The 43,176-nt window shown below is 41.9% G+C and carries 39 protein-coding genes and 5 pseudogenes; 4 read left to right on the top strand and 40 right to left on the bottom strand.

Features of this window, described 5'->3' with window-relative positions:
- Positions 1-24: 24 nt before the first annotated feature.
- Positions 25-960, bottom strand: coding sequence for a hypothetical protein (locus OCH80_RS06740; protein ID WP_404539211.1), 936 nt, complete (start codon positions 958-960; stop codon positions 25-27).
- Positions 941-1,960, bottom strand: coding sequence for an SIR2 family protein (locus OCH80_RS06735; RefSeq protein ID WP_404539208.1), 1,020 nt, complete (start codon positions 1,958-1,960; stop codon positions 941-943). The genes OCH80_RS06740 and OCH80_RS06735 overlap by 20 nt, the downstream gene beginning before the upstream one ends.
- Before the next feature lie 468 nt (positions 1,961-2,428).
- On the opposite strand from OCH80_RS06735, the pseudogene OCH80_RS06730 reads away from it, so the two are divergent.
- A pseudogene (locus tag OCH80_RS06730) lies at positions 2,429-3,480 on the top strand (IS30 family transposase).
- Positions 3,481-3,572: 92 nt separating this feature from the next.
- Here OCH80_RS06730 and OCH80_RS06725 read toward each other — a convergent pair.
- From OCH80_RS06725 to OCH80_RS06580, 30 genes and pseudogenes are all read right to left on the bottom strand, one after another.
- Positions 3,573-3,947: a hypothetical protein gene (locus OCH80_RS06725; RefSeq protein ID WP_404539206.1), complete on the bottom strand. Its 375-nt coding sequence runs from the start codon at positions 3,945-3,947 to the stop codon at positions 3,573-3,575.
- Positions 3,919-4,326, bottom strand: a complete 408-nt coding sequence (locus OCH80_RS06720) for a hypothetical protein (RefSeq protein WP_404539204.1) — start codon at positions 4,324-4,326, stop codon at positions 3,919-3,921. The genes OCH80_RS06725 and OCH80_RS06720 overlap by 29 nt, the downstream gene beginning before the upstream one ends.
- Complete coding sequence (locus OCH80_RS06715) at positions 4,310-4,996, bottom strand: hypothetical protein (RefSeq protein ID WP_404539202.1); 687 nt, start codon at positions 4,994-4,996, stop codon at positions 4,310-4,312. Before OCH80_RS06715 ends, OCH80_RS06720 begins: the two co-directional genes overlap by 17 nt.
- A 251-nt stretch (positions 4,997-5,247) precedes the next feature.
- Positions 5,248-5,658, bottom strand: a pseudogene (locus OCH80_RS06710) (transposase); the annotation flags it as partial.
- Between the two features lie 402 nt (positions 5,659-6,060).
- Entirely contained in the window at positions 6,061-9,726 is a 3,666-nt protein-coding gene (locus OCH80_RS06705) for a hypothetical protein (protein ID WP_404539200.1), read from the bottom strand.
- Positions 9,727-9,902: 176 nt separating this feature from the next.
- Positions 9,903-11,229: pseudogene (gene tnpC, locus OCH80_RS06700) on the bottom strand (IS66 family transposase).
- Positions 11,186-11,422 carry a transposase gene (locus OCH80_RS06695; protein ID WP_404539198.1) on the bottom strand — a complete coding sequence of 79 codons (237 nt, stop codon included), beginning with the start codon at positions 11,420-11,422 and terminating at the stop codon, positions 11,186-11,188. Before OCH80_RS06695 ends, tnpC begins: the two are co-directional and overlap by 44 nt.
- Positions 11,423-11,477: 55 nt before the next feature.
- Positions 11,478-11,825, bottom strand: coding sequence for an IS66 family insertion sequence element accessory protein TnpB (gene tnpB, locus OCH80_RS06690; RefSeq protein ID WP_404539196.1), 348 nt, complete (start codon positions 11,823-11,825; stop codon positions 11,478-11,480).
- A complete protein-coding gene (locus OCH80_RS06685; RefSeq protein WP_404539195.1) occupies positions 11,818-12,000 on the bottom strand; it encodes a hypothetical protein in 183 nt (60 codons plus the stop codon). Before OCH80_RS06685 ends, tnpB begins: the two co-directional genes overlap by 8 nt.
- A 345-nt stretch (positions 12,001-12,345) precedes the next feature.
- Positions 12,346-13,359: an NAD(P)H-dependent glycerol-3-phosphate dehydrogenase gene (locus OCH80_RS06680; RefSeq protein WP_404539193.1), complete on the bottom strand. Its 1,014-nt coding sequence runs from the start codon at positions 13,357-13,359 to the stop codon at positions 12,346-12,348.
- A gap of 53 nt (positions 13,360-13,412) precedes the next feature.
- Complete coding sequence (gene tagD / locus OCH80_RS06675) at positions 13,413-13,871, bottom strand: glycerol-3-phosphate cytidylyltransferase (RefSeq protein ID WP_404539190.1); 459 nt, start codon at positions 13,869-13,871, stop codon at positions 13,413-13,415.
- 17 nt (positions 13,872-13,888) lie between these two features.
- Positions 13,889-15,076 carry a CDP-glycerol glycerophosphotransferase family protein gene (locus OCH80_RS06670; protein WP_404539188.1) on the bottom strand — a complete coding sequence of 396 codons (1,188 nt, stop codon included), beginning with the start codon at positions 15,074-15,076 and terminating at the stop codon, positions 13,889-13,891.
- Between the two features lie 43 nt (positions 15,077-15,119).
- Entirely contained in the window at positions 15,120-15,725 is a 606-nt protein-coding gene (locus OCH80_RS06665) for a DUF1919 domain-containing protein (protein ID WP_404539185.1), read from the bottom strand.
- A gap of 292 nt (positions 15,726-16,017) precedes the next feature.
- Positions 16,018-17,442: a lipopolysaccharide biosynthesis protein gene (locus OCH80_RS06660; protein ID WP_404539182.1), complete on the bottom strand. Its 1,425-nt coding sequence runs from the start codon at positions 17,440-17,442 to the stop codon at positions 16,018-16,020.
- On the bottom strand, positions 17,442-18,398 hold the full coding sequence (locus tag OCH80_RS06655) for a capsular polysaccharide synthesis protein (RefSeq protein ID WP_404539179.1): 957 nt from the start codon (positions 18,396-18,398) through the stop codon (positions 17,442-17,444). The genes OCH80_RS06660 and OCH80_RS06655 overlap by 1 nt, the downstream gene beginning before the upstream one ends.
- Positions 18,399-18,556: 158 nt before the next feature.
- Positions 18,557-19,549, bottom strand: a complete 993-nt coding sequence (locus OCH80_RS06650) for a glycosyltransferase family 2 protein (RefSeq protein WP_404539176.1) — start codon at positions 19,547-19,549, stop codon at positions 18,557-18,559.
- A 45-nt stretch (positions 19,550-19,594) separates the two neighbouring features.
- Positions 19,595-20,651, bottom strand: a pseudogene (locus OCH80_RS06645) (transposase).
- A 33-nt stretch (positions 20,652-20,684) separates the two neighbouring features.
- The gene (locus tag OCH80_RS06640; RefSeq protein WP_404539174.1) at positions 20,685-21,923 is read right to left on the bottom strand and encodes a hypothetical protein; all 1,239 of its coding nucleotides are present in this window, start codon (positions 21,921-21,923) and stop codon (positions 20,685-20,687) included.
- A 274-nt stretch (positions 21,924-22,197) separates the two neighbouring features.
- Positions 22,198-23,368, bottom strand: a pseudogene (locus OCH80_RS06635) (IS256 family transposase).
- A 114-nt stretch (positions 23,369-23,482) separates the two neighbouring features.
- Positions 23,483-23,599, bottom strand: a complete 117-nt coding sequence (locus tag OCH80_RS06630; protein WP_404539216.1) for a glycosyltransferase — start codon at positions 23,597-23,599, stop codon at positions 23,483-23,485.
- Between the two features lie 11 nt (positions 23,600-23,610).
- Positions 23,611-24,186 (bottom strand): hypothetical protein, encoded by a 576-nt coding sequence (locus tag OCH80_RS06625; RefSeq protein WP_404539171.1) that lies wholly within the window; start codon positions 24,184-24,186, stop codon positions 23,611-23,613.
- A 587-nt stretch (positions 24,187-24,773) separates the two neighbouring features.
- The gene (locus OCH80_RS06620) at positions 24,774-25,745 is read right to left on the bottom strand and encodes a glycosyltransferase (protein WP_404539169.1); all 972 of its coding nucleotides are present in this window, start codon (positions 25,743-25,745) and stop codon (positions 24,774-24,776) included.
- Positions 25,745-26,812 (bottom strand): glycosyltransferase family 4 protein, encoded by a 1,068-nt coding sequence (locus OCH80_RS06615; RefSeq protein WP_404539166.1) that lies wholly within the window; start codon positions 26,810-26,812, stop codon positions 25,745-25,747. The genes OCH80_RS06620 and OCH80_RS06615 overlap by 1 nt, the downstream gene beginning before the upstream one ends.
- 124 nt (positions 26,813-26,936) lie before the next feature.
- The gene (locus tag OCH80_RS06610; RefSeq protein ID WP_404539163.1) at positions 26,937-27,659 is read right to left on the bottom strand and encodes a glycosyltransferase family 32 protein; all 723 of its coding nucleotides are present in this window, start codon (positions 27,657-27,659) and stop codon (positions 26,937-26,939) included.
- Between the two features lie 11 nt (positions 27,660-27,670).
- The gene (locus OCH80_RS06605; RefSeq protein ID WP_206988732.1) at positions 27,671-28,165 is read right to left on the bottom strand and encodes a glycosyltransferase; all 495 of its coding nucleotides are present in this window, start codon (positions 28,163-28,165) and stop codon (positions 27,671-27,673) included.
- Between the two features lie 8 nt (positions 28,166-28,173).
- A complete protein-coding gene (gene pssD, locus OCH80_RS06600) occupies positions 28,174-28,623 on the bottom strand; it encodes a PssD/Cps14F family polysaccharide biosynthesis glycosyltransferase (RefSeq protein ID WP_172793915.1) in 450 nt (149 codons plus the stop codon).
- Between the two features lie 63 nt (positions 28,624-28,686).
- The gene (locus OCH80_RS06595) at positions 28,687-29,343 is read right to left on the bottom strand and encodes a sugar transferase (protein ID WP_404539160.1); all 657 of its coding nucleotides are present in this window, start codon (positions 29,341-29,343) and stop codon (positions 28,687-28,689) included.
- Between the two features lie 59 nt (positions 29,344-29,402).
- Positions 29,403-30,191, bottom strand: a complete 789-nt coding sequence (locus tag OCH80_RS06590; RefSeq protein ID WP_404539158.1) for a CpsD/CapB family tyrosine-protein kinase — start codon at positions 30,189-30,191, stop codon at positions 29,403-29,405.
- 9 nt (positions 30,192-30,200) lie between these two features.
- Positions 30,201-31,094: a YveK family protein gene (locus tag OCH80_RS06585; RefSeq protein ID WP_404539157.1), complete on the bottom strand. Its 894-nt coding sequence runs from the start codon at positions 31,092-31,094 to the stop codon at positions 30,201-30,203.
- Positions 31,094-32,149, bottom strand: coding sequence for an LCP family protein (locus OCH80_RS06580; RefSeq protein ID WP_404539155.1), 1,056 nt, complete (start codon positions 32,147-32,149; stop codon positions 31,094-31,096). Before OCH80_RS06580 ends, OCH80_RS06585 begins: the two co-directional genes overlap by 1 nt.
- 338 nt (positions 32,150-32,487) lie before the next feature.
- On the opposite strand from OCH80_RS06580, the gene hflX reads away from it, so the two are divergent.
- Positions 32,488-33,774 (top strand): GTPase HflX, encoded by a 1,287-nt coding sequence (gene hflX, locus OCH80_RS06575; RefSeq protein WP_404539153.1) that lies wholly within the window; start codon positions 32,488-32,490, stop codon positions 33,772-33,774.
- Between the two features lie 166 nt (positions 33,775-33,940).
- Here the strand turns inward: hflX and OCH80_RS06570 are convergent, their stop codons facing one another.
- From OCH80_RS06570 to OCH80_RS06535, 8 genes are all read right to left on the bottom strand, one after another.
- Positions 33,941-34,729: a C40 family peptidase gene (locus OCH80_RS06570; protein WP_404539150.1), complete on the bottom strand. Its 789-nt coding sequence runs from the start codon at positions 34,727-34,729 to the stop codon at positions 33,941-33,943.
- A gap of 109 nt (positions 34,730-34,838) precedes the next feature.
- Positions 34,839-35,603 (bottom strand): C40 family peptidase, encoded by a 765-nt coding sequence (locus OCH80_RS06565; protein ID WP_404539147.1) that lies wholly within the window; start codon positions 35,601-35,603, stop codon positions 34,839-34,841.
- A gap of 157 nt (positions 35,604-35,760) precedes the next feature.
- The gene (locus OCH80_RS06560) at positions 35,761-36,426 is read right to left on the bottom strand and encodes a C40 family peptidase (RefSeq protein ID WP_404539213.1); all 666 of its coding nucleotides are present in this window, start codon (positions 36,424-36,426) and stop codon (positions 35,761-35,763) included.
- 252 nt (positions 36,427-36,678) lie between these two features.
- Positions 36,679-37,470: a C40 family peptidase gene (locus OCH80_RS06555; RefSeq protein ID WP_404539144.1), complete on the bottom strand. Its 792-nt coding sequence runs from the start codon at positions 37,468-37,470 to the stop codon at positions 36,679-36,681.
- 205 nt (positions 37,471-37,675) lie between these two features.
- Complete coding sequence (locus OCH80_RS06550) at positions 37,676-38,164, bottom strand: C40 family peptidase (protein WP_404539141.1); 489 nt, start codon at positions 38,162-38,164, stop codon at positions 37,676-37,678.
- Between the two features lie 255 nt (positions 38,165-38,419).
- A complete protein-coding gene (locus OCH80_RS06545) occupies positions 38,420-39,487 on the bottom strand; it encodes an NAD(P)-dependent oxidoreductase (RefSeq protein ID WP_404539138.1) in 1,068 nt (355 codons plus the stop codon).
- A 291-nt stretch (positions 39,488-39,778) separates the two neighbouring features.
- Entirely contained in the window at positions 39,779-40,267 is a 489-nt protein-coding gene (locus OCH80_RS06540) for a C40 family peptidase (RefSeq protein ID WP_302187482.1), read from the bottom strand.
- Between the two features lie 121 nt (positions 40,268-40,388).
- Complete coding sequence (locus OCH80_RS06535; protein ID WP_404539134.1) at positions 40,389-40,937, bottom strand: guanylate kinase; 549 nt, start codon at positions 40,935-40,937, stop codon at positions 40,389-40,391.
- A gap of 94 nt (positions 40,938-41,031) precedes the next feature.
- On the opposite strand from OCH80_RS06535, the gene OCH80_RS06530 reads away from it, so the two are divergent.
- Positions 41,032-41,373, top strand: coding sequence for a DUF2187 family protein (locus tag OCH80_RS06530; protein WP_154547939.1), 342 nt, complete (start codon positions 41,032-41,034; stop codon positions 41,371-41,373).
- A 95-nt stretch (positions 41,374-41,468) separates the two neighbouring features.
- Positions 41,469-42,980 carry an O-antigen ligase family protein gene (locus OCH80_RS06525; RefSeq protein WP_404539130.1) on the top strand — a complete coding sequence of 504 codons (1,512 nt, stop codon included), beginning with the start codon at positions 41,469-41,471 and terminating at the stop codon, positions 42,978-42,980.
- Positions 42,981-43,176 lie beyond the last annotated feature (196 nt).

Below are 43,176 nucleotides of genomic sequence, written 5' to 3'. Positions count from 1 at the left end.
TTCTTTTTTGTTGTCTAATTTTTACTATTTACACACGAATTTATACTGAACCTTAATTGAAGCTAAGTCATATTTACCTAAGATTGTTCTCAGATCTCCTGGATCACCTGTAAATCTCAATATTACAAAAATATCTAACCACTCTAAATTTTCTGGTGTGATATTGTAGCTTGGGAGTCCACGATTGCTATCCTTCGAGGTTCTAGTTGGGGTGGCAACAGCTTCTAAAATTGTTCTCATGTACATATGGAATATTTCAGTATTTTCCCTATAGTGGTCTAACAAAATATTGTTATAAAACTCATAGTAAAAAAAGTCTTTCATTTCTCTACGTAGAGCCACATAAGCCGGCTGCCCCATACTTAACCAAACTTGCGAATTTGCTTCATCCAAAGTTTTTTCACTTCGCATATATAACTTTTGGAATATTGAATAAGAGATAGAAAAACTAGACAGTTCTCTCAAAAAATTCATGTGATTTCTTTCAACAATCGGTAAGCTATCAAATATCCCATCTAGATCCAGTTCATTCGCCTTATCAAGTTCTTTATAAATTATTTTATTGCTGTTTATCTTTGCTAACTGTGAATCATATTTAAGATTCACTTGAGAAATAAAATATTGCGGCAACTTCTTTTCTTTATAATACTGCCAACTTGCGCGTTGCAAGTAATTATAACTGCCCACGTAATCTTCCACGTAGTAATCGATAGCCGCTAAATTCATTGATTGTTCTGGGTCATCACTATTAATTTTGATTTGGTACTGATTTCTCAAACCTGTTAATTTCACAAAATCAAAGTCGAGAACTGCTTGTACCCAACTTTCTTCATTAGAGGGCTTATCAATTTTCTTAATCTGATCGTCTATTTGATAATAGTCGATGCCGCTCTTCTTAATAACTTCTTGGATAAAACTGATTTTGGAAGAATCACACTCATTAGAAAAAATACGCTTCAACAGCTGCTCCCTTTTTATTTTCTTCCAAATTGTCTTCCACATAAATCAAGCTTGATCCTACCGTAATATTGTATTTTCCAAGCACTTGAGCAATATACTTCGTATACACATACTTAAAGTCGGCAAACGGTTTAAACTCATCATAGATGTTCTCAATTGGATCCTCTGCATCCCTCAAAATCAAATTTAGAGCATACTCCAGATTCTTAGAAATTGAACCTAGATCTTTAAACCATGATTTTGTGAATATCACATTAACACCTAAATTACGGTAATATCGTTCTACATTTCTGTCAAAATCTTGGCCTGCTTCAAGCATATACGCTCTCTGGACATCATCCTTTAGAGTGTTCTTAACCCACGTGAATATCTGCTTAGTATCCGGATCATTGAATGAATAGCCTATGAACAAGACCACCTTACTACCAACGATTGATTTTACATAATTCTCAATCAACTTGAAGTTTTCCGAGTAATTTAGATAATCATCTTCCTTCAACACAAAATTATCGTGTTCAAAGTCACCATGCATTTTGATAAGCTCTTTCCCCGGCTTAGCATAAGCAAAGTCAGAATCTTTACATATAGGTTGAATGAATTGATTCCTATCCCGAAATGCCCGTTCTATCAAATTATCGTAATTCGTAGTAATAATTGTATCAAGATCAAAATCTACTATTTGATTATGAATTTCACACGTCTTTAAAACGTCGCCGTATCTGAAAATCTGCTGCATAAACTGGGTGTATTCTTTTTTACCACGATCATTGTAGTAGAACTGTGGGATCTTTAAATTATCAAACTCTTTAGGATCCACACCCACGGCTTTAGCAATCTGATTAACGGCATCACTCCATAACGGCATACCTGAGTTACTAGATACGCCAGCTCCAACAAACAACACTAAGTTCTTATTTAGCATTGCATTCTTGATTATCTTCCTGGCTTCCCAATATGACACTTTTAACTGTTTATTCGGTTTCTGTTTTCTTTTACTCACGCGTTTTCCTCATAGTTATCACATGGATTCTTGTTGCTATTTTACCTTAATTATAAAACAAGATCTAAATTCCAAGCGAAGTCTAATACGGTCAAATCCTTAATTGCTCTCGCCAAGCTCGAGCGGCAAAAAAGCTCCGTACCACGTCTTTAATAAAGAAAAAATCCTAGTTATTTTCTCACATAGAAAATCAAACTAAGATTTTTGGTAAATTGTTATTATCAAGTTAAGTAGTTCAAATAAAAAACACCGGGCTATATAGTTTTTGCGAGCGCCGATGACTGAAAAGGGATGTAAATAGGAAAATGGCTTTTGCCAATTTCAAAAATAATCGCCGATTGTAAAATTAAACTGAACACTGTTCCGATACAGTAAGAAAAATCGTTTTCACTGGATTAGAGCACAAAAAATCCATTTCAACCATCTGGTAGAATATGAATCACCACAAACATTTCTAGAGAGGTTAAAATGGATCATTCATATTCTAACACTAAACCACACCAAAAAGGCAAACATCTTACGCTGAACGACCGGACTACAATCCAGGAGCTGCACTCTAAGGGCTACTCTAATCGTGCTATAGCTAGAGAACTTAACTGCTCACCAAGCACGGTCGGATATGAGCTCAAAAGAGGCACAGTATCCGTGTATACCGGCAATGTGAAGCGGTATAAAGCTGTCGAAGGGCAAAGCACTTACGAACTACATAGAAGCGAATGCGGCCGTAAGAGTCTGTTTCTTCGCAGACATAAGTTCATCGACTATGTTTCCCACTGCTTCCATAATCAAGGCTGGTCTCTTGATGCTTGCGTGGGTTATGCTTTGGCCAAGGGAATCTTCCAGAAGGATCAGGTCGTATCAACCAAAACTCTGTATAACTACGTTGACTTGGGCCTAATAGATATCAAGAACGGTGATTTTCCAGAGAAGGTCAAGCGCAATACTAAGACTCGTCGTGCCCGTGTAAACAAGCGTATTCTGAGACGAAGCATCGATGAACGTAGTCCTAGAATCGAAAGCCGTAAAGACTTTGGTCACTGGGAATGTGATCTGGTTCTTGGCCGTAAGACCAAGGACGACGATGTGCTGCTCACTCTGTGTGAACGCAAGACACGCCAGTTCTTCATGATCAAGATTGAGGACAAGACTTCAACCAGCGTCATGAAGGCGTTTGACAAGCTTCGAGAGCGCTATGGATCTAAATGGGACAGAATCTTTAAGTCTATCACAACTGATAATGGATCCGAGTTCGCAGACTTGTCTGATCTGGAAAAGGTCTCAAAGACTTTGGCGTATTACGCTCACCCTTATACTTCCTGCGATAAAGGCAGTATAGAACGGCACAACGGGATCATCAGACGCTTCATTCCCAAAGGGGATCGGATGGACAAATACAGTGTAGATGACATTTCCAAGATCGAACTCTAGTGCAACGCCCTGCCTCGAAAAGCCTTGGGCTACAAGACACCAGAGGAGCTTTTTTTGAAGCGGAACTCGACCGCATCTATCGCCGTGCGTGATTCAAAACTACCAGATGTTATGTAAAGTGTTCAACTTATTCTTGCAACTTACGTTTAGTTCTCAACACTACTTATTAATAAAACCTTTTTGACTATTCAGGCAAATATAAAAAAGATTGTGGAGCATGACTCACATTCAAGTCATTTAGTTCGATTGGCTGAGCATATTGTGTAAGCTCCCCTATTTCAATAGCAAAGCCTTTATTTCTCCCAGAAAAATAGGAACTATAAAATTCTCTAGATACTCCTGAATACTGTTTTGTTTTTTTCCAAATTATTGAAGGATTATCCTCGATAATGCTTTTAATTCGAAATTCTCCAATCACTTTTCCTATAGGTCTAGTAGCATACACAACAATCGATTGCACACTAGTATCTTTAAATATTGTCTTACGATACTCAAATTTTTTAGTTCCAGCAAAGATCTTTTCCACAAATTTAGGGTTTATCGATAACAAAATTTTCAACCCCTTCACCTTCCTTGCCTAAACTCAGCCTTATAATTTTGACAAACTCTTCATCAGTTATCTGCATACACCCCCAATAATTATCTCTAGGCAAACCTACTTTATTGATCAAATCCTTTCTAATAATTCTTTTTTTAAGCGGAAAGTTATATAGAAATTTTAAAACTATCGGATATTTCTTTGATTCATAAAAACTACATAGCTGTTCTTCAGAAAAAATTGATTTATGGCAGTATTTTAAAAAGGCTTCAATATTTTCAAAATCGTAAATGCTCTTATTCTCAACCAATGTGCACACTGAAGTTGCAACAGAGCTATATTCTGCACTTCTATCCTCAACCTTAGTTCTGTATATAATGATTTTATCTCCATATTTCATATTTCTGGCTTCGTCCATGCCTGTTAAATATATCTTTTTTTTCAATAGCGTTGGTATAAGCCGTATCTTTATATGACCAAGAGCCCTTTTCTGTATTCAATTCAGAGTCAGGGAAAAGATCAGTATGAAATTTTGGATAAATACTTAATAAAAAATTGTTGTGCCCATCGTTCAGTGGAATCGCAGGATAATCTAAATATGGATTTCCTTGGATTTTGAATTCCTTAACAAGAACTATTTCTTTTCCTTTCTTCCCCCATTTTTTAAACCCAAATTTTTCAAAAACAGGGAGCAATTCTCTATGCTCAGGTAAAACTGTCACATAAGCACAGCCAATGCCTCGAATAACCATCTCTCTTAATGCGATCATAACAAATCTCTGTCCTAAGGAGGTATTATGAGCATTGACTTTAAAAGTACCAATCTTCAGCCTACGACGCAAATCAAAATTTGGCTTTATCGTACTATCTTCTTCACATTCATCCTTCAAATACAAGAAGCCAACAAGTTTTCTCTTGTCATCATAAATAACGTATGCATATTCTCCTGAATTTGACTTAGCTTTAAACCAGCTTTCAAATCCCGAATAATCATATTTAAGTGAATCAAAAAAGGAATCTTCCAAATCAATTTTTCCAAACTGAGCCTTTTCTATAAATTCTTTAGTCATTGTTCTTTCCTCACATGCCAGCTAAATTTATTTAATCTTCACTTCAATTGTACTCCCTAACATAAGAAAGTCACTAAATTCTCTATTCAATCACTAGTGGCAACAATTCTTTACGGCTCTATAATTTTTCTTACTGGTGAACATCAATTGTCCATCGGTAAGAATTTTTTGTTTTGTAAGCACCCAATAGTGCAGTATATTAAAATCCCATCCTAGCAATGCTAAGATGGGATTAATCAGTTTATGGGACTTTACTTACAGTGGAGCTGAACATTCTCAGCCCATGGTAAATAGGCTTCTAGATGCTGATTGTCTAATAATGACAGCTCATTGGGCAGCTTGTCTAGAAGATAGTTGATGTATTTGAATTGATCCAAGCCATTTTGCTTGGCGGTTTCGAGTATGATCATAATGATGGCCATGGCTTTGGCGCCTGTGCTGCTCTGTGAAAAGAGCCAGTTCTTGCGTTCCATGACAATCTCTTTGACTGTTCGCTCTGCTCTGTTGTTGGACAGTTCAAGTCGACCATCTTTCAGAATGTTCATGAACTTGTCCATATGGTTTAAGCAGTACTGGAAGGCTGCCCCCAGCTTGACTGAAGGCAGCACGGAGACCGATTTCTTGTAGCATCAGTCGGAAAACTCCTTAAGCAGAGGCTTTAATGCTAGTTTCCCAAGATTTTACAACTCAAGCAAAATGGCTGACAGTTTTTCTGACAGCCATTTTTGTTTTATGCGTGACTTTCTAAAAACGCGAAGATCTTGGTTTCGGCAGCCTGACTGCTTGCGACTCTGAATGAGCAATTTCCTAGGAAGATCTTATCACTACCAAATAGCTTCTCCGAGATGACTTGGCTCTTGTAGAGGTTTAAGGCTTCAGAAGCTATCATTTTTTTCGAAAGTCACAATGACAAAATAACCGCATAGCTGCAGTTCCTGCTCAATGCCGTCTTCTCGTTCTTCGTAGCCATAGAACTTGTCTTTGTGGTAGGTAGTATTTTTGCGGTTTTAGAGCGCTTCTTCAGATGGCTTGAGTTCGATGCTCTGGGAAGTTAGCACTTATCGTCACGAAAGCTTCTTAAGTTTAACAGCTAATTTTCCATCATTCTTAACTCGAAAGCTTGTAGCATAACCTACACTACATAAACGCTTAGCTAAAGTTTCGTTCTCTTTATTGTTTTCTAACTTTACTTCTTTTGAAGAATCATATTTCTCAAAAAAGTTTTGATAAACACCCGTCAACTCTGAAAAACATCGGTAGAAACCATTTCTATCTAAGAGAGCTACATTATCCAGCATCCAAGATATTCTCTTGTCATTGCTTAAATATTTCCAAATAGCAAAAAAATACGACTCATCAATATCGAAGTTCTTATTAGTCAAATTAATTGCTACATCTTGGTCTATTACCTGTTCCGGTAAATTATTCTTAACAATCTCATTTATAAGCTCTGAAGAAACAAATGGACTCGCTAATAAGTTAGCAGCTAGTTCATTTATTTCTGAGTTATCTAGCTTATCTAATGCTTCTAACTGATGTTTCAAAATATAAGTTGTAGCCAACTCGTCACTCACAGATTTTACTTGATCATAATATTCTTGTGTAAACTCAAAGAAATCTTGGTCAATTAATACTTTTAAGTTCTGCTCCGGAACATCTGAGATACTGCCGCTAAACCGCCATCCCTTGAAGCATGTAGCTAAGTTACTAAATGTATTATCATCCCAAGTGGCATTAGTAAATAAATCATTCACAAAATCTTGAGGATATACAGAATCTTGATCTTGGGTATATACAGATTGATCACTAGCAATTATACTATCCGTATTCCTTTGAATAAATTGAAGCAACTCACGTGAAAATTTAAAGGAAGACCAGTATTCATTCACCGTAATCCATGTAGCTTTTACTTTATTATTATTTAATACCAAATTCCAGATATGTTGATCCGGTTTATCTGAGGTAAATTCTGATAATTTATCTCCTACATACTCTTCATGTTGCAACAGCCTATTCTGATAATCTTCATTTTCTTTAAGTCGGCCAAGCAAATCACTAATAGCATCTATACTCTCAGAGATATTGTCATCTGCAAGAACTACTCTATCCATGAAAATCAAAAGATTATCTTCTTCACGAATATATCTCAAAATTTGTATCTGCGGTTCCTCATCATGATCCAGTTTCAAGAGGTTGGTATAAGCATGTTTATTGAAGCCTTGCTGTAAGTCAGGCTCAAGTCGCCCTAAAATCTCATACAACATTTTCTCGTTAATCTCGTAATATCGCTTAGCACTTATATGATTAACCATACTTTTGGGAACATCAGATAAGTCTTCCTTGGAAAATTTCACAGAGAGAGCATTATCCAAAATTTCGGTCATACGAGGTACTTTGACTTCCTTAAACCTTTGAAGACTGTTTTCAGTATAAGATAGATGTTTAGAAATCACCTCACTTACGTCCATTGCGTCGATGTCAGGTACTGCTGCAAAATTAAAAATAAGTTCTAGATAATAATCGACCATTTCAGGCGATAAATCTAATCTATTTTCTATATAGTTAAACATGTTGGGCCAAGCATGCGCTAACTTTTCGACAAATCTTCTTTCAGCTATTTTTCTTTCTTTTGATCTTCGAGACAAATAATTCGAAATAAATGACCAACTATCTTCAGTTTCATCTGTCAATTGCTCAATAAAAGTTGTCAGCTTTTTATTCTGGTCATAGCAATCTAATAGCAAGTAGTCAATCAAGTCATTATTATAGATCTCTTTTTGCCCAAACTCAGCAACTCTTAATCTATCGGCAACATTCGCAACCTTTGTGAGCTTATATGATTGCGGTAGTCTCTTCCTATTTTTGACTGATAAGATAAAATTTTGATCCTCTCTAGAAATACTGTTGCCCTTAAAGTAATTGATGTAACTAGCATACTGCTCATCAATATAACCACGCCGTAGCAAAAAGACTAATAAATCTTTTTCTTTTACTTCAGCTGACAAATAGTTATCCAATTGATAATTCTCTATAAGCTCTGCCAGTGTCATCAAATCCAGCTTTAACAATCTCTGTTTCAATTTTTGCAACTGTGATTGGAGATCCTTTACCTTAGATTCCTTTGCGCCAGCCGCAAATTCCACTCTAGATTCATACTTATCATACAGTTTGTCTATATTGCAGTTGGTCTCATAGTTTCGATTGTCGCTAAATGAAATATACTCAATCTTTGTAATTTCTTTTTCCTTTAAATTTCTTAGATCTTGTTTTTCACTAAGAATATCTTCCGCATGAACTACCAGGCTATAACGCCTATTATAAAAGTTGATTGCAATGCCTCTATAATCAGTAACTTCTAACAAAAAAGCTGTCATTAACTCCTTATAGCTCTTCAGTACTTCATTCTTAGTACTTCCTATTTTATTTTCTAAATTAGATATTTGCTTTTGCAGATCCTCCTTAATTGTTTGGAGATATGACTCCTTCCTATTGAACACATCTTTGACAATTCCCTGTTCAAGCTCTAATTCCGCAAAATCTTGAGGATAAAGGTTCTTAAAAATAATGAGAGCTAGTAATTTTTCTTCATTTAGACTTAGCCCCTGTTTTTCGATAATTATTGGCTCATAAACCTCAAATTCATTCCAAATATTGACCAAGACCCTAATATTTGGAATATATGGACTTACATCAAAAATAAAATCTTGTGTGATCTTAGTCTCTAGCTTACTGTGCTTTACCTTGCCTAGCAAAATTTCTCCCGCATTGGTAGCATTCATTATAGGTATAACAGGAATGATGTAGTCAAAAAATTTTGTCCTCTCTTCTTCGTTTTGAAACACATCGTCACCAATAGCATATACGAAAACTATAGGTTCTTTAATTGCATCATCTCTATTTAGAAGCGAATTTAATTCTCGCAAATGTGAAAATATCTCTATATTCCCCCATCGATCTAAATCTTCGAAAAATACAATACGATAATTTGTTGTCTCAAAAAAGTATGATAACTCATCCATATTCTTATCAAAGACTGACTCTGAGGACTTTTTATCTACTTCTGCCACCGTACCAACGTTTATCTTGCTCAAAGAAAGACGCGATAATATATAGGCAATTGCTTTAATGAGAATGGTTATTAAACTTAAAGCAATGCAAATAATCACTATCCAAATAATAAAATATGGTATTCCAGACGTACGAACACGTTTTAAGGTTTGGTCAAAAAGAAATCTATTTTTTGACCATAATTTATAATTAAATACATATGAACCGATCCCAAACGTCATGGCCAGAACAATTAAAACACAAAAAATTTTCCAAGTCGAAGGCGTGTGAAGCTTACGGTATCTGCTCAATGGTATCTTACTAGGCTTAACCTTATAAAAAATTTGCTTTAAGATTCCTTTTTGAATCTCCTCTTCTGATGAAGATGTACCACCATCCCCAGAACCTTTTTTTAAAGAAAAGGTGGCTAACGATATATTTAAACTGATCTTCTCAACATCTGGATGCTTCTTTAAATATGATGCTATAATGCTTGATTTTCCAGATCCATACGGTCCTGTTAAAGCCACATTATGGAGTCTATCAGCACTTTTTAGAACCTCATCTAAAAGATTTAAGTACTTATTATCAGCTTCAAGATTGTCGTTTGGTGCAAGATCATGAAGACTTTCTTTAGAATTTGATTTTCTTTTACAATAGATTAGCTTACTATAAAGTCCCATGTGGCTACTCCTTCAAAATAGATATCTAGATTATATTTTATACGCTCATAATCTGAAACTCTACGAGATTCTATACATCTTATTGTACTTCACTATAAGGGTAAGCACCCAATAGCACGGTATATTAAAATCCCATCCTAGCAATGCTAAGATGGGGTTAATCAGTTTATGGGATTTTACTTACAGTGGAGCTGAACATTCTCAGCCCATGGTAAATAGGCTTCCAGACGCTGATTGTCGAATAATGACAGCTCATTGGGCTGCTTGTCTAGAAGATAGTTGATGTATTTGAATTGATCCAAGCCATTTTGCTTGGCGGTTTCGAGTATGATCATAATGATGGCCATGGCTTTGGCGCCTGTGCTGCTCTGTGAAAAGAGCCAGTTCTTGCGTTCCATGACAATCTCTTTGACTGTTCGCTCTGCTCTGTTGTTGGACAGTTCAAGTCGACCATCTTTCAGAATGTTCATGAACTTGTCCATATGGTTTAAGCAGTACTGGAAGGCTGCCCCCAGCTTGACTGAAGGCAGCATGGAGACTGTTTTCTTGTAGCACCAGTCGGAAAACTTCTTAAGCAGAGGCTTTAATTCAGACTGGCGTTTCTTGTATCTTTCTTCAGCTGAAAGGTCCTTCCTGGAGCGCTCAAGGCTAAACATTTGATCACAGTAGTGGATCCTGTCTGGCAACTGAAGTCGCGTCGGACTCTCTGGCCTTGTCTTTAGGCAAGGATTCAAAGAACTTCCGCCTTGAACCAAGAGTCACATCTTGTTGGTTTAATCGCAGATAGCCATGATATTGATCACAATGAAGGTATCCGCTGAAATCTGTGAGGAAATCCCATGCTTCGATGCCTTTTCGTGACCCGTGGTGATATAGAACAATCGGTGTCTTGGCGTGCTTGCCTGACAAGAAAGTCCAGACATAGTCTTTGGCTCTTTCGCTGTCTAGAACTCGGTACGGCGTCTCATCTGCGTGAATGACCTCCAGCTTTAGCTGCTCTTGTCTCAAGCGCTCGTAAAGGCTGGAAAGGTAGTACTCACAGACTTTGATATGCCAATTGGAAACCGTCTTGTGATCAAGCGGAAGGCCCATGCGCCGCAAGTCCTTTTCTTGTCGGTAGGCAGGAACCTTGAGAACGTGCTTCTGATAGATCGTATTTGAGATCAAAGAAGCTGAGCCAAGACTGTTGGTTAACGGTGCCTTGGGCACTGGAGCCCTGATAATCTTGTCAGCCGGTGCTTCATCACTGCAGTGCTGGCACTTGTAAGAGTGCTGAATGTGATCGATTCGCTTAACCTGGGCTAGAATGTAGAGCAGCTCTTTTCTGGCACAGAAGCTACCGATCTCTTTCAGCTCGTGCTGGCAGTCTGGACAGGTAAGGTCATCCAAGCGATGATGAACCTCCTCGCCCGGAAGAGAAGCTAAGATGTCCTGCTTTCTGCCGACCTGCTTGCGTCTCTTATAGGTAATAGTTTCGGTAATGCGAGGGCAAGTCCTCGTCATCTTCACCGCCAGCCTTGTCTTCATCGAAGAGACTCAGCTGGTTAGTATTGACAACGTTCTTTTCGGAGGATTTTCCGTAAAGCTTCCTGGTCAAATACTCAACTTGTTCAGTAAGGAGAGCGACCTGCTTGAGCAGCTCTTCGTTAATTGCTTTGAGCGTTTCGATTAAAGCTGAAGTGTCTTTGTCGGTCATGGTTGTTGTCCCTCCTTGATTCATAATCATTAGAATACCAGAAAAGCTCGTGAAATCAATACAATTCACGAGCTCTTGCGATATGAATTTTAGGATCAATGGTAAAGCCCTGCATCAAGCGCATGACTTGCTCATCAGACAGCTCTCGCACTTCGTCTTCATTGTTTGGCCAGGCAAGCTTTCCATTCTCAAAGCGCTTATAGAGCAACCAGAAGCCCTGGCCATCCCAATAAAGTGCCTTGAAGCGGTCCTTTCGACTGCCACAGAAAAGAAAGACGCACCCGGAGAAGGAATCGAGATGGAAGCTCTTCTTAACTATGTAAGCAAGCGAATCGATCCCTCGACGCATGTCGGTCTTACCGCAAACAATGAACACACGACCCAGTTCTCCCAAATTAATCATGGCTCAAGAACCTGTCTACGACTTCGAGCATAAGCTCGTTAGTGGCATCACTGTAAAATGACAGCTCAACCTCATTGGACTTCAGGTTAAGAACAAGCCGGTTCTTTCCGGGCCTCTTCTTAGGTCTGATTCTGTCCTTTGGCAGCTCCAGCGGTACGATTGGATGTTCAGTCATAATATCGTGTTCCTCCGTATTCAATTGTTAAGAATAGTATATGACTATTGAACAGAGGTCGATAGATACCGCGCTATTGGGCGCTTACTGACTATTGAACAAGGGTTGATAAATACCGCGCTATTAGGTGCTTACTATCTGACTATTGAACAGGAGCCAATAGATACCGTGCTTTGGTGCTTACGTTGCGCCAAGGCTAAATCTGAAACAAAAAAGCCACCAGGCTATATAATTCTTGCAAGCACTGGTGACCAAAAAAGAATGTAAATGAGAAAACGGCTGTATGCCAATCTTTTAAGTTAATTGTAAAGCAATATATTTGATGCTTACAAGCTCGATAAATCACTACTTGGTCATTTCTGACTTCTTTTCCCGCAGCATCAAGGCGTCAACGGTTTCCCGGGCATCAGCACCGCGGTTGACCACGGCGTCAACGGCAAAGACGATTGGCATTTCCACGTCATACTTGTCAGCCAGTTCCAAGGCAGCTGGAATGGCATTGATCCCTTCAACGACCATGCCGACTTCCTTCTTGGCTTCTTCAGCACTCTTGCCCTTGCCGATCAAGTAGCCGGCATTGTTATTCCGGCTTTCCTTGCTGGTAGCAGTAACAATCAAGTCCCCCATGCCGGCCAGGCCGTCAAAGGAGTCTTCCTTGCCGCCCATCTTAAGGCCCAGGCGCTTGATTTCCGCCATCCCGCGGATGATCAAGGCAGCCCGCATGTTGTCCCCGTAGCCCAGGCCCGCACAGATCCCGCTGGCCAAAGCAATTACGTTCTTCAAGGCCCCGCAGAGCTCAACGCCCAAGCGGTCAGAGTTGGTGTAAACCCGCATGTTCTTGTTCATGAAGACGTCCTGGACCTTTTCAGCCACAGCTTGGTCTTCACAGGCGGAAACGATGGTAGTTGGCAGGTCCTTGGCCACTTCTTCAGCGTGGGTCGGGCCAGACAGGGCAACGTAGTGGACATTGCCATGCTTGCCGTCCTTGTTCAATTCGTCAGCAATGACTTCCGTCAAAGTCAAGAGGGTGTCTGGTTCGATCCCCTTAGCCACGTCAACGATAATCTGCCCGTCTGAAATAAAGGCAGCAGCAGTCTTGGCAGTTGAGCGGACGAAGACTGATGGTACGGCGAACAGGATGATGTCCTTGCCTTGGCAGGCTTCCGCAATTTCCTTAGTGAATTTAATTTCGTCAGGAATAACCATACCTGGCAGGTTCTTCTGGCGACGAGTTCTTGAGAGTTCGTCGACTTCTTGCAGCAGGGCTGACCAGACGGTCACTTCATGACCAGAGTTGCTGAGCATCCGGGCCAGTGCCATGCCCCAAGTACCTGCTCCCAAAACACCGATTTTTGCCATATTATTACCTCACTTAGTTTTGTCAATAACACAAAAAGGCCGAAGTTCGGCCTTTACTTTCTAGTAGGGTTCGTATCTAAATCATCATGTGATAACTTGCTTTCCTCTGTAACTTCATTTGCATCATATAAATCTTTCTTGATTTTAGATGAACTAATCTCTGGAGTCCGAGGAAGATACACCACATCTACTCCTTCGTCTTTTAAGAAGTCAAACTTTCCTTTCCAGTCATCACCCATCACGAAGGTATCAATATGATATTCATGCATATCATTTCTCTTTTGATTCCAGTCTTCTTCTGGAATTACCAAGTCAACATACCTAATAGACTCTAACAATTGCTTTCGCTGCTCATATGAAAAGTATGTTTTTTTATTCTTAGAATTCCAGTTAAACTCATCTGTAGAAAGTGCAACAATCAAATAATCGCCTAATGCCTTTGCTCTTCTGAGTAAGTTAATATGGCCATAGTGTAGTAAATCAAAAGTCCCATAAGTTATAACACGCTTCATAACGTCACTATCCTCTACTAATCATTCTTTTTAATTACATCCAACAATATTTTTGCAACTCGCTCAGAAGCATGACCATCTTCTTCTAACTCAAATGAATTTATCAATTCCTCAACGTCTTTTTTCCCTTTTTCATCATCGTAGTTGTTAATATTTTGGATTAGCTCATTTTCACTGTTTGCAAATGAAAATGGCAAATCTTCTTTAATATTAAAATTGAGTTCTCGCTCACTAGCAATATATTGATCATAATCTTTAGCAAACAAGAATACCCTATGTTTACTAAGAATGAAGTCAAAAACACTACTTGAAAAGTCTGTTATTAGTACATCAGCTGTAACTAAAAGATCTTGCATATCAGGATAATTATTAGCAGATTTTACAAAATCACTAACAGGTAGATCTATTTGACTAGCAACATTTGGATGGACACGTTCCAAAAAAATATATTGTCCACCAAACATTTTTTCACACGCTTCTTTTATTTTAGTGCCATTTACTTCATAAAGGAATCGCTGGTCTTCAATTTTAACATTGTTCCTAAATGTTGGTGCATATAAAACTATTTTTGTATTAGGGGATATATTATAAAACTGTCTAACTCTTTCTTCTGTTTCCTTTGTATTATTGAAAAAGGCATCATTTCGAGGAAATCCAGTCTCTAAAATTTCTCCATCATACCAAAAATTATCCCTAATAGAATCTGTCACCCATTTACTGTCTGAAAGAATAACATCTGTCTTTTTTGAATCTACTTTTGAGCCCTTAACATAATTAGGATCTAGATATTGCTCAACAGCCTTTTCAATCTTTTTAAAAGCTATCCCACCATGCCAAGTCTGTAAATAAAATTGCCCTTTACGCTTATGCCCCTTGTAATTCAACTTGATGTTATCAATCCAAATATGGGCTGTTGCTAATTCATACATACTTTTAAAAGAGTTTAACCTAACAGAACGCACCCCATTAGGTAAGGCATCCAAGTCACCATCTTTGCTTAGCAACCAAACTATATCTAATTCTGTATCACTTTCCAACAATTTCTCAACAATGTACTTTGGATTATCACCAAAACCACGCCCTAAAAAATTGTCGGCGACTATCTTATTTTTCTGAATAGGAAGCAAGCAACAAAATAAATCGAATGTAAGCAATATTCTCTGTCTAATTCTAAGATGATTCCTAATTTTTTCAGAAATGTTCATGTTCCTACTTACGCCTCTCAGCTTTAGTCAAATTGCAGGGTAATTATCTATTATTCAAAAAGGACACGTAATCAAACTCATCTAACAGTCTTTTACCCGTGAATTTATTTCTAACTGTGAAAATATCGCCCAAATGTCCATCTTCTGAATGCTTAGAAATAATATGGGTATATTTAGACTCATACCTTTTATTTCCAGCTAAAAGTATTTTGTGCTTGTATGGCAACGCTAGGAATCCTTGAAAATCGTCATCATCGAAGCCATCACGATCAGTGAAAGTTACGTAGATATTGTCCTCGTTGATTCGCTTCTTACGGGAATTCCACTTACTCTTTGCCTCTGCAAACGTCTTATAGTGCAAAAAGTATAAGTGAATATCTCCCAATAATCCAACTGGATAATCTACATCTTTCTTAGTTTCTTCAACTAAGTCAATAGACAAATACTTATTTAGACTAAAGAGAAATTTCAAATAATCTTTAGGCGTAAACCATAAATTTATAGTTGGGGACTTAAACTGAAGTCCTAAATCATGATATATTACCCCACCAACACAATTTGAAGATAGTATTGTGAAGTTAACATTATGAAGTTGTTTCCGACGCTTTGTATTCCGTATTTTTGTTACTATATTTCCAATAGGATTCATGATTGCGATCCTTTCAAGTCACTCCACTATTTCTATATGTTCTGTTAAAAAATTTATGTACAACTGCTATTATCGTTGTTCTTGGAATTGGGCCATAAACTAGGTCACGTTCCTAGTTAACCAAAATCCCTACAGAAATTTATTCTCAGACTTCGTTCATGGGTTACGTTCTAATCTTCCTTTTTATATATTAAAAATATTATGGACCTAGTCAATAGCCACAGTAAAATGGATATTCCCTTGTTATTCTAGCGCGCTCGTATACCACTAAACCTGCTCGCCAATAATATACTCAGTCTTTTGCTAATACACTAAGCACATTTTTAAAACCTTCCATTTTAAAAATTAAAGCAATGCCAACATAAATTGCTACACCTACAAAAATCTGAATAACCAGTGTCAAAATCAATGGAGTTGATAAAGTATTTCCTAAGAAGTCAACAACTAAATACATAATTGAAGAATTAAGTAAAGCTGGTATCATATCGGATAATTGTTCCTTAATATTATACCCTAGTAGCTTCCTGTTCGGAGCCATGTTGATAAATACAGCAACTACGTTATAAATAACCATAGTCCACGCTACTGCATAGACATCAATATTGATACCAATAATCAAGAGTACTAAATATAGTGGCTTCTTGACAAATTCCAATTTCAGCATTATATCGCTACGACCAATAGCTTGAATGGCTTGCATATTAGTGTTCGAAACTGTATCAAAAACATCAGAAAAGCAAAGTATCTGCATAAAAGGAATTGCAGCACTCCACTTGTCTGTTAACAGCAATAAAATAATTGGCCGTGAAGTTGCAGCTAATCCAAATAGCAATGGCATAATGACAAAAGTAGAAGTTTTTATCGACTTACGGATAGCTAGCTTGACCTTAACCAAATCATCGTTAATATTAGACAACGTGGGGAATAATACTGTTGAAACAGTCCCATCAATATTAGTTGTTATCAAATCTGGAAACTTTTGACCGCGATTATAGTAAGCCAAATCAGTCGTAGTATAGAATTTGCCTAGAATAAGTGACCGTAGCTGATTAAAGAATTGGCCTAACAATGAGGTAACTAGTAATTTCCATCCAAAACTAACTAATGGTTTACCCGCTTCCCAAGAAAATTTAAGTTGTGGATGCCATTTGACCTGTACCGCGAGCGTCACAGAAACAAAGATTGTACTTGATAACGCCTGCCAAACAAGTGACCATACACCAAATCCGAAGTAAGCCATCACAACTCCGACAATTCCAGACATAATAGCCGCAATTGTAGTCGATATAAACACTTTCTTAAACATCAAGTGTTTAGAAATATATGCCTGTTGAATTCCATTAAAAGCTGATAGTGGCAATTGCAATGCAAAAACACGCAAAACCAAAGTTAGTTCAGGATTGTCATAAAAAGCAGAGATCCATGGTGATGCAATAAATAATACTGCATAAACAATCACCGACATCAATTCGCTAAGATAAAAAATCGTCGAGAAGTCAGTCTCATCAGCATCTTTTTTCTGTATTAAGGCATTGCCAAAACCACTGGTAACAAAAACTTGGGCAATAGTAATAAAAACTTGAACAAGAGCTACAACCCCATAATCCTTTGGAGCCAGTAAACGAGCAAGAATAATTGAGAGCACAAACGACACTAACTGTGATGAAATTTGCTCCCCAAATTTCCAGAAGAAGCCAGTAATTACTTTGTTCTTCATTAATTTAACTCCTCCAGATGATGATAGAACGTATCTCCATTAGCTAATTCAAGGTGATGATTCAACTTATGGAATGAAGACTTCGCCATGATTCTATTGAACATCTCCTCATCATACGGTTTGTTCATCATATACTGTAGCATGTGTGGATTGTTATTGTTATAAATATCCATATCTTCCCAAATATCTACATATTTTTTAGCAAAAAGTGTCAATAATATGTGGCACACAAAGTAATCTTCGGTAAAGTTACTATCAACATTATAATCTATTAAAAGTCGTGAAACTTCCTTCAAATATGGATTGCCCTTCTTAGAAGCAATAAGCCAACTAGACATTTTGATTGTCTTGCTTGTTGCCGTCATCAAGTTCTGATACATAAACATGTTTTTCTTCTCGATAGCTCTAGCTAAACGATCATCCGAGCAGTAAACTGTTGAGTCAATCCAAAAGCCACCATATTTAGAGAGCAGTGCCAAACGAAGAATGTCGGAAAATTGTGCGCCGGAAATCCAACCAGCTGAGAACTTATCGTAAATAACCCGTGGTAAATCTACATAGTCCTTCAAATTGTTCCAAGTTAGTACCCGCACTTCATAATCAGGTAGGTTGCGTCGCAAGGATGTCAAAGCCGTCTTAGTCACTCGAGGTGCCTTATCTTCACCTTGAAGCCAACACCACCAAATAATCTTTGGAAATTCAGTCTTGGTCCAGCTGTCATCACAACTTGGCTTAGCTGCCAACTGTGATGCATATCGCTGACGAAGTTTATTAGCCACATAGGCCGAATGAGCAGCTTCAACCATACTATAATCTTGACCACAAATTATATTAAGACGCTTGCGTAGTAATCTATCTGAAATACGATGATTAAAACGATCAATGAACTGACCTAAAGTCATACCATGCTCTTTTGCTTTGTGATATTCGCTAATTTTTTTAGTAATTTTATTCATCGCTTATCTTCTTTCTTTATTTTTTGTCTTTCTCATAAACAAAAAAGCAATGATACTTTATTTTAATATCATTAACTGAGCTCACCCAAACCATCAAGTGTTTGATCAGTAAAACGCAGCTACTATAAATTGCCACATTACTGGTAGTGGCGTTAGTATCAAAATAGATTCTTGATATCATGTTTAATTCGCTTCAAGCAACAGACCAAGGCCGGAGTTCTCAGATAGATTCGCTGCTTCCAACCAAATTTATAGCCATGTTGTCTGAGAATCCGCTGATTCTGCTTAGCTATCGGTATAATTTCGGAATAAAACGCACGCGCTATATCACTATTAATCGTTGATCTAATATTAATTGCTTCAAGCATCAAATCCTCTGTAGCAACTAAAGCCCCATCCCAAAACTTTTCTTGCATCAAGTTTTTAGTTCTAGTCTTTTTAATCTCCAGAATAGTTTGATCGATCTGATCGCTTGTCTTAATATTATCCATAATACTCCCGCTACGGTTAATACGATAGTAGTATAAGTCGTCTGGAATAACACTTATATGTCGAGCACTTTTGATCACATCAAAAATTATTTCTTCATCCTCATGAACCAGTCCAACTGCATATCGCCGCGTCTCAAAAATTTCGTGTGCGTATAACTTACTCCAGGCCACCACCAAAGGCACAAAATTTCCCTCCGGAGAATAGTACTGCTTCCAGAACTCATTAATATTGTAAACTTTTGCTGGATTATGTTTGATATCGATTTGCTCACCAGAAATCTCATCAATTTCGAAGTAATGTGAAATAACCAGATTTGTGTGATCCCTCATTGCAGCCTTTAGCATTTTCTCAATATAGTCTTTAGCGACATAGTCATCACTATCAACAAAAGCCAGCCATTCACCATGACAGTTATCTAATCCAGTATTCCTCGCAGCTGACAAACCACCATTTTTTTGGTGCAAGGCAACAATACGTTTATCCTTTTTGGCCCAATCTTCAATTAATTGACCACAATTGTCAGGCGAACCATCATCTATTAGAATAATTTCTAAGTTTTGATAAGTCTGATTGATAATACTCTCTACACACTGATTCAGATATTTTTCAACTTTATAAACTGGAACAATAATAGAGACTAACGGCAACTCGTTATTCATTTAACAATTAACGCTCCTCTAATAAATCTATTTAGTATTTAAGCCTCAATGCCAATTCTTTTGTGTAAATAATTTATTCCGCCTAAACGTCCTATGAGCTCGATTGGCATTCCGGTCATTGTAATTGATAGCTTGTACACCTAAAAAGTTGTCTAAAGACTCCTTAATCAGAAACTTTGGCTTTGGCTTTTGGGTGATCGTATTATTTATCGATTCGATCATGTTCGTTAAATAAGATCGTGAGACGAATCTGCTTAGGATGTTGGAAAAAGACCGACAGGTCTTCCTCAATCTTCTGCAGATTTTTGTTCATGTCGGAGTACTTTGAGTCGTAACGATCACTTACACAAACTTTCCCCTTGATGTTCCAGATGATATGAACTAGGAATTTAGATTTCGGGTAATTACTACTTTAGCATGTCTTTAATGCCTACAAACCCATCTGACAGGAGTGGCTCAACCTATTCAAAGCCGCACTCCTTGAAGTTGGAAATCATTTCACCACTTCACCCCAAATTTCGATATTCTCCATTAGGGCGATACGATAGTCAATGGTCTCCTTATGGACATTAGTCTTAATCCCAACAGCCACACAGATTGCCTCACGCCGATATGTATCCCTACGCAGAAGAACTTGTAGCTCAGCCGACGTTGGTGATAACTTTCAATCTGGTTGGCAACCCGCTTAGAGATGTTGGAGACAGTACCAGTTGAAAAAATAGCAGCCGTACATTTTCTCAATCAAATCAGAGATCTCACGAGTCGTTACGCCATGCAGATAGAGCTAAATCACGGTAGATTATAGTGCGTCAGTGTGTTGGCCGTATGACGAAAGAGCATGTTGGTGAAATTCACATTTTCTGTCCCGAGGAACTTGAACTTTGATCGGTCCGAATTGAGTTTTAACTTGTCTAAAGTAGCTACCGTTTCTAGAGTTTCCAGAGTTCCAACCCTCTCGAGCATAGGGATCATAACCAAGAAAGGCAGTCAATTCGCTTTCTAGGAGTTGATCGAGTCCTTCTTCAAGCTGAGTACGCATGAATTCATCGAATTTCTCTTTGTTCAATAGCGCATTGAGGCATTCTTTGTTAAAATCAGTCATAGGGGATTTCCTTTCGTATTGATAGTGTTCAAATCAATTATACGGAAAGGGAGTCCCTTTTTTTATACCCAATTGGAATTTAGTCAGTTCCGTATTTTGATAACTAAACACTGCCCCAATAAGCAAAATAAAGATGTCTAAATTCACATTTAGAAGTTCAGACTGTACGATACACCGAATGGCAATGCTTACCAGAATAACCGCTAAAATGTGATTATTCGTCTTTAGCGCGTAATTGCATATCCATGTCATGATTATTAAAATCAATATACTATATACAACTCCTGTATCCAATAGCATTTTTAAATATGAGTTATCAACATAATTATACTCTAACCATGAACTATTATTTAACCTAATTGTTACCCAATCAATGTGCTGACCGAAAATTGTAATTGGATAATTATTAAGTGCATTAATACTTAACTGAATTCTATTTGTTGATACCGCATTCCAAACCGTATAGATAACTGAATTCCGCTCCGCAAGCCTAATAATCAGATATGAAACTGACCCACTTAGGACAAAAATATAACGGATAATAAATTGAACAAAGTGATTCTCAAACATTTTATCCTTACTGACACGATTAATTAGTAACCAAATTACCATTAATGTAGTCATATAGAATGTCGTTCGAGATGATGTTACCGCAGCATAATACCATGCAAGTATCTCAATAACCACTAATTCTTTAATGGTAACTTTCTTATCCCGCAAGAACAGATAACAAAGTACAATGTAGAAGTATTCTCTAGGAGCTTGGTTATACGATATGTACCCTGCTCCATAGTGAATCCCACGTTTTTCTGCATATACAAGATTAGCTATCCATCCAAATCTAACTGCAATAGTTGTTAAAACTAAGTAGAATGTTTTAATACCAAAAACCCATCCTACGATTTTTCTAAAATCAACCCCATACGCTGCTATCATAAACAGAGCTAGAAGAACTAAACTACTATCGCTTGACCGAAAATAAATAATTAAAGAGATACCTAAAAAGGCCAGTGCAAACCCTAATGATTTTAGATCATAGGCTGATCCATCTGTTCTTTTCCCCACACCTAGTCGTAAGAAAAATGATATGGTTAATAAGATAATGCAACCATAGTTTACAAAACTATCACTTACATTAATACCAAGTAGGGATATGCCCCATACATACTTGATTTCGCTAAGTATGAGAGCCAAAATAAACGGGAAATCAATTACATTAATTTTTATCTGATAGTCGTGATTTAAATTAATTTTTCCATTACTATTATCCATTTATCAACCCTTAGCCCTTTAAAAATGACTTTGCTAAACGCTTCGCCTTTCTATAATTCAAATAAAGATGAGCAAAAAAAACATTAGTAGCTAGACATTTGGCCTTATTTGAAATGCTTTTCTCACCATATTCAGTGGTAATTTCCTCTAAAATGTTTAAAATGTGCTTTTTATCATATGTTTCACCTAATAATGATAATGAACGCATTTTTCGACACTGTCAATTCTTTTGTGTAAATAAATCTTTCCGATAGGTTGATTCTTTAATTATGTTTTAATCGAAGTATGATTCCAACGTGTCTGTCACCTGACCAAAGCCTTTATGAGTCCGATTGGCATTCCGGTCGTTGTAGTCGATAGCCTGTACACCTAAGAAGTTGTCTAGGGACTCTTCAGTTGGAAATTCTGACTTTGGCTTTGTCTTGCGTTTGATCATGTTGTTTATCGACTCGATCATGTTCGTTGAGTAGATCGAGGGACGAATCTGCTTTGGGTATTGGTAAAAGACTAGCAGGTCTTCCTCAATCTTCTGCAGATTCTTGATCATGCTTGAGTACTTTGAATCGTATTTGTCGTAGAAGGCGTGGAGAACCGTTTCTGCCTCTTTTAAGCTAAGATTGCTTATGAACTTGCTTGAAGTCGTCCAGAACCTCTTTACGATCGCTTACACGAACTTTACCCTTGATATTCCACACGACATGAACCAAGCAACGTTGGAATTTGGATTTTGTGTAATACTGCTTTAGCATGTCTTTAATGCCTACGAACCCATCTGACAGGAATAGCTCAACCCGCTCAAGACCGCGTTCCTTGAAGTTAGCAATCATTTCACCCCAAATTTCGATATTCTCCACCGGGGCGATACGATAATCAATGATCTCCTTATGGCTATCGGGCTTAATCCCAACAGCCACATAGACTGTCTCACGCTGGTACGTATCTCTACGCAGGGGAATGTAAGTAGCATCGAGATACACGCAGAAGAACTTGGCGCTCAACTGACGTTGGTGATAGCTTTCGACCTGGCTGGCAACCTGCTTAGAGATGTTGGAGACAGTGCCAGCTGAGTAATAGCTGCCGTACATTTTCTCAATCAAATCAGAGATCTCTCGGGTCGTTACACCATGTGAATAGAGCTGAATCACGGTTGATTCTAGCGCGTCAGTGTGTTGGCCGTATGCTAGGAGAGTATGTTGGTGAAACTCACCTTTTCTGTCCCGAGGAACTTGAACTTTAATCGGTCCGAATTGAGTTTTAACTTGTCTAAAGTAGCTGCCGTTTCTAGAGTTTCCAGAGTTCCAGCCCTCTCGAACATAGGGATCGTAACTAAGAAAGGCAGTCAATTCGCTTTCTAAGAGTCCTTCTTCAAGCTGAGCATGCATGAATTCATCGAATTTCTCTTTGTTCAATAGCGCATTGAGGCATTCTTTGTTAAAATCAGTCATAGGGGATTTCCTTTCGTATTGATAGTGTTCAAATCAATTATACGGAAAGGGAGTCCCTTTTTTTATACCTAATTGAGATTTAGTTTAAGGAACTGTTCATCCTTACACATAAAATTATACAGTTCCATTATCCAAACATTCGATTTTTTGATATGTTTGGTTTTTTACTGATAATAAACAACGTTCGATTATTTCCTCAGGATTATGAGCTAGTATAATAATTGAAATCATCTTTTTCATTATTAATTACCAATCCTTTCTTCGGCGATACCCTTCCCAAGTACTCCACGACTCTTCTCAAGAATAACTCCCCATAAAAGGATCGAGAAATTCCAGTGTAAAGAATAGAGAATACCTTCAGATATTCCCCACAGTATAAACACGATTACTGGCACCATCCAATAAAACTTCTTTTCGCTTGCAAGCGTAGTAATAGTTTTAATATATATGAATGCAAAAATAATGGTACCTACAATACCAAATCCATACAGTAAATGAATATAACTGTCATCGACGATGGAATAGTTATAAATAGTTTCTAGAATATTAAAATCCCCAACACCACCAAATAAAGTAATCGGATAGTGTAACATAACTCTAGAGGCATGCATAAATCTATTGCTCGTTAAATTGTTAAGCAAAACAATTAACGGCCTAAGATTGCCAATTCCCAAATTCATTACATATGGAATCCCAATACTAACGATAAAACCAATAGCTAAACTAGCAATACTAATGAACGTGTATAGATTAATGAAGAACTTAAACTTTTCAAGATACTTAATCCCAATCAATAAAATTATAGCAATAGTCATCATAAGGAGAAACGTCCTAGATAAAGTAAGTTTATATGTTATGGCCGTAATAACCATAATTACAAAAATACTTTTTAAAGTTAAAGACGATTCTTTAACACAGACATACAACAATATTAACATGCCTATTTCAACAGATAAATTATTAGGACTGTCAAATCCTAAGCCATATCCCATTACATCTTTGCAACTTGAACTTTATTCTGAATTACGCCAGTTAGTGAAAGCGATGACCTAAAGACATTAAGAATAATTCTTTCCCAGAAAATTAATTTAAAAATAGATTTGGACTGACTTTTTGAAAAAATAATAGCTGACATAACATCTATCAACAAAGCAGCATTATTTTTCCAAGCCGTTATTGAAGCGAATAACAAGAGGAAAAGAATCCATACAATATCTTTTACAGTATATCTTTCGTTGATAAACCAGAATATAAAAATACCCACCATCAAGATTAAAACAGTGTTTTGAACTTCATAGGAAAATTGAAGCGGTGTATTAACAAACCCAAAATATAAGGACAATATAGTGAAGTACAGATACGAAATATTGATTTTTAGCGATTTTATCAAGAATACTCCCCCAATCTACCCTTTTAACTTATAAACCAATGCAGGAAAATGATACTTTAAAAAAGCAGCCAGCTTATTTTTGGCAGAGAAGGTATCATCCTTCATAAAAATCGCCCAATACTTCTTAATCTTTTCCTTTAGTGATGCAGAAAGTTTTTTCTGTTTAAAATGTACTGCATAACAGTACCAATCTGTTAGTTCACGCACATAAATTGCAACCGCTCTAGTATAATAACTCTGTTTCTGTATATTTTTTTGTTGAAACATAGTTTCGTAAACTTTCAAAATATCAAGACGGTGGTACAATGTATCAGTGTCTAAGCTATTCAATACACTCTTTTTATTAATATAATAATTATATAGTCTAGCATCAGTATATGCTACTGTTTTAACAAAATTTAGATACTGATAGACAAAAAGTAAATCCTCACCAACTGTAATGTTATTATTAAACTTCAAATTATTATCTTTGATAATATCTAACTTAAATATTTTTGCCCAAACACTACCATAAAAACCATACGGATTGATTACTTGTCGATAGGTCTCGTCTTTTGTTAGATCTTTAAACGAAATTGTACTTACTTGTTTCGACTTAGAATATTCTGTATCTCGAGAATAATTACCCAAAATTAGATCATACCCATAATGTTGCTCAGCTGAAATAAGTGTGCCAATCACATTAGGGTTCAGCCAATCGTCAGCATCTACAAACATAACATAATAACCAGTTGCCTTGCTCAAACCAAAATTGCGTGCATTGGATACACCACCATTAGCAATTGAGAACACTTGAAGCCTATCATCTTGAAAATCCTGTACAACTTCTAGGCTATTATCTGTAGACCCATCATCCACCACGATAATCTGCAAATCGGTATAATCTTGACCGACAATAGATTCAATACATCTGCTAAGATATTTTTCAGCATTGTAAACCGGAATGATTATTGAAACTTCTTTTTTTTCAGTTACTTTCATCATCATCACAAGCTTTCAATTAGTTTCTGCCATTTAGTCTTCACATTTACAATATCAAAACGAGCTAAATCGTCTTTAGCGTGACGCGCAAATCTTTCGCGCAGTCGATCATCCATTAAAACACGCTTCAATTTTATTGCAAATTCTGACACATCACCGTTTTTTACCAAGAAACCATTCTTATTGTCCTTAATAATTTCAGCCGGTCCTTCTTTACAATCGAAACTAACACATGGCAAGCCGTTAGCTTGTGCCTCGATAAGAACTAAGACAAAGCCTTCATATCGTGATGACAAAACAAAAACTGAAGACTTTTGTAATTCTTCTGCAATATCGTTAGCATAACCCTTTAAGAAAACTCTACTTAACCCCAAATCTTTAATCTTCTGTTCTAAATCCCCCTTTTTTGATCCTTCACCAAAGATATCAAGATGCCACTCAGGACAATCCTGTTCAATTAGATTCCATGCGTCGATAAGCAAGTCGAAACCTTTTTGATCTTCTAAACGCCCTGCAGCCATAATCCGCTTACTATTTACATCAATCTGGCCAGTAGTTTCCACAGCTACAGGATTATAAATATACTCAATTCTCTTAATTTTAGACAAATTTTGCTGATAATTCCGCATATCTTTCTTACCAAGAACAACCACACAATCAGCATGCTTAGCTGCAAGTTTTCTACCAAACTTGACTATTCTATTTGGGGAAATAAAGTAATTAAAATGCTCCCAAGCAATGCACTTGCATTTCTTAGATAATTGCAAAGGATACAGATACAAGTATAAGGCAACATCTACTGCTACAATGATGTCGATCTCGTATTTTTTTACCTTATTAGCAAGTTCTCGATATACTTTAACTTTACGTAAGACTGTGTTTTGAATCTGTTCACCATGTAAAGATTCAATAGAAACACGCTCATCAACATGAAAATGAGGCTTTTCACCTTTTTGACAGCTAAAAATAAAAACCTGATATTTATCAGATAGAGCATTAGCTATCATCGATGTAACCCGTTCGGTTCCACCCTTGTTCTCCATATTCATAATTAAGAAAGCTATTTTTTTCATTTTCCCTCACAAATATAAGTGAACTCGATCGTATTTCTCACAATGTATACTTTCCAACTTACGTTGGTTGCTTACTTTATTACCAATTTTTTCAATATGTATTAAATAATGAAGCATTCTTAATCTACTCATAAAGCTTTTTGTTCAATATTTTGTATTTGATAAATTCCTTAAGAGGAATTAAGTGGTACTTCATTTTTCTGGATATCTTTGACCCTTTATACCAGCTAGAAGCAAACAAATGTATTCCATATGTATTGCTAGTTAGCGTTATTTTTTCAGTTCCTAATTTTTTGGGAGAGAAGTAATCCGACGAATACACAATTAAGCCATCTACTTTTTGCACTACATTTTCCGTATAATTTAAGCCATGTTTTATTAAAATCTTTGTTGTAATTTTGACGCATATCTCAGGTTCGAAATTGCCATTTTCATCAACAAATAAATTGTTTTCGTAATAATCTTTATTTTCTTTTACGATTGGATTTCCTGCTTCACAAGCAAATCCAACACCAGTGTTAACCCTTCCTCTCTTCTCGAACGACATAAAGGGCCCTTTATCAATCAATGGATCTAAAGAACGTATAAGCTTTACATCTGTATCCATATAGACCCCACCCTCATTATATAGGACGTCTAATCGAACATAATCAGTTAAAAATGCCCATTTTTTATTTTTATAAGCTGCTCTAGTATAGGCGTTTTTACTTACGTCATAATTTGATTCATCCCATCGTTTAATTTCATATTCTGGGCAATACTTTTTCCACGATGAAATACAGTCCTTAACAATATCTGGCAACTCACTATTTCCAAACCAACAGTAATGTATAATCTTAGGAATCAAAAAATATCTCCTTACATCAATTGATCTACAATTCTTTCTAGATTCTCATTAAATTTCCTATTATTGCTGCTTTCACCACTGTTTTTCGTTTTAACAATACTGTCATAATTAGCAATTGTAGCAGCTAAATCATCAATATCGTAAATGGGAATGATGTTGTTCATTCTTTTAGCAATCAGCTTGGTAAAATCAACTTGGTGATTGTTAACGTGTTCATTAAATTTCAGCTGTCGCGGTACTACAATCGGCACTTTACCATACTGCAGGGCTTCCACAAAACTAGATGGTCCACCATGAGTAATTATGATACGCGCATTTTTAAAAGTTTGCTGCATCTCATCAAAGCTCATCATCTTGTGCATCTCACAGTGCTTGGCATCATAGGTACTGAAACCATATTGAATAACAACTTTTTCCTTGATATCACCGTTAGCAACCAATTCATCCATCTTCTCAATCAAACGGTTGAATGGTTGCTCATGTGTTCCTACAGTTACAAATATCATAAGTTCCTCTAGAAGATACTACCCAAGTTAATTGCCTTAGGATAAACCTGCTTCATTTCTTCCCATTCTACAATAAACTTATCAGTAATTGGATAGACAAGCTTTCCGGTTACTGTCGGTTTATCATAGCGGTCAAATACTTCAATGTATACTAGCTTAGCTCCCATCATTTTTCCGATATAAAAGAATGGCGCCGCAACAGCTGCCCCACTAGAAATAATAAGATCAGGCTTCTCTTTACGAAGTACCTTAATTGCCAAGAAAGTATTCTTGATTAAGTTCTTCAAATTACGGTTAGTTGGGTAATAGCAAGGATAGAATCGCTCACCCTTAAGTTTGCTTCTAGCATCTTCTTTATCAAAGGTCACCCAGAAACGATCCTTGTTTTGCCAAAATGGTTTCAACATATACAAGTGTGTCAAGTGACCGCCACTTGATCCAACCAAACAAACTTTAATATTTTCTTTAGACATTGCTTGCTTCCTAATAAAAAAGCGAGGTTATTAAATCCTCGCAAACACTTACCCTTCGTACATCCCGTTCGGGTGGAAGATAACACCGATTGTCTTAAAAATGATCCACAGATCAAAGAAGACGCCACTCCGGTTGATGTACTCAATGTCGAGTTGCACCATTTCCGCAAAATCTGCCGCATTCCGGCTAGTTGCCTGCCAAAGGCCGCTACAGCCAGGCTTAACCAGCAATCTCTGCTTGTCATAGTCAGTATACTGTTCAACCTCATTTGGCAGAGGTGGCCGTGGACCAACCAGTGACATATTGCCAATCAAAACATTCCACAACTGTGGTAATTCATCCAAGCTATGAGCCCGAATGAACTTGCCGATCTTGGTAATCCGGGGATCATCATGCATTTTGAACATGGCACCCTCAACTTCGTTTTGATCCAAGAGTTCTTTCTTCATTTTATCGGCATTGACCACCATTGAACGGAATTTGTAAATCCGAAATGGCTCCTCATTCTTGCCGATTCTGATTTGTGAATAAAAGACCGGGCCGCCATCTTCACTGCGAATTTTAATCGCCAACCATAAAAAGAGCGGCGATAATAAAATTAATGCAACTAGAGAAGCCAGAAAATCAAAGAGCCGCTTAATTCCATAATAGATTGGCCGACCTTTGACTTTGGCTTGATCAACATATGCTTGGCTCATTTCCATTCTTTCCTCTCCTAAATAGTACATCCAAACTTCTTATTTTTTCTCGAACTTATCTGAGGCTACTTCTTTCTCCCAAAGAGCCCCTTTTTCTTTGTTTCTTCTTCTCCGTAACCGTAACCATAGCCATAGCCGTAACCATAGCCATAGCCGTAACCGCCATCCCCATCGGCACCAACGTCATTCATAACATAGCCTAAAATTGCTGAATTAGTCAGCTTCAACAGTTCAACGGCACGCTTAACCGCAGCCTTCTGTGAATGTCCCTGCCGGACTACCAAGATCGTCCCGTCTAAGGAGCTGGTCAGTTGCTGGGTTTCAGCCGCGTCCAAGATTGGGGCCAAGTCCAAGATAACCATGTCGTACTTTTGCTTCAAGTCTTCAATCAAGTCAAGCATATGCTTGGAAGACAAGAGCTCTGAAGGATTAGGTGGAATTGGGCCTGCGGTAAGAATTGATAAATTCTCTACGCCGCTTTCCCGAATCACGCTAGCCGCATCCATTTCCTTAGTCCGGCTAGTCAACAAAGTCGTCAACCCGTTGCTGTTAGTTACGTTGAAAGTTGAATGCAAAGTTGGTCTACGCAAATCGGCATCGATCAAGATCGTCTTCTTGCCTGCTTGTGCCATGGTGATTGCCACATTGGCACTGACCGTTGACTTGCCGGCACTGGCCATAGCTGAAGTAAAGGCAATCGTCTTGACTTCCTTGTCAACGTTCATGAAATTGATGTTGGTCCGGATATTTCTGAACTGTTCTGAAATGACGCTTTGCGGGTTAGCCAGGGTAATCAGCTTAGCCCCGTTTTCCATCGTTTCGTTGTCTAAGTGCTTCTTTCTAAATAAGCCCATGCTAACCTCCTAAACCCGTCTTCTGGTGCCCAAGCTTCTGTGCTTTTCAGCACTGGCTGCCGTAAAGGTCCAATCCTTTGGCATCTTAATGCTGGAAACCTCACCCAAGTTGACCAAGCCTAATTCCTTTTCCATAAAGCTATCATCACGAACGCTCGTATCTGACAGATCTTTGATGATAATGATCAACAAGCTGACCACTAAACCAGCCAAGACCCCAACTGCAGTGAACATTTTCACCTTTGGGAATGACTTGGTCCCCTTAGAAGCTTCCGCAACAATCGTCACGTTGTTGACGTCCATGATTGCAGGAATCTGCTTCTTGAATTCCTTGGCTACTGCATTGGCAATTGCTTGCGCCTTTTCTGGAGTTTCAGCCGTAGCTGACAGGCTGAAGACCTGTGATGAAGTCGTAGTCGTTACTGAAACAGCGCTAGACAATTCACTAGGAGAAACCGAATAGCTCTTGCCGTCCCGCTTGATAACGGCTGGCTTGGCCTTGACTGCCTTTTTGACCAAGACCTTCGTCCCATCATCATCAGTCCGGTAAACGGCCTTCTTGGCTGGAGTCGCCTTTCTGACCACCGTAACTGGGTTGGCCAGGTACTTGGAAGCTCCCTTCAAGATTACCCGGCTGGTAATAATGTCCTTATAAGTCGTAACCGCGTTAACGTCGGCTTGCTGGTTGGCATATGCTTGGTTAACGTCGGCTGATTTCCGGTTAACCAACAATTGAGTGCTGGCAGTGTACTTGGGTACCAGAACGTATTCTGAAACCCCATAAGCAATCAATCCCAGGCCGATCATCCAAATCAAGATGCTGATAAAGTGCTTCTTGATCAAGATGAAGAGTCTGCGCAGATCAATGGTTACTTCTTCATTATTCTGTTGTTCAGCGCTCACTAGTTATCCTCCTTATAAACGTTGACAGTCTTAATTCCTAAAGTCTTGCGGATATTGTTGGAAATCCGCTGTCTTTCCTTGGTCGTCATGATCTCGACTTCCATGTTGCCAAACTTCTGGTTGTTGACGCTGCTGCTCCGGCCTTGCGCGTAGTCTGACTTGATCGTGGCCGTCGCGCCGCGGTAGTTGGTCGCCAGCTTGATCATCTGGTTTAAAGTCAAGTCAGTTTGCACGCTGTTGCCCAGGGACTGCATAAAGCTGCTGTTCAAGATATTCTTGTAGGAAACGCTCTTCTTCAAGGCAGCTACCATGACCCGCCGCTCACGGTCCTGCCGGCCGTAGTCTTGCCGTGGATCGCCGTGGCGGAGCTGAACGAAGGCCAAGGCCTTCTTGCCTGAAATATGGTAAGTTTCACCCTTCTTGAAGCTGTAGCCCATATTGTCAAAGGTCAATGGTGAAGTTACGTCAACGCCACCCATCTTAGTGATGATCTTCATCGTGCTTTTCCAGTTGACCAGCACATAGCCGTCAATCGGCACGCTGTAGTACTTGTCCAAGGTCTTCATGGTTTCGGTAACCCCGCCAAGTGAGTAGGCACTGTTCAACTTGATTGGTGAATACTCTGGGTAGTCAGGCAGGTTGACCTTGGAGTCCCGAGCGATCGTCGTGACTCTCGTCTGCTTCATGGACGGGTTGACCGTCACGAACATCATCAAGTCCGTCAGCCCGTGATACTTCTTCACGCTGCGGCCCTCCGCGCCGGTGTCAGTCCCTAAGATCAGCAAGTTGACTGGCTTCTTCTTGTCCAGAATCTGGTCAGAAGATGACCGGCCCTTGTTGCTCTTAATGTTCTTTGAAACAGGAGTGTACATCGCGGTAGTCGCGTTGCGCGCGTTCTTGTAGGCATAGCCAGCTACCATCAAGGCTGCCAGCAGAACGATCCCAATAACAATCGCAACATAGCGGCCAATATGACGCTTGTGATGGCGGTGATGATGATGGTGGTGGTGGTGGTGATGACGATGCTCTACCTTTTGTTGTTCAATTTCCGACATCGGTATCTTATTACCTCTTTATATATTTTTCTTTTCCCTCATCATAAGGACATCTTCCCAATACTGTCCCTATTGTATAGTGATAATAATACAGTATAAGTGCTCACATATTTGCATGCAATATACGCCAGCGCTTACAGCTATTCAACATCATAGTTATTTAATAATAACCTCATTATCATTTGCTAAATGATGCTTTTTTGCTGCTAAACAAAACTGTATCTACTATTATAGCAGAAACAGGTAGCTTGCATGCGCCGCAATCTAGGCTACAATATCTGTAACATGATTTTTAAATTTTAACCCTGAATTAAGGGGAAATGATAAGGGGGAGCGCTATGATTGACAATACGCAACATAAAATAAAAGCATACTTAGCTGGGGTAAACTTGAATGATCCCAACTTTGACTACTACATGACCGAATTGGCCAACCTGGCCGAAGCCAACAATTATGAAGTCGTCGGCCAGTCCGTGCAAAGGGCCGAAGCGATCGTCAACAGCACCTACCTGGGCAGCGGGAAGGTCAACTTGATCAAGAACATGGCCCATGGCCTGGGAGCGGAAGTATTAGTAATCAATGATGAGCTCTCGCCAATGCAGATCCGCAACTTGGAACAGATGACCAAGCTACGCGTCGTCGACCGGACGGAATTGATCTTGGAAATCTTCTCCAGCCGGGCCCGGACCAAGCAGGCCAAGCTGCAGGTCCAGCTGGCGCGCCTGCAGTATGAGCTGCCCCGCCTGCACCCGTCTGAGAACAACTTGGACCAGCAGCGCGGCAGCGGCGGCTCGACTGGCGGCGGCTTCGCCAACCGTGGGGCTGGGGAATCCAAGCTGGAAATGAACCGGCGGACCATCGGCAAGCAGATCTCTGCCATCAAGCACGAGCTCAAAGACATCGCCGGCCAAGAAGACATCAAAGCGGCCCGCCGCAACCAAAGCCGCTTGCCTAAGGTGGCCCTGGTCGGCTACACCAATGCCGGCAAGTCTACTACAATGAACGGCCTGCTCAAGGTCTTTGGCGTCGAGAACAGCGATAAGCAGGTTTTTGCCAAAGACATGCTCTTCGCGACCCTGGATACTTCCGTCCGCCGGATCGACTTGGACAAGGGCTTCTCCTTTATCCTGTCCGACACGGTCGGCTTCGTCTCCAAGCTGCCCCACAACCTGGTCGACTCCTTCAAGGCAACCTTGCAGGAAGCCAAGGACGCTGACCTCCTGGTCAACGTGGTCGACGCGACCGACCCTAACATGAACCAGATGATCAAGACCACCATGAGCGTCTTGGAGGAAATCGGCGTCACCGGGATTCCAATCATCACCGCCTACAACAAGGCTGACCTGACTGAGCGCAGCTACCCGCAGATCGAAGGCAACGACCTCCTCTACAGCGCCCAAGACCCAGCCTCAATCCGGGCCCTGGCTGACTTGATCACCAAACGGGTCTTCAGCAATTACAAGTCCTTCCAGCTCCTCTTGCCCCTGTCTGCCGGCAAGGAGCTGGGCTACCTGCATGAGCACGCCCATGTTGAGATCGAAGACTACCAAGATGACGGCATCCACCTCGTGGCCAACATCGCCCCCGAAGACCAGGCCCGCTTCCTGCAATACGTGCAACAATAGGGAAAATGAGTCTGGGAAATACGCTAAGAGCTAAAAAGGCTTCTAGAAGTGATAAAACTTCTGGAAGCCTTTTTTCGCTTGCCCCAAACACAAAAAACGCTCATCTAAATTAGATGAGCGTCCGAGAGCCTTGCCCAGACTCATTTATTTGCTTTGCTATCGATAATTACAGGACCCGTCTAGCCTTGCTTGGCCAGAAGTAGCTGGAAAGGGTCGTCTGCACGACGCCATCCTTGCTGCCCGTAGCGGCCACGTACTTGCCGCCGCCAACGTAAATCCCCACGCTGTATGGGTTGGTGGCTGAGCCCCAGAAGAGCAGGTCGCCCTTCTGCAGGTTCTTGGTTGAGTCAACGGCAATCCCCTGCTTGCTCTGGTCCTTGACTGACCGGCCGGTATTGACCCCGGCGGCCTTCTTGTAGACATAGGCAACCAAGCCCGTATTGTCAAATGACTTAGGCCCAGTTGACCCCTTGGAGTAAGCCTTGCCGACCTGCTGCTTGGCCAGGCTGACGACCGCGTTGGCCTTGGCCCGAGAACCCATCGGGGCACCCCAAGACGCCGCCAGCTTCACCGCGCTGACCGCCTTGGTCTTGGCCTTCTGGGCCGTCTGCTTGACTTTCTTGTTCTTGCTCTTAGCCTTGGCCGGCTTGGTCTTGACGGCTTGCTTGACGTACTTTGCCATGACCCACTGGTTCTTGCCGACCCGGTACCAGACATTGCCCATGCTGTCCTTGGCAGTCTGCAGAACCATCCAGGCCGTGCCCTTCTTGGCATGCGTGGCCACGTGGCGGCCATTCTGATAGTTGGTCCAAACCGTGACATACTTCTTAGCCACGACCTTGATCCGCTTCGATGAGGCGTTGACCGTTTGTGAGACAGGCTTCATGCCGGTTGCCGAAATGCTTAAGAAAGTCAGAGCGGCGGCTGACACTTTAATCCACTTTGACTTGTTCATGTCCAACATTCCCCCTATATAACGACTTGACGATACCTATTCTTATAATAAAGCAAGTCTCGTCCCTGACGCAACTAAAAAGAAAGCCCTGCCATAAGCAGGGCCCCTATTAAAGCAGGTGGCGGGCCGTAACTGGCCAGTAGTAGCTGCTCAAGGTCGCTAAGATGACCCCTTGGGTTTCATCAGCGGCGGAAACGTATTGGCCGTTGCCAACGTAAATCGCTACGTGGTACGGCGCGCTCTTGGCGCCCCAGAAGAGCAAGTCCCCTGGCTGCAAAGCAGCCGCGGAAACGGGAACTTCATAGCCTTCGTTGACTTGGGTGTAGGTAGTTCTGGAAACGGTCTTGCCAACGGCTGTCTTGTAGACCCATTGCACCAGACCGGAGCAGTCAAAGCTGTAAGGGCCAACCCCGCCCCAGACATAGGCGCGGCCAACCTGCTGCTTGGCAAGGTTGACGACTGCCGCCTGCCGGAAATTGGACCCGGTTGGAGCCTGGCTGGAAGCCGCCTGGGTGATCTGCGTGCTTGACAGAGCTGCCTTGGCTTGGGCCGTCTTGGACTTGGTCGTCGTGGACACCACTACCGTATTCTTGCTTTGAATCCACTTCTTGCTGCCAACCTTGATCCAGACCGTGTGCTTGCTGTCAGTGGCTTCGGCCTGAACCTTCTTGACCGTGCCCTTCTTCAAGTACTTCTTGGTCTTCTTCCGGCGGCCGCGCTTGTAGTTGTTCCAAATGGCCGTCTTCTTGATCGTCTGGACTCTGGCTACCCGGCCTTTGACCTGCGCGTATGCTGCTGGCGTCTTTAATGCCGCGAAAGCAAAGAACGCCGCGAAAACCGTGACAAGCTTGACCCACTTGCTTGACTTGCCCATAAACTATCCTCCAAGACTACTACGCTATTTTGATGCTATTAATACTTATAATAAACGCTCAAGCCGCTTCCTAGCAAGCTTTCTTTGTATTACAAGTTTGTTACAAGCGCAAAAAAATGGCCTCATCCAAGATGAGACCATGACCAATATGCTTAGCTTAGATCAGCCGGCGGGCGCTTGACGGATAAAAGACGCTTGATGGCCGGGTGCTGACCGTTGACTTGATGACGCCAACCGTTGGGCTGGACGCGTGGACGAACTTGTTGCCGCCAACGTAGATGCCCACGTGGCTTGGCGCGCGCTTGGAGCCAAAGAAGAGCAGGTCGCCCTTTTGCAGCCTCTTGGTGGAAACCGCCCTGCCGTAGTAGAGCTGCGACACTGAGTAGTGCGGCAGGTTGACGCCCAGGGCGTGCTTGTAGACGTACATGGTCAAGCCGGAGCAGTCAAAGGAGTAAGGGCCAGTCGCGCCCCAGACGTATCGCTTGCCCAATTCGCTGGAAGCCAGGGCCACCACCTTCTTTTGCTTGGAATCCTTGGCGGCAGCCGCCTTGATCTTGTTGTACTTTGCAGTCGTAATCGCATTTACGCCGTTGATCCACTTCTTTGAGCTGATCCGGTACCAGGTCTTGCCGTTTGCCTTGACCTGGCCAGTCGCCGTAAACTTGCGGCCGGACTTGTAGCGGGTCACGACCTTCTTGCCCTTGCCGTAGGTGGACCAGATGTTCAGCTTGTTGCCGCGGTTGTAGGCCACAAAGGTCTTCTTGATCTTCTTGACCGGGTCGGCTTGGACGGTCTGGGCATCGTTGGTCTCCGCCTTGACCATGCCTGGCTTGACCGCAAAAAAGCAGGCCAGGGCTAATAAACTCAAAAGATAAGTGAAATTGCGCTGTTTGCTATGCATATTGAAATTCTTGCTCCGTCTATTTGATATTACTGGCTAATATTCTACGGAACTTATATTACATTTCTGTAACAGGCATGATACAAGTCATTAAAACTTAGGCTTTTTCACAAGCAAAAAGCGCCAGCCTTTCGCTGACGCTTATCGTTCGATGGTATCTTATTTGGCTTTGAATTAGATGATCCGCTTAGCAGTTGATGGCCAGAAGTAGTAGCTCAGGCTTTGCTTGATGACGCCTTGGCTTGGCGTAGCAGCGTGAACATACTTGCCGCCGCCAACGTAGATCCCAACGTGGTAAGGAGCGCTTGACGGACCCCAGAAGAGCAGGTCGCCCTTCTTCAAGGTGGCGCTTGAAACGGCTACCCGCTTGCCTTGGTAGACTTGGGTGTAAGTCGTCCGGCTGATGTTCTTGCCGATGGCGTGCTTGTAAACGTATGAAGTCAGGCCAGAGCAGTCAAAGCTGTAAGGGCCGGTAGCACCCCAAACATAAGGCTTGCCCAGTTCGCTTTCAGCTAAAGCAACGACCTTAGCGGCCTTGCGGCTCTTGCTCTTGGACAGCTTCTTTTCTTTAGCGGCCTTCTTGGCAGCTTTCTTGGCAGCCTCTTCGGCTTCCTTGGCCTTCTTGGCCCATTGGGCAGTGGTCAAAGTGTACCGTTTCAAAATCCACTCATGGTCGCCCAGCCGGTACCAGACCTGCTTCTTGTAAGTTACTTGGCCGGTAACGTTCAAAGTCGTGCCGTGCTTGTAAGAGTTGGCGGTGGCGTTGCCGCGGACGGTCCCCTTCTTGTAGTTCTTCCAGCTCTTGATGCTGTAGCCGGCAACGTAGTTGACGACAACTTGCTTGTTGACGTCCTTGACGCGGGCAGCAGCAACGGTGTTGACTTGGCTTTGAGTGACAGCGGCCGCGCCGGTGAAGAACAGGGCGCAAGCCGCGGTTAATTTGATTAAAGTACGCTTTAAATTCACTATAAGATACCTTCTTGTCATTTCAATGACAATCTTTCATTTTTTGTCTTCTTTTTTACACAATGACTATCATAATTAACCAATGTTACAAAGCTGTTACAAAGCTAATACTATCTTGTTAAAAAGTCTCCTATTTAAATAAGCCACCGGAATTTGGCTTCCAGTGGCTTATTGCTATTTTTTCTTTTTCTGTAATCAATCTGGCTTAGATGATCCGCTTGGCGGTTGATGGCCAGAAGTAGCGGCTCAGGCTCTGCTTGCGCACGCCCTGGCTTGGCGTGGCGGCGTGCACGTACTTGCCGCCGCCGATGTAGATCCCCACGTGGTATGGTGAGCGCTTGGAGCCCCAGAAGAGGAGGTCGCCCTTTTGCAGCTTCCTGGTGGAAACCTTGACCGTCTTCCCCTTCTTGACCTGGGTGTAGGTGGTCCGGGTAATGTTCTTCTTGATGGCCTTGCTGTAGACAAAGGAGGTCAAGCCGGAGCAGTCAAAGCTGTAAGGGCCAGTCGCGCCCCAGACGTAGCGCTTGCCAACCTGCTGCTTGGCCAAGGAAACGACCTTGTTGCGCTGGGTCTTCTTTGAGGCAGCCTGGACTGGCTGGCCGGCACTTGGCACCTGGCTGGCCGCGAAGCTCACGCCAGCGGCTAAGGCCAGGGCCAAGGTCAATTTTGCAAATACTTTCTTCAGCTTCAACATTTCTCGATTACACTCCCGAATTTGATTTTTTAAGTTAGATAATTAGTTTGATTCATTTTTTCCTTAAGTACGCTTTCTATCTTAACCAATCTTTGTTACAAGCCGTTTACAGGCTGTTTGCAATTCTTTGAATTAGCTTTACAGAACTTTTGCACGAAAGCTAGCAGACAAAAAGGAAGACTCCCCGCTATTCTCAAGCGGAGAGCCTTCCAGCCTATTTGTTAAATTGTTATCGTATGCTTTTGCAACTCAGTCTTAGGCGCCAACCTTTTCCGTAGCGGCAGTGGAGACTTCGACCTTGATCTTTGGCGCTGGGGCCTTGTATTCAACCTTGTTGCGCTGGTCAACCGTGCCTTCGGCTTCCATGTTGTGGAAATTGTTGTAGGACAGGGCGATCATGTCTTCCAAGGCTGGTTCAGTAAAGGAGCCCATGTGCGGCGTCAGCAGGACGCGTGGGTAGAGGTCCATCAATTCTTGCACGTCATGGTCAGGAACCTGCTCTTGGTTGGCAAATTGGTGACCCATGATCTTCTTTTCGCTGGTTACGACATCGGCACCGTAGCCACCCAATTGACCAGACTTGATGCCCGCTGCGACAGCGGCTTCGTTGGCCAGTTCACCTCTGGCCGTGTTGATCAAGACCGCGCCTGGCTTCATGCTCTCGATGAAGTCTTCATTGATCAATTCGTCATTCTTCCCTGGGAAGTAAGGCACATGCACGGACACGATGTCACAGGTCGCGAGCAGTTCTTCTGCAGAGACGAATTCACAGTATTGCTTGGCAAAGTCGGATGGATAAGGGTCATAGGCATAGACCTGACTGCCAAGGCCCTTCCACATCTTGCCTTCAACGGCGCCGATTTTGCCGGCCCCGTAGATGCCAACCTTCAAGCGGTTGAATTCAGTCGCGAAGTAGTCCGGGTGCATCTCGAAGTCCTGTTCATGGACATGGTGGACTGCTTCCCCAACATGGCGGGACAGGGTTACGCCCAAAGTAAAGGCCAAGTTGGCAACCGCGTATGGCGAGTAGTTAGAGACGCGGGCAACCGAGATGCCCAGTTCCTTGGCGGCCTTCAAGTCATAGTGGTCAACGCCGACCGACCTGGTAAAGACCCAGTTGATCCCATAGGACTTGAACTTCTTCAAGTTGGTCCGGTCACAAAGACAGTTCCCGCGGACCAAAACCGCGTCACAGTCAGCAGCTTCTTCAACGTTTTCCCGGTTCAAGTATTCGCCAATGAGCTTCAAGTCATAGCCGTACTTGTTCAACTTCTTAAAGTAACTTCTTTCCAAAGGGCGAACGCCGTAACATGCAATTCTCATGGTAAATACCTTCTTTACAAATCAGACTTTATTTGACTTTCATTAACGATGACCATATTCTATTTAATTCTTTTCTAATGTTCAACCCTCTTGCCTTACATTCTTCGAAAATAATTTTGTTTTCGATTACTTTTGTAAGAAATGCCCCCTCTTGCTTTCACAAACGAAAGTCAGTCCGCTTTTTCCCGTCATCAAGGGCTTTAGCCGCCTTTTTTGGCAAGCAAAAAGCGCCTCGCGGACAGGTGTCCGCGGGACGCTCTTATCATCAGCATCATTTTGAAACAAAGGCAATTAGATGATCCGCTTGGCAGTTGATGGCCAGAAGTAGCCGCTCAGAGTCTGCTTGCGCACGCCTTGGCTTGGGGTGGCAGCGTGCACGTATTGGCCGCCCCCAACGTAGATCCCAACGTGGTAAGGTGAGTTCTTGGAACCCCAGAAGAGGAGGTCGCCCTTCTGCAGGGTGGCAGTTGAAACGCGCACCGTCTTGCCCCGCTTTACTTGGGTGAAGGTGGTCCGAGTAATGTTCTTGCCGATGGCGCGGCTGTAGACGAATGAAGTCAGGCCGGAGCAGTCAAAGGCGTTTGGGCCAGTAGCGCCGTAAACGTAGCGCTTGCCAACTTCCTTCTTAGCTAGGGCAACGACCTTGTTGCGCTTGCTTGCCTTGGAAGCAGCTTGCACTTGTGGGGCGTTGTTGGCAGAAACGGTTGAAACAGTTACGAGGCCGGCGAAGGCAAAGGCCACGGCGGCGAAAGCTTTAACGAGTGAATTCTTGAACTTCAAAATGATAACTTCCTTTACTTGTATGCTTGAATTAATTGCTTAATTGAACTTGATGCCCTATATCATACAGAGGAAATATTTCAGTTCTGTGTCAAAATAATCACACGTTCTTTAAAAAATGTTACTTTTGCTCCTTTAATTGCAATACAAGCCGGTCAAGGGCCTGCTTTGTCTGTGTTAAATCTTCATTGACCAGGATATGGGCGTAAGGGGCCAGGTCGCTTGGGAGAGCATTCAATTCATGCCCCGTCAGGCGCTGCTTGATCTTGGCCGGGTCATCCCCTCTAAGCCGCATCCGTTCAGCCAGTTCCGCGACCGGGCTGGTCACGTACAGGAAGTAGACCTGCGGGCCTAGGGCCTTGATGTAGGAGCGGGCGCCTTCAATGTCAACGATCAGGCTGACCAGGTCGCCCTTGGCCCAGGCCTTCCGCAGCCCTTCCTGGCTGGACCCGTAATGGTAGTCGCCGTATTTGACCGACTCAAAGAGGTGGAGGCGGCTGAAGGAGGCCTCGTCTTCAAAGTAGTAGGCGACCCCATCCTTTTCGCCGGCGCGCTTGGGCCGGGTCGTGTGGGTGATCACCCGCTGGATGTGGTGCTGCTGGCTGAGATAGTCGGAAATAGTAGTCTTGCCAGCCCCGCTTGGACCAGCGATCAGAATTATTTTTTGCAAAAGAGGGTGCTCCTAACTTGAATTTTTTGGACATATAATATAGTATAACTTCGTTGTAATTTTAACCAGTTAAATAAAAAGGTGAGGCCAAGACATGAAAAAAGCAGATGTTGAATTGGGCGCAGTTGTGACCGCCAAGTCAGAAGAAGAATTGAAGAAGCCATTCCAGGGCACGGTGGAAAAGATTTACGAAAATTCAGCCTTGCTCGCCATCACCTCTTTTGACGATGTCGACGCGACTGCCGTCAGCGACTTGAACTACAAGCTGGTCGTCAACTTCAAGAACATGAAGCCGGCCAAGTCAGCCAAGAAGGCCAAGGCCCTGTCCACCAACAACGTGACCGTGGAAAAGATTGCCCCAACCATGAAGGCGGCAGACAAGGACGAGAAAGAAGCCAAGGCCAAGACGGCCAAAGGCAAGAAGACCGGCAAATAAGCCAGTTACGGGTCAGCTCCAAGGAGCTGGCCCTTTTTTCTTGCCTGCCGCAACTTGTGTTAAGATGATTAAGCAATAGAAAGCGAGGAAAATCAATGAACGAAAAAGCGCGCAAGCTCCTCTGCGGCTTCGTCCTCATCCAGCCCTTCCTGGATTTCGACTTCTTCTACGAGGGGCGCCTGGCCACGGTTCTGCCCTTTACCATCCCGACCATCCTGCGGATCATTGGGGTCCTGGCCTTGCTGGGCCTTTACCTGTGTGACCAGGACCACCGAAGCCGCTTGAAGCGCCAGTACTGGCTCTGGGCCTACCTGGCCGTCTTGACTGTCTACTGCTTTTTGCACCTGTGGCACGCCAAGACTTTTAAGAGCATCAACCCGTCAGGCTATGGCTACTCCCTGTTCGGGGAAATTTTTTACCTTTTCAGAATGGCCATGCCCCTGATCCTGATCTACCTGACCCAGGGACTGGAAATCTCCAAAGAGCTGTTCCTCAAGGTCTGCTACTGGGTCAGCCTGACCTTCTCGGGCATCATCGTCTTGTCCAACCTCTTCGTGGTATCCTTGAAGTCATATGAGCACGGGGTGATCTCCGGCAACATCTTCACCTGGTTCATGGGACCCTTGTACGGCTACTCCCATTCAGCTTCCAAGGGCTTCTTCTACTTCACCAACACTTTGAGCGCCATCTTGCTGATGCTGGCGCCGCTGGTCTTCTACCTGCTTTTGGCCCGCTTCAAGTGGCAGAACTGCCTTTTGGCCGTGGTCCACTTCCTGGCCATGCTGGAAGTGGGGACCAAGGTGGCCTTGTATGGGCTCTTGGCCAGCATGATCTTGAGCCTGCTGGGTTGGCTGTTTCATATTTTTTTGACTAAGAACGAAAGCTTCTCCTGGAAGCCGGTGGCCGTGATGGCGGTCTTGTTCGCGGCTTTTGCCGTGACCTACAAGGTCACCCCGGCCGTGCAGCGGTATGAATACGAAATCTACTGGGCCAAGAGCCACGACGCCGACATCTCCAAGGAGAACGCGGAACTGGCCGCGGGCCTGGCCAAGTACCGGAATGATCCGGCCAAGCTGGCGGAATTTGAGAAGGACTTTTTGGCAAAGAACTACCAGAAATACGCCTTGAACAAGCGCTTCATCACCAAGTCCTACCCTTACAAGTACGACCCGCAGTTCTGGATCGACATGCTTAAGAAGCCCGCCACTTACCGCCTGGCCAACCGGAACGTGGAGACGGCCATGCTGGACCGGGTCGTGGCCACCAACGCCAGTCCTTGGGACAAGTGGCTGGGGATCGGCTACACCCGGGAAACCAATATTTTTAACCTGGAACGGGACTTCAAGGCCCAAGCGTACTCGCTGGGGGTGGCCGGCACGGTCCTCTACCTGGGCTTTTACCTGGGAATCCTCCTCTACGGGGTCTGGGAGTGGCTGCGCTTCAAGGGCGTCCGGAACTACCTGGTTACCACAAGCTTGCTGGCCAGCGGCATGATCCTAGGCGCCGGCTACATGTCCGGCAACGTCCTGGACTTCCTGACCTCCAGCCTCCTGCTGGCCTTCCTCGACGGCTGCCTCCTGTGCTTCATCCGCCGCAGCCGCGGGTAATGCGCGGTGTAGGGGCGCGCGGGGGTGCGGGGGCGCGCGCGGATTTTTGTAAAGATAGGTATCAGCAGCAGGGCCTTCGGGCCCTGCTGCTTTTTGCTTGCGCGAATGCGGACTTGGACGTGGCTGCGTTGCGCGAATGCGGACTTGGCTGCGGTAAAAGCGGGGATGGATTTCCGGGATTTGGACGTGGCTGCGG

The organism is Lactobacillus sp. 23-2, from assembly GCF_044902225.1.
GTDB classification, from domain to species: Bacteria; Bacillota; Bacilli; order Lactobacillales; family Lactobacillaceae; genus Lactobacillus; species Lactobacillus absianus.
This window is presented reverse-complemented; position numbering and strand designations above follow the sequence as displayed.

Excerpts from the sequence above, each read along its gene's own strand:
- OCH80_RS06720 (WP_404539204.1), bottom strand. The coding sequence starts at position 4,326 with ATGAAATATGGAGATAAAATCATTATATACAGAACTAAGGTTGAGGAT.
- OCH80_RS06715 (WP_404539202.1), bottom strand. The coding sequence starts at position 4,996 with ATGACTAAAGAATTTATAGAAAAGGCTCAGTTTGGAAAAATTGATTTG.
- OCH80_RS06705 (WP_404539200.1), bottom strand. The coding sequence starts at position 9,726 with ATGGGACTTTATAGTAAGCTAATCTATTGTAAAAGAAAATCAAATTCT.
- OCH80_RS06695 (WP_404539198.1), bottom strand. The coding sequence starts at position 11,422 with ATGACCGACAAAGACACTTCAGCTTTAATCGAAACGCTCAAAGCAATT.
- tnpB (WP_404539196.1), bottom strand. The coding sequence starts at position 11,825 with ATGATTAATTTGGGAGAACTGGGTCGTGTGTTCATTGTTTGCGGTAAG.
- OCH80_RS06685 (WP_404539195.1), bottom strand. The coding sequence starts at position 12,000 with ATGACTGAACATCCAATCGTACCGCTGGAGCTGCCAAAGGACAGAATC.
- OCH80_RS06680 (WP_404539193.1), bottom strand. The coding sequence starts at position 13,359 with ATGGCAAAAATCGGTGTTTTGGGAGCAGGTACTTGGGGCATGGCACTG.
- tagD (WP_404539190.1), bottom strand. The coding sequence starts at position 13,871 with ATGAAGCGTGTTATAACTTATGGGACTTTTGATTTACTACACTATGGC.
- OCH80_RS06670 (WP_404539188.1), bottom strand. The coding sequence starts at position 15,076 with ATGAACATTTCTGAAAAAATTAGGAATCATCTTAGAATTAGACAGAGA.
- OCH80_RS06665 (WP_404539185.1), bottom strand. The coding sequence starts at position 15,725 with ATGAATCCTATTGGAAATATAGTAACAAAAATACGGAATACAAAGCGT.
- OCH80_RS06660 (WP_404539182.1), bottom strand. The coding sequence starts at position 17,442 with ATGAAGAACAAAGTAATTACTGGCTTCTTCTGGAAATTTGGGGAGCAA.
- OCH80_RS06655 (WP_404539179.1), bottom strand. The coding sequence starts at position 18,398 with ATGAATAAAATTACTAAAAAAATTAGCGAATATCACAAAGCAAAAGAG.
- OCH80_RS06650 (WP_404539176.1), bottom strand. The coding sequence starts at position 19,549 with ATGAATAACGAGTTGCCGTTAGTCTCTATTATTGTTCCAGTTTATAAA.
- OCH80_RS06640 (WP_404539174.1), bottom strand. The coding sequence starts at position 21,923 with ATGGATAATAGTAATGGAAAAATTAATTTAAATCACGACTATCAGATA.
- OCH80_RS06630 (WP_404539216.1), bottom strand. The coding sequence starts at position 23,599 with ATGATTTCAATTATTATACTAGCTCATAATCCTGAGGAAATAATCGAA.
- OCH80_RS06625 (WP_404539171.1), bottom strand. The coding sequence starts at position 24,186 with ATGATGACTATTGCTATAATTTTATTGATTGGGATTAAGTATCTTGAA.
- OCH80_RS06620 (WP_404539169.1), bottom strand. The coding sequence starts at position 25,745 with ATGATGATGAAAGTAACTGAAAAAAAAGAAGTTTCAATAATCATTCCG.
- OCH80_RS06615 (WP_404539166.1), bottom strand. The coding sequence starts at position 26,812 with ATGAAAAAAATAGCTTTCTTAATTATGAATATGGAGAACAAGGGTGGA.
- OCH80_RS06605 (WP_206988732.1), bottom strand. The coding sequence starts at position 28,165 with ATGATATTTGTAACTGTAGGAACACATGAGCAACCATTCAACCGTTTG.
- OCH80_RS06595 (WP_404539160.1), bottom strand. The coding sequence starts at position 29,343 with ATGGAAATGAGCCAAGCATATGTTGATCAAGCCAAAGTCAAAGGTCGG.
- OCH80_RS06590 (WP_404539158.1), bottom strand. The coding sequence starts at position 30,191 with ATGGGCTTATTTAGAAAGAAGCACTTAGACAACGAAACGATGGAAAAC.
- OCH80_RS06580 (WP_404539155.1), bottom strand. The coding sequence starts at position 32,149 with ATGTCGGAAATTGAACAACAAAAGGTAGAGCATCGTCATCACCACCAC.
- hflX (WP_404539153.1), top strand. The coding sequence starts at position 32,488 with ATGATTGACAATACGCAACATAAAATAAAAGCATACTTAGCTGGGGTA.
- OCH80_RS06570 (WP_404539150.1), bottom strand. The coding sequence starts at position 34,729 with ATGAACAAGTCAAAGTGGATTAAAGTGTCAGCCGCCGCTCTGACTTTC.
- OCH80_RS06565 (WP_404539147.1), bottom strand. The coding sequence starts at position 35,603 with ATGGGCAAGTCAAGCAAGTGGGTCAAGCTTGTCACGGTTTTCGCGGCG.
- OCH80_RS06560 (WP_404539213.1), bottom strand. The coding sequence starts at position 36,426 with ATGGTCAAGGCGGAGACCAACGATGCCCAGACCGTCCAAGCCGACCCG.
- OCH80_RS06550 (WP_404539141.1), bottom strand. The coding sequence starts at position 38,164 with ATGTTGAAGCTGAAGAAAGTATTTGCAAAATTGACCTTGGCCCTGGCC.
- OCH80_RS06545 (WP_404539138.1), bottom strand. The coding sequence starts at position 39,487 with ATGAGAATTGCATGTTACGGCGTTCGCCCTTTGGAAAGAAGTTACTTT.
- OCH80_RS06530 (WP_154547939.1), top strand. The coding sequence starts at position 41,032 with ATGAAAAAAGCAGATGTTGAATTGGGCGCAGTTGTGACCGCCAAGTCA.
- OCH80_RS06525 (WP_404539130.1), top strand. The coding sequence starts at position 41,469 with ATGAACGAAAAAGCGCGCAAGCTCCTCTGCGGCTTCGTCCTCATCCAG.